The sequence below is a fragment of the Cupriavidus sp. 05N38 genome (assembly GCF_056397345.1).
Map to the genome: position 1 here is coordinate 1 of NZ_JBFTNF010000014.1, position 57,311 is coordinate 57,311.

At 67.0% G+C, this 57,311-nt stretch carries 49 protein-coding genes and 1 pseudogene (1 of these 50 running past the window's edge); 32 read left to right on the forward strand and 18 right to left on the reverse strand.

Annotated features, from left to right (window positions below):
• On the forward strand, positions 1 to 611 hold a 611-nt coding region (locus tag AC1DK4_RS13010; RefSeq protein WP_477131573.1), incomplete at its 5' end, for a hypothetical protein.
• Here AC1DK4_RS13010 and AC1DK4_RS13015 read toward each other — a convergent pair.
• Positions 608 to 3,193 carry a [protein-PII] uridylyltransferase gene (locus AC1DK4_RS13015; protein WP_441613576.1) on the reverse strand — a complete coding sequence of 862 codons (2,586 nt, stop codon included), beginning with the start codon at positions 3,191 to 3,193 and terminating at the stop codon, positions 608 to 610. The two genes, AC1DK4_RS13010 and AC1DK4_RS13015, sit on opposite strands and share 4 nt — an antisense overlap.
• 69 nt (positions 3,194 to 3,262) lie before the next feature.
• Positions 3,263 to 4,084, reverse strand: a pseudogene (map, locus tag AC1DK4_RS13020) (type I methionyl aminopeptidase); the annotation flags it as partial.
• A gap of 427 nt (positions 4,085 to 4,511) precedes the next feature.
• Between map and rpsB the strand changes: the two are divergent.
• The 16 genes from rpsB (at position 4,512) to AC1DK4_RS13100 (ending at position 20,802) form a co-directional block, all read left to right on the forward strand.
• Positions 4,512 to 5,255, forward strand: coding sequence for a 30S ribosomal protein S2 (rpsB, locus tag AC1DK4_RS13025; RefSeq protein WP_017228767.1), 744 nt, complete (start codon positions 4,512 to 4,514; stop codon positions 5,253 to 5,255).
• A 256-nt stretch (positions 5,256 to 5,511) separates the two neighbouring features.
• Positions 5,512 to 6,390, forward strand: coding sequence for a translation elongation factor Ts (gene tsf, locus AC1DK4_RS13030; protein ID WP_441613473.1), 879 nt, complete (start codon positions 5,512 to 5,514; stop codon positions 6,388 to 6,390).
• Between the two features lie 291 nt (positions 6,391 to 6,681).
• The gene (pyrH, locus tag AC1DK4_RS13035) at positions 6,682 to 7,392 is read left to right on the forward strand and encodes a UMP kinase (RefSeq protein ID WP_441613475.1); all 711 of its coding nucleotides are present in this window, start codon (positions 6,682 to 6,684) and stop codon (positions 7,390 to 7,392) included.
• Between the two features lie 129 nt (positions 7,393 to 7,521).
• Positions 7,522 to 8,082, forward strand: a complete 561-nt coding sequence (gene frr, locus AC1DK4_RS13040) for a ribosome recycling factor (RefSeq protein ID WP_441613476.1) — start codon at positions 7,522 to 7,524, stop codon at positions 8,080 to 8,082.
• A gap of 53 nt (positions 8,083 to 8,135) precedes the next feature.
• A complete protein-coding gene (locus tag AC1DK4_RS13045; protein WP_441613477.1) occupies positions 8,136 to 8,909 on the forward strand; it encodes an isoprenyl transferase in 774 nt (257 codons plus the stop codon).
• Between the two features lie 45 nt (positions 8,910 to 8,954).
• Positions 8,955 to 9,776 (forward strand): phosphatidate cytidylyltransferase, encoded by an 822-nt coding sequence (locus AC1DK4_RS13050; RefSeq protein WP_441613478.1) that lies wholly within the window; start codon positions 8,955 to 8,957, stop codon positions 9,774 to 9,776.
• An 11-nt stretch (positions 9,777 to 9,787) separates the two neighbouring features.
• The gene (ispC, locus tag AC1DK4_RS13055; protein ID WP_441613479.1) at positions 9,788 to 10,966 is read left to right on the forward strand and encodes a 1-deoxy-D-xylulose-5-phosphate reductoisomerase; all 1,179 of its coding nucleotides are present in this window, start codon (positions 9,788 to 9,790) and stop codon (positions 10,964 to 10,966) included.
• Positions 10,967 to 11,123: 157 nt separating this feature from the next.
• Complete coding sequence (rseP, locus tag AC1DK4_RS13060) at positions 11,124 to 12,515, forward strand: RIP metalloprotease RseP (protein WP_441613480.1); 1,392 nt, start codon at positions 11,124 to 11,126, stop codon at positions 12,513 to 12,515.
• Between the two features lie 96 nt (positions 12,516 to 12,611).
• The gene (bamA, locus tag AC1DK4_RS13065; protein ID WP_441613481.1) at positions 12,612 to 14,945 is read left to right on the forward strand and encodes an outer membrane protein assembly factor BamA; all 2,334 of its coding nucleotides are present in this window, start codon (positions 12,612 to 12,614) and stop codon (positions 14,943 to 14,945) included.
• Between the two features lie 49 nt (positions 14,946 to 14,994).
• Entirely contained in the window at positions 14,995 to 15,522 is a 528-nt protein-coding gene (locus AC1DK4_RS13070) for an OmpH/Skp family outer membrane protein (RefSeq protein WP_441643422.1), read from the forward strand.
• A 55-nt stretch (positions 15,523 to 15,577) separates the two neighbouring features.
• The gene (lpxD, locus tag AC1DK4_RS13075) at positions 15,578 to 16,681 is read left to right on the forward strand and encodes a UDP-3-O-(3-hydroxymyristoyl)glucosamine N-acyltransferase (RefSeq protein ID WP_441613483.1); all 1,104 of its coding nucleotides are present in this window, start codon (positions 15,578 to 15,580) and stop codon (positions 16,679 to 16,681) included.
• The gene (fabZ, locus tag AC1DK4_RS13080) at positions 16,678 to 17,127 is read left to right on the forward strand and encodes a 3-hydroxyacyl-ACP dehydratase FabZ (protein WP_441613484.1); all 450 of its coding nucleotides are present in this window, start codon (positions 16,678 to 16,680) and stop codon (positions 17,125 to 17,127) included. The genes lpxD and fabZ overlap by 4 nt, the downstream gene beginning before the upstream one ends.
• Positions 17,128 to 17,271: 144 nt before the next feature.
• Positions 17,272 to 18,075: an acyl-ACP--UDP-N-acetylglucosamine O-acyltransferase gene (lpxA, locus tag AC1DK4_RS13085; RefSeq protein ID WP_477131574.1), complete on the forward strand. Its 804-nt coding sequence runs from the start codon at positions 17,272 to 17,274 to the stop codon at positions 18,073 to 18,075.
• A 14-nt stretch (positions 18,076 to 18,089) separates the two neighbouring features.
• Positions 18,090 to 19,307, forward strand: a complete 1,218-nt coding sequence (gene lpxB, locus AC1DK4_RS13090) for a lipid-A-disaccharide synthase (RefSeq protein ID WP_441613486.1) — start codon at positions 18,090 to 18,092, stop codon at positions 19,305 to 19,307.
• Positions 19,307 to 20,020: a ribonuclease HII gene (rnhB, locus tag AC1DK4_RS13095; protein WP_441613487.1), complete on the forward strand. Its 714-nt coding sequence runs from the start codon at positions 19,307 to 19,309 to the stop codon at positions 20,018 to 20,020. Before lpxB ends, rnhB begins: the two co-directional genes overlap by 1 nt.
• On the forward strand, positions 20,017 to 20,802 hold the full coding sequence (locus tag AC1DK4_RS13100; protein ID WP_441613488.1) for a TrmH family RNA methyltransferase: 786 nt from the start codon (positions 20,017 to 20,019) through the stop codon (positions 20,800 to 20,802). The genes rnhB and AC1DK4_RS13100 overlap by 4 nt, the downstream gene beginning before the upstream one ends.
• Positions 20,803 to 20,841: 39 nt before the next feature.
• Here the strand turns inward: AC1DK4_RS13100 and ppsR are convergent, their stop codons facing one another.
• Positions 20,842 to 21,735: a posphoenolpyruvate synthetase regulatory kinase/phosphorylase PpsR gene (gene ppsR / locus AC1DK4_RS13105; protein WP_477131575.1), complete on the reverse strand. Its 894-nt coding sequence runs from the start codon at positions 21,733 to 21,735 to the stop codon at positions 20,842 to 20,844.
• A 282-nt stretch (positions 21,736 to 22,017) separates the two neighbouring features.
• On the opposite strand from ppsR, the gene ppsA reads away from it, so the two are divergent.
• The 3 genes from ppsA (at position 22,018) to AC1DK4_RS13120 (ending at position 25,951) form a co-directional block, all read left to right on the forward strand.
• Complete coding sequence (gene ppsA, locus AC1DK4_RS13110; protein WP_441613490.1) at positions 22,018 to 24,402, forward strand: phosphoenolpyruvate synthase; 2,385 nt, start codon at positions 22,018 to 22,020, stop codon at positions 24,400 to 24,402.
• Between the two features lie 117 nt (positions 24,403 to 24,519).
• A complete protein-coding gene (locus AC1DK4_RS13115; protein WP_441613491.1) occupies positions 24,520 to 24,945 on the forward strand; it encodes an NfeD family protein in 426 nt (141 codons plus the stop codon).
• A gap of 79 nt (positions 24,946 to 25,024) precedes the next feature.
• Entirely contained in the window at positions 25,025 to 25,951 is a 927-nt protein-coding gene (locus AC1DK4_RS13120; RefSeq protein ID WP_441613493.1) for an SPFH domain-containing protein, read from the forward strand.
• Positions 25,952 to 26,036: 85 nt separating this feature from the next.
• Here the strand turns inward: AC1DK4_RS13120 and smpB are convergent, their stop codons facing one another.
• Positions 26,037 to 26,489 carry an SsrA-binding protein SmpB gene (gene smpB / locus AC1DK4_RS13125; protein ID WP_441613494.1) on the reverse strand — a complete coding sequence of 151 codons (453 nt, stop codon included), beginning with the start codon at positions 26,487 to 26,489 and terminating at the stop codon, positions 26,037 to 26,039.
• 292 nt (positions 26,490 to 26,781) lie between these two features.
• On the opposite strand from smpB, the gene AC1DK4_RS13130 reads away from it, so the two are divergent.
• On the forward strand, positions 26,782 to 27,219 hold the full coding sequence (locus AC1DK4_RS13130; protein WP_441613495.1) for a type II toxin-antitoxin system RatA family toxin: 438 nt from the start codon (positions 26,782 to 26,784) through the stop codon (positions 27,217 to 27,219).
• On the forward strand, positions 27,206 to 27,550 hold the full coding sequence (locus AC1DK4_RS13135) for an RnfH family protein (protein WP_441613496.1): 345 nt from the start codon (positions 27,206 to 27,208) through the stop codon (positions 27,548 to 27,550). Before AC1DK4_RS13130 ends, AC1DK4_RS13135 begins: the two co-directional genes overlap by 14 nt.
• Positions 27,551 to 27,575: 25 nt before the next feature.
• Here AC1DK4_RS13135 and AC1DK4_RS13140 read toward each other — a convergent pair whose 3' ends face one another.
• Both AC1DK4_RS13140 and AC1DK4_RS13145 read right to left on the reverse strand, forming a co-directional pair.
• Positions 27,576 to 28,142: a DUF4124 domain-containing protein gene (locus AC1DK4_RS13140; RefSeq protein WP_441613497.1), complete on the reverse strand. Its 567-nt coding sequence runs from the start codon at positions 28,140 to 28,142 to the stop codon at positions 27,576 to 27,578.
• A 168-nt stretch (positions 28,143 to 28,310) separates the two neighbouring features.
• On the reverse strand, positions 28,311 to 29,270 hold the full coding sequence (locus tag AC1DK4_RS13145) for a DMT family transporter (protein WP_441613498.1): 960 nt from the start codon (positions 29,268 to 29,270) through the stop codon (positions 28,311 to 28,313).
• A 123-nt stretch (positions 29,271 to 29,393) separates the two neighbouring features.
• Between AC1DK4_RS13145 and guaB the strand changes: the two genes are divergently transcribed.
• The 3 genes from guaB (at position 29,394) to guaA (ending at position 33,190) form a co-directional block, all read left to right on the forward strand.
• Positions 29,394 to 30,857, forward strand: a complete 1,464-nt coding sequence (gene guaB / locus AC1DK4_RS13150) for an IMP dehydrogenase (RefSeq protein WP_477131576.1) — start codon at positions 29,394 to 29,396, stop codon at positions 30,855 to 30,857.
• A 127-nt stretch (positions 30,858 to 30,984) separates the two neighbouring features.
• Entirely contained in the window at positions 30,985 to 31,596 is a 612-nt protein-coding gene (locus AC1DK4_RS13155; RefSeq protein ID WP_441613500.1) for a hypothetical protein, read from the forward strand.
• A complete protein-coding gene (gene guaA / locus AC1DK4_RS13160; RefSeq protein WP_477131577.1) occupies positions 31,571 to 33,190 on the forward strand; it encodes a glutamine-hydrolyzing GMP synthase in 1,620 nt (539 codons plus the stop codon). Before AC1DK4_RS13155 ends, guaA begins: the two co-directional genes overlap by 26 nt.
• Positions 33,191 to 33,443: 253 nt before the next feature.
• Here the strand turns inward: guaA and AC1DK4_RS13165 are convergent, their stop codons facing one another.
• The 5 genes from AC1DK4_RS13165 to AC1DK4_RS13185 form a co-directional block, all read right to left on the reverse strand.
• Complete coding sequence (locus AC1DK4_RS13165) at positions 33,444 to 34,820, reverse strand: MFS transporter (RefSeq protein ID WP_441613502.1); 1,377 nt, start codon at positions 34,818 to 34,820, stop codon at positions 33,444 to 33,446.
• A 128-nt stretch (positions 34,821 to 34,948) separates the two neighbouring features.
• On the reverse strand, positions 34,949 to 36,058 hold the full coding sequence (locus AC1DK4_RS13170) for a formylglycine-generating enzyme family protein (RefSeq protein WP_441613577.1): 1,110 nt from the start codon (positions 36,056 to 36,058) through the stop codon (positions 34,949 to 34,951).
• Between the two features lie 96 nt (positions 36,059 to 36,154).
• Positions 36,155 to 37,771, reverse strand: a complete 1,617-nt coding sequence (locus AC1DK4_RS13175; RefSeq protein ID WP_441613503.1) for an arylsulfatase — start codon at positions 37,769 to 37,771, stop codon at positions 36,155 to 36,157.
• A gap of 168 nt (positions 37,772 to 37,939) precedes the next feature.
• Positions 37,940 to 38,446, reverse strand: coding sequence for a 2,4'-dihydroxyacetophenone dioxygenase family protein (locus AC1DK4_RS13180; protein ID WP_441613504.1), 507 nt, complete (start codon positions 38,444 to 38,446; stop codon positions 37,940 to 37,942).
• Between the two features lie 53 nt (positions 38,447 to 38,499).
• Positions 38,500 to 39,273 carry a glucose 1-dehydrogenase gene (locus tag AC1DK4_RS13185; RefSeq protein WP_441613505.1) on the reverse strand — a complete coding sequence of 258 codons (774 nt, stop codon included), beginning with the start codon at positions 39,271 to 39,273 and terminating at the stop codon, positions 38,500 to 38,502.
• 326 nt (positions 39,274 to 39,599) lie between these two features.
• Here AC1DK4_RS13185 and AC1DK4_RS13190 point away from each other — a divergent pair, with 326 nt between their 5' ends.
• Positions 39,600 to 40,586, forward strand: coding sequence for an AraC family transcriptional regulator (locus AC1DK4_RS13190; protein ID WP_441613506.1), 987 nt, complete (start codon positions 39,600 to 39,602; stop codon positions 40,584 to 40,586).
• A 27-nt stretch (positions 40,587 to 40,613) separates the two neighbouring features.
• On the opposite strand, the gene AC1DK4_RS13195 is transcribed toward AC1DK4_RS13190, so the two are convergent.
• The 7 genes from AC1DK4_RS13195 to AC1DK4_RS13225 form a co-directional block, all read right to left on the reverse strand.
• Positions 40,614 to 41,360: an SDR family NAD(P)-dependent oxidoreductase gene (locus tag AC1DK4_RS13195; protein ID WP_441613507.1), complete on the reverse strand. Its 747-nt coding sequence runs from the start codon at positions 41,358 to 41,360 to the stop codon at positions 40,614 to 40,616.
• Between the two features lie 61 nt (positions 41,361 to 41,421).
• A complete protein-coding gene (locus AC1DK4_RS13200; RefSeq protein WP_441613508.1) occupies positions 41,422 to 43,497 on the reverse strand; it encodes an acetate--CoA ligase family protein in 2,076 nt (691 codons plus the stop codon).
• 79 nt (positions 43,498 to 43,576) lie between these two features.
• Positions 43,577 to 43,975, reverse strand: a complete 399-nt coding sequence (locus AC1DK4_RS13205; RefSeq protein WP_441613509.1) for a Zn-ribbon domain-containing OB-fold protein — start codon at positions 43,973 to 43,975, stop codon at positions 43,577 to 43,579.
• A 28-nt stretch (positions 43,976 to 44,003) separates the two neighbouring features.
• Complete coding sequence (locus tag AC1DK4_RS13210) at positions 44,004 to 45,170, reverse strand: thiolase domain-containing protein (protein WP_441613510.1); 1,167 nt, start codon at positions 45,168 to 45,170, stop codon at positions 44,004 to 44,006.
• 71 nt (positions 45,171 to 45,241) lie between these two features.
• Positions 45,242 to 46,228 (reverse strand): Bug family tripartite tricarboxylate transporter substrate binding protein, encoded by a 987-nt coding sequence (locus AC1DK4_RS13215; protein WP_441613511.1) that lies wholly within the window; start codon positions 46,226 to 46,228, stop codon positions 45,242 to 45,244.
• A 114-nt stretch (positions 46,229 to 46,342) separates the two neighbouring features.
• Positions 46,343 to 46,918, reverse strand: coding sequence for a DUF2889 domain-containing protein (locus AC1DK4_RS13220; protein ID WP_441613512.1), 576 nt, complete (start codon positions 46,916 to 46,918; stop codon positions 46,343 to 46,345).
• A gap of 53 nt (positions 46,919 to 46,971) precedes the next feature.
• Complete coding sequence (locus tag AC1DK4_RS13225; RefSeq protein ID WP_441613513.1) at positions 46,972 to 47,304, reverse strand: hypothetical protein; 333 nt, start codon at positions 47,302 to 47,304, stop codon at positions 46,972 to 46,974.
• A gap of 520 nt (positions 47,305 to 47,824) precedes the next feature.
• Here AC1DK4_RS13225 and AC1DK4_RS13230 point away from each other — a divergent pair.
• From AC1DK4_RS13230 to AC1DK4_RS13255, 6 genes are all read left to right on the forward strand, one after another.
• Positions 47,825 to 48,847, forward strand: coding sequence for a Bug family tripartite tricarboxylate transporter substrate binding protein (locus tag AC1DK4_RS13230; RefSeq protein ID WP_441613514.1), 1,023 nt, complete (start codon positions 47,825 to 47,827; stop codon positions 48,845 to 48,847).
• A gap of 57 nt (positions 48,848 to 48,904) precedes the next feature.
• Positions 48,905 to 50,815, forward strand: coding sequence for an AMP-binding protein (locus tag AC1DK4_RS13235; RefSeq protein WP_441613515.1), 1,911 nt, complete (start codon positions 48,905 to 48,907; stop codon positions 50,813 to 50,815).
• A gap of 89 nt (positions 50,816 to 50,904) precedes the next feature.
• Entirely contained in the window at positions 50,905 to 54,798 is a 3,894-nt protein-coding gene (locus AC1DK4_RS13240) for a LuxR C-terminal-related transcriptional regulator (RefSeq protein WP_441613516.1), read from the forward strand.
• A 167-nt stretch (positions 54,799 to 54,965) separates the two neighbouring features.
• Positions 54,966 to 55,877 (forward strand): SDR family NAD(P)-dependent oxidoreductase, encoded by a 912-nt coding sequence (locus AC1DK4_RS13245; protein WP_441613517.1) that lies wholly within the window; start codon positions 54,966 to 54,968, stop codon positions 55,875 to 55,877.
• A 72-nt stretch (positions 55,878 to 55,949) separates the two neighbouring features.
• Positions 55,950 to 57,149: an acyl-CoA dehydrogenase gene (locus AC1DK4_RS13250; protein WP_441613518.1), complete on the forward strand. Its 1,200-nt coding sequence runs from the start codon at positions 55,950 to 55,952 to the stop codon at positions 57,147 to 57,149.
• 15 nt (positions 57,150 to 57,164) lie between these two features.
• Positions 57,165 to 57,311: the 5' portion of an acyl-CoA dehydrogenase family protein gene (locus AC1DK4_RS13255; RefSeq protein ID WP_441613519.1), read on the forward strand. Its footprint extends 1,020 nt past the window's final position; only the first 147 of its 1,167 coding nucleotides appear in the window; its start codon is at positions 57,165 to 57,167; its stop codon lies off the right edge, out of view.

The window sequence follows — 57,311 nt, forward strand, 5'->3', positions numbered from 1 at the left end:
GGAGCAAAACGACGCGGACGGTCCTGGCCTTCGCCGGGGGTGAAACGGCGCTGGCGGTCATCGCCTTCACCGCCGAAGCGGCGGGGACGATCCTGGCCTTCGCCAGGAGCAAACCGACGCGGACGGTCCTGGCCTTCGCCGGGGGTGAAACGGCGCTGGCGGTCATCGCCTTCACCGCCGAAGCGGCGGGGACGATCCTGGCCTTCGCCAGGAGCAAACCGGCGCGGACGATCCTGGCCTTCGCCGGGAGCAGAACGACGCGGACGGTCCTGGCCTTCGCCGGGGGCGAAACGGCGCGGACGATCGTCGCCTTGGCCGCCGAAACGGCGCGGATGGTCCTGGCCGTCTCCCGTGCGCGGGCCGCGCGGCGGGCGTTGCGCGCCGTCTTCGGGTTTCTTGCGCGGGCGGTCGCTGCCGCCCGCGCGTTCCTGTGCCTGCTTGATGCCGTCGACCACGGCCCGCACGCGCTGGCGGTTCAGGTCGGACACCCGCACCGGCCGGGTAGCGGCGGGCTTGCGGGTATTGCCAGCGGGTGTGGCCTTGATGCCCAGCGTCTTGCGCTTGGGCGAAGTGTCATCGGTCATATCTTCAATGCGGGGCGTCCGGCCTAGATGGCCAGCGCCGCCAGCAGGTCCTGTTCAAGCTGTAACTGCAATTTGTTGTCCGAGGCGAGGCGGCTGCCGTCGACCAGGAAAACGTCTTCAACGCGCTCGCCGAGCGTGTTGATGCGGGCGGTATGCACCGAGATGCGGTGCTTGGCCAGTACGCGCGAGATGGCGTACAGCAGGCCGGTGCGGTCATTGGCCGAGAGCGACAGCAGGTAGTACTGGCCGCGCTCGTCGGGGCGCAGGTCCACGCGCGGCTTGATCGGAAAGCTGCGCGACTGGCGCGACAGCCTGCCTTGCGAGGGTTCCGGCAGCGGGGCATGCGCCTGCAGGCGCTCGGCCAGTTCGTGCTCGACCAGCGCGATGATGTCGCGGTAGTTGCCGCTGGCCGCGCCGCCGATGCCGGGATCGGTGACCTGGAAGGTGTCGAGCGCGTAGCCGTGCCGGGTGGTGTGGATCTTGGCTTCCTGGATGGAGAAGCTCTTGCGTTCGAAGTAGCCGCAGATGCGCGTGAACACGTCCGGCTGGTCCTTGACGTAGACCGCCACCTGCATGCCTTCGCCGGCGGGCGATACGCGCGCCTTGACCACCGGGCCGTCGCTGCTGACCTTGTTGTAGAGGTGGCGCGTGAGCCAGGCGATGTCGCGTGCGTCGTGGCGCAGGAAGAAGGCCACGTCGAGCTGGGCCCACAGCGGCTTGCCGAGTTCGGGGTCGAAGGCCTTCAGGCGCAACTGCGCGATGGTGTCTTCCTTGCGCTGCGACCACAGCGAGTGCGGGTCGACGCGGGCGCCGCCGAGCACGCGCAGCGTGATGCGGTAGAGGTCTTCGAGCAGCTTGCCCTTCCACGCATTCCATACCTTGGGGCTGGTGCCGCGGATGTCGGCCACCGTCAGCAGGTACAGCGCGGTCAGGTAGCGTTCGTTGCCGACCACGCGGGCGAAGGCATGGATCACGTCGGCATCGGTCAGGTCCTGCTTCTGCGCCACATGGCTCATGGTCAGGTGGTGCTCGACCAGCCAGGCGATCAGGTCGGTGTCCTCGCGGCCGATGCCGTGCTGCTTGCAGAAGCGGCGCGCATCGCTGGTGCCGAGCTTGGAGTGGTCGCCGCCGCGGCCCTTGGCGATGTCGTGGAACAGCGCCGCCACCCACAGCACCCAGGGGCGGTCGAAGGTGGCGATAAGCTGGCTGCAGAACGGGAATTCGTGCGTGTGCTCGACGATGGCGAAGCGGCGCATATTGCGCACCACCATCAGGATGTGCTGGTCCACGGTGTAGACGTGGAACAGGTCGTGCTGCATCTGGCCGACGATGCGGCGGAAATTGATCAGGTAGCGACCCAGCACGCTGGTCTGGTTCATCAGGCGCAGCGCGTGGGTGATGCCTTGCGGCTCCTGCACGATGGCCAGGAACAGGCGGCGGTTCTCGGGGTCGTTGCGCCAGCGCGCATCCATCACCGTGCGCGCGTTGTACAGGCCGCGCAGGGTGCGCGGCGACAGGCCCTTGACCCCTGGCGTGCGCTCGTACACCAGGAAGGTTTCCAGGATGGCGTGCGGCTCGCGCTCGTAGAGATCGTCGCTGGTGATTTCCAGCATGCCCTGGCGTTCGACGAAGCGCTCGTTGATGACGCGCGTCACCTTGGATTCGCTGGGGAACAGCATGGCCTCGATATTGAGCAGCAGCACGATATTGAGCTGGGTGACGGCCTTGGCCGCCCAGTAGTACCGCCGCATCAGCTGCTCGCTGGCGCGCTTGTTGTTGTTCTGGCGGTAGCCGAACGCTTCGGCCAGCGCGGTCTGCAGGTCGAACACCAGCACGTCCTGGCGGCGTCCGGCCACCAGGTGCAGGCGCGCCCGGATGGTCTTGAGCAGGCGCTCGTTGCGCTGCAGCTCCTGCGCTTCGCGCTCGCTCAGCAGGCCGCGCTCGAACAGTTCCTTCCAGCTGTCGCCCAGGCCCGCGGCCTTGGTCATCCACAGGATCACCTGCAGGTCGCGCAGGCCGCCGGGGCTCTCCTTGCTGTTGGGTTCGAGCGCGTAGGGGGTGTCCTGGTACTTGGCGTGCCGCTGGCGTATTTCCAGCAGCTTGGCCTGGAAGAAGGCGCGCGGGTCCAGGTCGGCCTGGTAGCGCGTCTGCAACTCGGTGAACAGCTTGCGGCTGCCGGTCAGCAGGCGCGCTTCGAGCAGGGAGGTCTGGATGGTGACGTCCTGGCGCGACTCGCGGATGCAGTCATCCGCCGTGCGCACGGCAGAGCCGATCTCCAGGCCCAGGTCCCAGCACAGCCCGATGAACTTTTCCAGGCGGCAGGTGGTGTCCGCGTCCGGCTCGGACGGCAGCAACAGCAGCACGTCCACATCCGAGTGCGGGAACAGTTCGCCGCGCCCGTAGCCGCCCACCGCCACCAGCGCGCACTGCGCCGGCAGGCCCAGGCCGCGCCATGCCTCGACCAGCGCGGTGTCCACCGCGCGCCGCAGGCGCGTGAGCAGGTGGCCGACGTGGCCGTGCGTGTTGAATTCGTCGAACACGGCCTGCTTGTCGGCCTTCAACTGATCGCGAACACGGGTGGCGAGGATGAGTTCCGGCGTGGCGTCCATGGGTTGGGCTTGGGACATCGAAGGGACGGCTGAAAAAAGAAGGGCGCCAACTTTGGCGCCCAGTTAGCGTCAGGCTGCGACAGAATCGGTGACGAAGGCGGGCGGCGCCGGCGTGCCCGCCGAGACGGTGAGCACGTCGTAGCCGGTCTCGGTCACCAGGATGGTGTGCTCCCACTGGGCCGACAGGCTGCGGTCGCGCGTCTTGACGGTCCAGTGGTCGGGCATGGTGCGGATGTCGCGCTTGCCGGCGTTGACCATCGGCTCGATGGTGAAGATCATGCCGGCCTGGATTTCCATGCCGGTGCCGGGGCGGCCGTAGTGCAGGATCTGCGGGTCTTCGTGGAAATTCTTGCCGATGCCGTGGCCGCAGTATTCGCGCACCACGGTGTAGCCGGCGCCTTCCGCGTGGACCTGGATCACATGGCCGATGTCGCCGAGGCGGGCACCCGGGCGCACCTGCATGATGCCCTTCCACATGCATTCGAAGGTGACCTGGGCCAGGCGCTTGGCCAGGATCGAGCCCTCGCCGGCGATGAACATGCGGCTGGTGTCGCCGTAGTAGCCTTCCTTGGTGATGACGGTGATGTCCAGGTTGACCGCGTCGCCGGACTTGAGCACGCGATCGCCCGGGATGCCGTGGCAGATCACGTCGTTGACCGAGGTGCAGATGGCGCCGGGGAAGGGCGGATAGCCGGGCGGCGCGTAGTTCAGCGGCGCGGGCACCGTGCCCTGGACGTCGCGCATGTAGGCATGGCACAGCCGGTCGAGTTCGCCGGTGGTCACGCCGGGCTTGACGAAGGGCGTGATGTAATCGAGGACTTCGGAGGCCAGCCGGCACGCTACCCGCATCTGGGCGATATCGTCGGCGTTCTTGATATGGATGCTCATGCTGCTCGCAAATGTGGCGGCGAAGCCACTGGCTGCGCCTCAATTCGGGTCTGAAAGGTGAGATTATCGCACCATCGCGCCCCCACCGCAGCCAAAATGGGCTGCGCGGGCCCCTGGCGGCGATTGTCCGCCCGCGCCGGCAGCAGGGTGCGGCGAGCATCGCTTGCCGGGCCCGGCGGCGCGCCTTCCTGTCATCGCAATGCCGGGCCCCTTGAGCGAAGTGGGTTTTTGTTGCTACAATCTTGGGCTGGCTTTCTTTCGAATGTCCCTGGCACGGCGCTTTCTGCGACCTGTGTCCTCGGCGCCGCTTCGTAAAGCCTGAAGTAGCTAGAAGTAGCCAGAAATTTGAAATCGCGAGTCCGYCCATCCGGGGTGTTCCTTTTSAGGAATGTCGGGGCGGAYTTCAGACCYAACCCTTTTGGAGAATTACATGTCCGTTACCATGCGCGAAATGCTGGAAGCCGGTTGCCACTTTGGCCACCAGACCCGCTTCTGGAACCCCAAGATGGCTCCGTTCATCTTCGGTCATCGCAACAAGATTCACATCATCAACCTCGAAAAGACGTTGCCGATGTTCCAGGACGCGCTGAAGTACGTGCGTCAGCTGGCAGCAAACCGCGGCACCGTGCTGTTCGTGGGCACCAAGCGCCAATCGCGCGAAATCCTGGCTGAAGAAGCAGGCCGTGCCGGCATGCCCTACGTCGACGCCCGCTGGCTCGGCGGCATGCTGACCAACTTCAAGACCGTCAAGATCTCGATCAAGCGCCTCAAGGACATGGAAGCCGCCAAGGAAGCCGGCGCGCTGGAAACCATGAGCAAGAAGGAAGCGCTGATGTTCGAGCGCGAAATGGACAAGCTGCAGAAGTCCATCGGCGGCATCAAGGACATGGGCGGCGTGCCTGACGCGATCTTCGTGGTGGACGTCGGCTACCACAAGATCGCCGTGACCGAAGCCAACAAGCTGGGCGTGCCCGTGATCGGCGTGGTCGATACCAACCACTCGCCCGAAGGCATCGACTACGTGATCCCCGGCAACGACGACTCGAGCAAGGCCGTGGCCCTGTACGTGCGCGGCGTGGCTGACGCGATCCTGGAAGGCCGCGCCAACGCGGTGCAGGACGTGGTGGAAGCCGCTCGCGGCGGCGACGATTTCGTCGAAGTCGAAGAAGCCTGAGGCTTGTTGCCGAAAGGATCCCCGCACGCGCACCCAAGCAGCTGACCATCGACGCTAGCCGACCGGCCCGGAGCCGGTGTTGCGCGCAGCCGGGGCTTTCCGGCAGACAAGGGGGCGGATGTTACGCCCCCTTTTTTTGAATTGTTGTCATCCGCCACGGGCATGATCTGTCGCGGGTGAAGTTGAGCATACCTCCGGCCCGGGCCCGCCAGACCCACGCGGGGCAGGCCGGTGCGAACCAACCAAGGAGTGACAAATGGCGGCAATTACCGCAAGCATGGTGGCAGAGCTGCGCGCGAAGACCGACGCGCCGATGATGGAATGCAAGAAGGCCCTGACCGAGGCCGACGGCGACCTGGAAAAGGCTGAAGAGCTGCTGCGCGTCAAGCTCGGCAACAAGGCCAGCAAGGCCGCTTCGCGCGTGACCGCCGAAGGCGTGGTCGTGTCCTTCATCGACGGCACCACCGGCGCACTGGTCGAACTGAACTGCGAAACCGACTTCGTGTCGAAGAACGATGACTTCCTCGCCTTCTCGGCCAAGGTCGCCGAGCTGGTCGCCAAGCAGAACCCGGCCGACGTGGCCGCCCTGTCGGCGCTGGAAATCGACGGCGTGACCGTGGAAGCCACCCGTACCGCGCTGATCGGCAAGATCGGCGAGAACCTGGCGATCCGCCGCTTCAAGCGCTACGCCGACGGCGGCAAGCTGGCAGCCTACCTGCACGGCACCCGCATCGGCGTGATGGTCGAGTTCGACGGCGACGAAGTGGCCGCCAAGGACGTGGCCATGCACGTGGCCGCGATGAAGCCGGTGTCGCTGTCGTCGGCCGACGTGCCGGCGGAGCTGATCGCCAAGGAGCGCAGCATCGCCGAGCAGAAGGCTGCCGAATCGGGCAAGCCGGCCGAGATCGTCGCCAAGATGGTGGACGGTTCGGTGCAGAAGTACCTGAAGGAAGTGTCGCTGCTGAACCAGACCTTCGTGAAGAACGACAAGCAGACCGTCGAGCAGATGCTCAAGGCTGCCAACACCGCGGTCAAGGGTTTCACCCTGTACGTGGTCGGCGAAGGCATCGAGAAGAAGCAGGACGATTTCGCCGCCGAAGTGGCCGCCCAGGTGGCAGCCGCCCAGAAGGCCTGAAGTCCTGGCGGCCAGTCCCGCGCCCGGTAGGGCGCAAACAGGCCGCCGTATAATGCCGAGGGGCACCGCGAGGTGCCCCTCGGCACAAATGGTGTCCGTGCCGCGCTTTGCCGCGCCGCGCGGCCGTCATAGCCCGTTTCCGCAGTCGTCTGCCTGCGCGCCCGCCGCGCCAGCCAGGCCACCCCGAAAACCGGCTTTCCTGGCGGCGGCGCCGTTTCGTGCCGCTGCTTTCAAGCTCGCAATCAAATACGCGGCTCAAAAGAACGAGCCGCTCCATCTCCGGGAATCAATATGCCTGCCTATAAGCGCGTCCTACTGAAATTGTCCGGCGAAGCCCTGATGGGCGACGATGCCTTCGGCATCAACCGTTCCACCATCGAGGGCATGGTCAACGACATTGCCGAGATCGTGAAGCTCGGCGTACAGGTCGCGGTGGTGATCGGCGGCGGCAACATCTTCCGCGGCGTGGCCGGCGGTGCCGCGGGCATGGACCGCGCCACGGCCGACTACATGGGCATGCTGGCCACGATGATGAACGCGCTGGCCCTGCAGGACGCCATGCGCCATGCCAATATCGAAGGCCGCGTGCAGTCCGCGCTGCGCATGGACCAGGTGGTCGAGCCCTATATCCGCCCGCGCGCCATCCGCCAGCTCGAAGAGGGCAAGGTGGTGATCTTCGCCGCCGGCACCGGCAACCCGTTCTTTACCACGGACACCGCCGCGGCCCTGCGCGGCGCGGAAATCGGTGCCGAGATCGTGCTCAAGGCGACCAAGGTGGACGGTGTCTATACCGCCGACCCCAAGAAGGACCCGAGCGCCACGCGCTACACCACGATTTCGTTCGACGAGGCCATCTCGCGCAACCTGCAGGTGATGGACGCCACCGCGTTCGCCCTGTGCCGCGACCAGAAGCTGCCGATCAAGGTTTTCTCGATCGTCAAGCCGGGCGCGCTCAGGCACGTCATCATGGGCGAGGACGAAGGCACGCTGGTGCACGTATAAGCGCATCGCCCGGCGCCGTGGGCCGGACGCCACCCGGCAGGGTGGCGCGGGTCGCGGCAAAGAGTAGAATGATTCATTTTCGACCCCGGTATCCGGGGTCATGGTTACCCGTTTCTCCCGGAGGTAAAAATGAGCGTCGCCGACACCAAGAAGAGCGTCGAGCAGAAGATGCAGAAGACCATTGATGCGTTCAAGGCCGATCTGGCCAAGATTCGCACTGGTCGCGCCCATACTGGTCTGCTCGATCACGTACAGGTCGATTACTACGGCTCGCCGGTGCCGATCAGCCAGGTGGCCAACGTCGGCCTGGCAGATTCCCGCACCATCAGCGTGCAGCCGTGGGAAAAGAAGATGGTAGGCGCGATCGAGAAAGCGATCCGCGATGCCGACCTCGGCCTGAATCCGTCCACCATGGGCGAGACCATCCGCGTGCCGATGCCCATGCTGACCGAAGAGCGCCGCAAGGAGCTGACCAAGGTCGTCAAGGGCGAGGCCGAAGGCGCCAAGGTCGCCGTGCGCAATCTGCGTCGCGATGCCAACGAGCAGTTCAAGAAGCTGGTCAAGGACAAGGCCATCTCCGAGGACGACGAGCGCCGCGGGCAGGACGAAGTCCAGAAGCTGACCGACAAGTTCGTCGCCGAGATCGAACGGATGGTCGCCGAGAAGGACAAGGAGATCATGACGGTGTGAGGCACGGGGTGGCGGCTTGCCAGCTGTCGCCCTGTCCGGTACCGTTTCTCATCATGCATCACATCAGTTCCACGCTCGGCGTCCCCGATTCCACCTATGTGCCCCGCCACGTTGCCATCATCATGGATGGCAACGGCCGCTGGGCGACCCAGCGGCACCTGCCGCGCGTTGCCGGCCACAGCCGTGGCCTGGATGCAGTCCGGGCGGTGGTCGAGGCGTGCGCGGCGCGGGGCGTGCAGTACCTGACCCTGTTCGCCTTCAGTTCGGAGAACTGGCGCCGTCCGGCCGACGAGGTCTCGTTCCTGATGCGGCTGTTCATGACCGCCCTGCGCCGCGAGGTGATCAAGATGCACGCCAACAATATCCGCGTGCGCGTGGTTGGCGACCTGGCCCGCTTCAGCCCGCGCATCCAGCAACTGATCACCGATGCCGAGGCGCGCACCGCCGGCAACTCCGGCCTGACCGTGACCATCGCCGCCAACTATGGCGGGCGCTGGGACCTGCTGCAGGCCATGCGCAAGATGCTGCAACGCTCTCCGATGCTCGATCCGGATTCGGTCGACGAATCCGTGCTGGCGCCGCACCTGGCCATGTCGTACGCGCCGGAGCCGGACCTGTTCATCCGCACTGGCGGCGAGCAGCGCATCAGCAATTTCCTGCTGTGGCAGCTGGCGTACTCGGAGCTCTATTTCACCGACGTTTTCTGGCCGGATTTCGACTCCGCGGAACTGGACAAGGCCTTTGCCTCGTACCGGCAGCGCGAACGCCGCTTCGGCCGCACCAGCGCGCAGGTAGTGGCGCCGTCCGGGCTTTCGGGCACCGCCTGAAGCTGTTTCCAGCTGTTTTCCATTACTCCGGGATCCTCCCAGCGCATGCTCCTTACCCGTGTCATCACCGCCGTATGCCTGTTGCTGCTGATCCTGCCGATCCTGTTCCTGGCGCCGCCGTCGGCGCTGGCCGGCCTGGTGGCGGTGATCGTGCTGCTGGCGGGCTGGGAGTTCGGGCGCCTGGTCGGGCTGCGCGGATTCTGGCCTTACGCCTATGCCGTGGCCTGCCTGCTGGCGCTGATTGCCTGGCATGAGGCGCCCGGGCGCGATGCGCTGACCCTGTTGCTGCAGATCGGCGTGGCCTGCTGGGGCGTGGCGCTGGTGCTGCTGGCGCGCGGCGTGCGCCGCGCCACCCCGGGCTTCACGGCGCTGGGCGTCGTGCTCGGACTGTTCATGCTGCCAGCCTTCGGCCAGGCCACCCTGGTCCTGCGCGAGCTGGGCATCGGCGTGCTGTTGTCGGTGGCGGTGCTGGTCTGGGCGGCCGATATCGGCGCCTATTTCGTCGGCAAGGCCATCGGGCGGCGCAAGCTTGCGCCCGCCATCAGCCCGGGCAAGTCCTGGGAGGGTGCGCTCGGCGGCTGGGTGCTGGCGCTGGCGATTTCGCTCGCGCTGGCCGCCACACACGCATTTTCGCCGACCTGGTACTCGCGCCTGGCCGACCACGGCGGCGTGGTGATCGTGGCGCTGCTGGCCACGCTGCTGGTGATCGCCAGCGTGGTGGGCGACCTGTTCGAGTCGCTGCTCAAGCGCCAGGTCGGCATGAAGGACAGCAGCCGGCTGCTGCCTGGCCATGGCGGCGTGCTCGATCGCATCGACGCGCTGCTGCCCGTTTTCCCGTTGGCCGCTTTGCTGGCCACCTATCTTTGAGTTGATCTGATATGCGTCGTATTACCGTCCTGGGTGCCACCGGCTCGATCGGGGACAGCACGCTTGATGTGATCAAGCGCCACCCCGAGCGCTACGTCGTGCACGCGCTGACGGCGCATCGGCAAGTGGACAAGATGGCAGCCCTGTGCCGCGAGTTCCGCCCGGCGCATGCCGTGATGGGCTCCGCCGAGGCCGCCGCCGGACTGCAGGCACTGCTGCGCGCCGATGGCGTCAAGACCGAGGTCGGCTACGGCGAGGCCGCGCTGGAAGCGGTTGCCACCGATGCGGCCGTGGACGCGGTAATGGCCGCCATTGTCGGCGCGGCAGGCCTGCGTCCCTCGCTGGCCGCGGCGCGCGCCGGCAAGCGCGTGCTGCTGGCCAACAAGGAAGCGCTGGTCATGTCCGGGCGCATCTTCATGGATGCCGTGCGCGAAAATGGCGCCACGCTGCTGCCCATCGACAGCGAGCACAACGCCATCTTCCAGTGCCTTCCGGCCGATGACCCGCGCTACCGCGCGGGCGTGGCCAAGGTGGTGCTGACGGCTTCGGGCGGCCCGTTCCGCACGCGCGACCCGGCCACGCTGCACGACATCTCGCCCGACGAGGCCTGCGCCCACCCGAACTGGGTGATGGGGCGCAAGATCTCGGTCGACTCCGCCACCATGATGAACAAGGGGCTCGAGGTCATCGAGGCGCACTGGCTGTTCGCCGCGCCGGCCGACCGCATCGAGGTGCTGATCCACCCGCAGAGCATCGTGCATTCGATGGTGTCGTACGCCGACGGCTCGGTGCTGGCCCAGCTTGGCAACCCCGACATGCGCACGCCGATCGCGTACGGCATGGCGTATCCCGAGCGCATTGATGCCGGCGTTTCGCCGCTGAACCTGGCCACTGCCGGCGCGCTTACCTTCGAAACCCCGGATCTCACGCGTTTCCCGTGCCTGGGCCTGGCGTTCGACGCGCTGCGCGCGGGCGGGCTGGCGCCGGCGACCCTGAATGCCGCGAACGAAGTCGCGGTCGAGGCATTCCTGCAGGGCAAGGTCCGCTTTACGGACATCGCGCGCATCGTGGCCGGCGTGCTCGAACGGACCGCGGGCGGCAGCGCCGACGCGCTGGAAGCCGTGCTGGGCGCGGACCAGGAGGCACGCCGCCGCGCGGCCGAGCTGCTGGAAAACCGGGGCGCATCCTGAGTTTGGCGGGGCTGTTGCCGGGATCGGCGACAATAGCGGCGAGCCGGCTGTTGCCGGCCGCTGCCGGCCGCCACCGGACAGCGGGATGCGGGGCCACGGGCCCGGCGTATCCTTTATGCCATCGGGGCGGCCAGCCCCTGACGACAAGCTGCCTGCCATGCAAACCGTAATCGCCTTTGTCGTTGCCCTGTGCATCTTGATCTATTTCCATGAAATGGGTCACTACCTTGCCGCGCGCCTGTGCGGCGTCAAGGTGCTGCGTTTCTCGATCGGCTTCGGCCGGCCGCTGCTGCGCTGGGTATCCAGGGGCCGCGACCGTACCGAGTGGACCATCGCCGCAATTCCGCTCGGCGGCTACGTCAAGATGCTCGACGAGCGCGAGCGCGATCCCGAGCGAGACCCCGCCATCGATCCCGCCGACTTGCCGCGCGCCTTCAACCGGCAGCCGGTAGGCAAGCGCTTTGCCATCGTGGCGGCCGGGCCGCTGGCCAACTTCGCGCTGGCGGTGGTGCTGTATTTCGTGCTGTTCGCGGGTGGCATGCGCGAGGCCGCGCCCGTCGTGGCCGCGCCGCCGGCCGGCACGGCGGCGGCCCAGGCAGGCCTGCGCGAGGGCGACCGCATCCTGTCGCTGCAGGCCAATGGCGAGACCGAGCGCGTGCGCTCCTGGAACGACCTGCGCATGGCGGTGTTCGCCCAGGGTTTTGGCGATGCCAGCGCGGTGCTGCGCGTGCGCGCGCCGGACGGCGCCGAGCGCGACGTCCGGCTGGCGCGCCTGCCCAATACCGGCGGCAATCCCGAGGAAGACCCGCTCGCCATCCTGGGCCTGGCGCTCAAGGGCGGCCCGGTCACGATCACCGAAGTCCTGCCGGATTCCGCCGCGCAGCGCGCCGGCTTGCGCAAGGACGACCGCGTGGTGGCATGGCAAGGCAAGCCGCTGACCCAGGCGGGCGAGCTGATCCGCGGGGTGCGGGCGCGACCCGGGGCCGAGGTCACGCTGGGTATCGAGCGGGGCGGCCAGCGCATCGACGTGCCGGTCAAGCTCGATGCCGTGCCGGCCCCGGACGGCGCCAGCGCCGGCGCCGCGGCCACCGGCAAGCTCGGCGCGGCGCTGAGCCAGGCGGTGGAAATGGAGACCGTGCGCTACCAGCCGGCCGAGGCAATGACCCGTTCGATCGGGCAGGTCTGGACCACCAGCGCGCTGTCGCTCAAGCTGCTCGGCAAGATGCTGGTGGGGCAGGCGTCGCTGCAGAACCTGAGCGGGCCGCTGACCGTGGCGGACTACGCCGGGCGTGCCGCCAACCTCGGCTGGCAGCCCTTTGTGGGCTTCCTGGCGCTGGTCAGCGTCAGCCTCGGTGTGTTGAATTTGTTACCTATTCCGGTATTGGATGGGGGGCATTTGCTGTATTATTGCGTTGAATTTTTGACTGGCAGGCCCGTACCAGACCACTGGCAGGCTGTGCTGCAGAAGGTCGGCATCGCCTGCGTCTTGCTCCTGACTTCGCTCGCCTTGTTCAACGACGTCAGCCGGCTGTTTCTTGCGCGCGGCTAGACGTAGGTTGCCGGCAGCGGCATGCGGGTGTCACCGACACCTCGCGCCGCACGCCGACAAGGCGCAGCCCCGTGAAGCATCGGAGCGCAATCCTGCATGGAATCAAAGAGGGGATCAAGATTGATCAGACATAAGCGCATCTCGCTGGGCTTGCTGGCGAGTGCCATCATCGCGGCCTGGACCCCAGTCAGTTGGGCCGCGGAGCCATTCGTAGTCAAGGATATCCGTGTCGAAGGCCTGCAGCGCGTGGAGCCCGGCACAGTATTCGGCTACCTGCCGGTCAAGGTCGGCGAGACCTTCAGCGACGACAAGGGCGCGGAAGCGATTCGCGCGCTCTACAATACCGGCTTCTTCAAGGATGTCCAGATCCGTTCCGAGGACGGCGTGCTGGTGGTCCAGGTCGAAGAGCGACCGGCCATCTCCCAGCTCGAGTTCGTCGGCATCAAGGAATTCGACAAGGACACCCTGCGCCGCTCCCTGCGCGCGGTCGGCGTGGCCGAAGCCCGCTATTACGACAAGGCGCTGATCGACAAGGCAGAGCAGGAGCTCAAGCGCCAGTACGTGGCGCGCGGCTACTACGCGGCCGACGTCCAGACCACGATCACCCCGGTTGACCGCAATCGCGTGTCGGTGGTGTTCAATGTGGACGAAGGCCCGGTGGCCAAGATCCGCCAGATCAATATCGTCGGCAACAAGGCATTCAAGGAAAGCACGCTGCGCGATGAAATGCAGCTGTCGACCCCGAACTGGCTGTCCTGGTACACCAAGAACGACCTCTATTCCAAGCAGAAGCTCACCGCCGACCTGGAAGCGCTGCGTTCGTACTACCTGAACCGCGGCTACCTCGAGTTCGCCATCGAGTCCACCCAGGTCTCGATCACGCCGGACAAGAAGGACATCTTCCTGACGCTGAACATCAAGGAAGGCGACCAGTACAAGGTGTCCGACGTGCGCCTGGCGGGCGAGCTGCTCGGCAAGCAGGCCGAGATGGAAAAGCTGCTCAAGCTGCAGAAGGGCGAGATCTTCTCGTCCGAGAAGCTGACCCAGAGCACCAAGGCCATCACCGACCTGCTGGGCACCTACGGCTACGCCTTCACCACCATCAACCCGCAACCGCAGATCGACAAGGAAAAGCGCGAAGTCGCGCTGACGCTGATGGTCGATCCGGGCCGCCGCGTATACGTGCGCCGCGTCAACGTGGTGGGCAACAGCAAGACCCGCGACGAAGTGGTGCGCCGCGAGATGCGCCAGATGGAAAGCTCGTGGTTCGACAGCGAGAAGCTGACGCAATCGCAGGCCCGTATCAACCGCACCGGCTATTTCACCGACACCAACATCACCACCGAGGACGTGGCCGGCGCGCCCGACCAGGTCGATGTGAACGTCAACGTGACCGAGAAGCCGACCGGCCAGATCAGCCTGGGCCTGGGCTTCTCCTCCACGGACAAGCTGGTGCTGCAGGCCGGCCTGCGCCAGGACAACGTGTTCGGCTCCGGTACCAGCCTGGGCCTGGACGTGAACACCGCCAAGTCCTTCCGCACGATCTCGCTGACGCAGTACGACCCGTACTTCACGGTGGACGGCATCAGCCGCTCGACCGACGTGTTCTACCGTACGTCCCGCCCGCTGTACTACACCGGCGACCAGGACTACAAGATCGTGTCGATGGGCGGTGGCTTCAAGTTCGGCGTGCCGTTCTCGGAAACCGACACCGTGTTCTTCGGCATCGGCTACGAGCGCTCGCAGGTGTACACCTCGGTCAATACGCCGAGCCAGTACACGGCATGGCTACAGAAGGTGGGCAAGAGCAGCGGCGACCCGATCAACAACTTCCCGTTCACGATCGGCTGGGCGCGCGACCGCCGCGACAGCGCGCTGGTGCCGACCAAGGGCCCCTACACCCAGGCCAACGTCGAAATCGGCGTGCCCGGCGGCGATACGCAGTACTATCGCGCCAGCGTCCAGCAGCAGTACTTCTACCCGCTGTCCAAGGCCTTCACGCTGGCCTTCAACGGCGAAGTGGCCTATGGCCACGGCTACGGCAACACGCCGTTCCCGGTGTTCAAGAACTTCTACGCCGGTGGTATCGGCTCGGTGCGCGGCTACCAGACCAGCACGCTGGGCAAGAAGGACCAGAACGGCAACCCGGTGGGCGGCGCGTCCAAGATGATCGGCAACGTGGAATTCATCTTCCCGCTGCCGGGCTCGGGCGTGGACCGCACGCTGCGCCTGTTTACCTTCTTCGACTTCGGTAACGTGTACGAGGAAGGCGCGCCGCTGCTGTTCAGCCAGCTGAAGTATTCGACTGGCGTGGGCATGTCCTGGCTGTCGCCGATCGGTCCGCTCAAGGTCAGCGTGGGCTTCCCGCTGAAGAAGGCCGAGGACGACAAGGTCCAGCGCTTCCAGTTCCAGATCGGTACTGCGTTCTGATAGCGGAAAGACAGGAAAGAGACAGGAAAGAGGATTGAGGATCCGATTCATGAAAACAACGTTCCCACTGATCAAGAGCCTGGCCGCCGTGGCGCTGACGGCCGGCGCGCTGCTGGCCGCCGTTCCGGCCATGGCGCAGGAAGCCCGCATCGCGGCCGTCAATTCCGAACGCATCCTGCGCGACTCGGTGCCCGCCAAGCAGGCCCAGGTCAAGCTGGAGCAGGAATTCTCCAAGCGCGACCGCGAACTGCAGGACATGGCCCAGAAGATCAAGGGCATCGCGGACAAGCTCGACAAGGACACCGCCGTGCTGGCCGACGCCGACCGCCAGCGCCGCCAGCGCGAAGTGGCCGACCTCGACCGCGAGTTCCAGCGCAAGCAGCGCGAGTTCCGCGAGGACCTGAACCAGCGCCGCAATGAAGAACTGGCGCAGGTGCTCGAGCGCGCCAACCGCGTGATCCGCCAGCTCGCCGAGCAGCGCAAGTACGACCTGATCGTGCAGGAAGCCGTGTACGTCAATCCGCGCATCGACATTACCGACGATGTGATGAAGGCGCTGAACGCCGGCAGCAAGTAAGCCGGCTGACCGCTTCGTCATCCAAGTCGCTCCCGTCGTTCAAGGAAGTACTGCCATGCAAACACCCACACTGGGTCAGCTCGCCACCGAGACCGGCGCGCAGGTTGTGGGTGATCCCGACCTCGCCGTGCGCGGCCTCGCGCCGCTCGACCAGGCCGGTCCCGACCAGCTCTCGTTTCTCTCCAATCCCCTGTATCTGCCGCAGGCGCTGGCGTCGCACGCCGGCGCCGTGATCGTCTCGGCAGCCGATCTCGAGCGCATCCGCGCCGAAGGGCAGGCCGACGGCCGCAACTGGCTGGTGGCGCGCAATCCCTACGTGTGCTTTGCCCGCATCGCGCAGGGCTTCGAGCGCCGCGCCAACACGGACCACCGCACCGGCATCGATCCGCGCGCCAGCGTGGCGCCCGACGCCGTGGTGCCGCCGTCGTGCTTCATCGGTCCCAATGTGGTGATCGAGAGCGGCGCGCGCCTGGGCGAGCGGGTGCGCATCCTTGCCAACGGTTTTGTCGGCTCGGGCGCGGAGATTGGCGACGACACGCTGATCTATGCCAATGTCTCGGTCTATCACCATTGCGTGGTCGGAATGAGATGCATACTGCACAGCGGCGTGGTGCTGGGCGCCGACGGCTTTGGCTTCGCGCCCGATATCGGGCCGGCGGGGGTGGAGTACGTCAAGATTCCCCAGACCGGCCGTGCCGTGCTGGGCAACGACGTAGAGGTCGGCGCCAATACCGCGATCGACCGCGGCGCCATGGCCGACACCGTCATCGAGGACGGCTGCAAGCTCGACAACCAGGTGCAGATCGCCCATAACGTAAGGGTGGGCGCGCATACTGTGATCGCGGGCTGCGCGGCCATCGCCGGCAGCACCAAGGTGGGCCGTTTCTGCGTGATCGGCGGGTCGGCCAATTTTGCCGGCCACCTGAACATTGCCGATCGCACCACGGTATCGGGCGGCACTTCGATCACCAAATCCATAACCAAGCCAGGCGGCCATTTCACCAGCGTGTTTCCTTTCCTGCCGCACGGCGACTGGGAGCGCAACGCAGCCATCGTGCGGGGGCTCACCAAGCTGCGCGAGCGCGTGGTGCAGCTCGAGAAACGCCTGCGTGGCCAGGCCGGCAATCCTACACAGCAAAACGAAGAGAAATCATCATGACCGCAGCCGATATTGATATCCAGAAGATCCTCAAGCTGCTGCCGCACCGCTACCCGATCCTGCTGGTGGACCGCGTGCTCGAGCTCGAGCCGCAGAAGCGCATCAAGACGCTGAAGAACGTCTCGATCAACGAACCCTACTTCCAGGGCCATTTTCCCGGCCATCCCGTGATGCCGGGCGTGATGATCCTGGAAGCGCTGGCGCAGTCGGCCGGCCTGCTGACCTTCGGCGCCGAGATGGAGCGCAAGGAAGGCTCGCTGTACTACTTCGTCGGCATCGACGGCGCGCGCTTCAAGCAGGTGGTCACGCCGGGCGACCAGCTGCACATGACCGTTTCGGTCGAGCGCTATATCCGCGGCATCTGGAAGTTCAAGGCGTTCGCCACGGTGGACGACAAGGTGGCTTGCGAAGCTGAGCTGATGTGTACCGTCAAGCAGGCCGAATGACGCCGGGCCGCTGAAGCGGCCTGCGCCACGCTCGCGCCGGCATTGCCCGGCGGACGTGCGCACCGCTCGCGGCCGGGGCATCGCAGCATCGGCACTTTGTATTGACCGTACCTTCTCTTCTCCTCAGACCATAGGACAGGACGCATGACGCAAATCCATCCCAGCGCACTGGTCGACCCCAAGGCCGAACTCGCCGCCGACGTGACCGTCGGGCCGTTCTCGATCATTGGTCCCGACGTGCGTCTCGGCAGCGGCACCCAGGTGGGCGCGCATACCACCGTCGAAGGCCATACCACCGTGGGCGCGGACAACCGCATCGGGCCCTACGCTTCGGTCGGCGGCATGCCGCAGGACATGAAGTACCGCAACGAGCCGACGCGSCTSGWRATTGGCGAYCGCAACACSATYCGYGAATTCACSACSATCCATACCGGYACGGTGCAGGACCAGGGCGTGACCAGCATCGGCGACGACAACTGGATCATGGCCTATGTGCATATCGCGCATGACTGCCAGGTGGGCAACCATACGGTGTTCTCCAGCAACGCGCAGATCGCCGGCCACGTGCAGGTGGGCGACTGGGCCATCCTCGGCGGCATGAGCGGGGTGCACCAGTTCGTGCGCATCGGTGCCCATGCCATGCTGGGCGGCGCCTCGGCGCTGGTGCAGGACCTGCCGCCGTTCGTGATCGCCGCCGGCGACAAGGGCGGCAACAAGGCCACGCCCCACGGCATCAACGTCGAAGGCATGCGCCGTCGTGGCTTCGATGCCGCGCAGATCGCGGCGCTGCGCCAGGCCTACAAGGTGCTCTACAAGTCCGACCTGAGCTTCGAGGCCGCGCGCATCGAGATCGCGCAACTGATCGCCCAGGCCGACGGCAGCGCGAGCGTGCCGTTGCAGGGCTTCCTGGACTTCATTGCCGCCACTCAGCGCGGCATTGTGCGCTGAACCCGGTCAACGCCATGGTCGACGGTGTCCTACCGGCCACGGATGCTGCCCCGGACGTAGCGGGCACGGCGCACGAGAACAAGCGCGGCACGGTTGCCATGGTCGCCGGCGAGAATTCCGGTGACCTGCTTGCCTCGCTGCTGATGGGCGGGCTCAAGGCGCGCCTCGGCGAGACCGTGCGCTACGCCGGCATCGGCGGCTCGCGCATGATGGCCCAGGGGTTCGAATCGCAATGGCCGATGGAAACGCTGTCGGTCAATGGCTATGTGGAGGTGCTGGGCTCGCTGCGCGAGATCCTGGCCACGCGCCGCGCGATCCGCGACTCGCTGCTGGCGCGGCCGCCGCTGTGCTTTATCGGCGTGGATGCGCCGGATTTCAATTTCGGGCTGGAAGTGCCGCTGCGCCGTGCCGGCATCCCGGTGGTGCACTTTGTCAGCCCGTCGATCTGGGCCTGGCGCGGCGGGCGCATCCGCACCATCGCGCGCGCCGTGGACCATATCCTGTGCCTGTTCCCGTTCGAGCCTGAGATCTATGCCAGGGCCGGCATTCCCGCCACCTACGTGGGACATCCGCTGGCCGACGTGATCCCGATGGTGCCCGATACCGAAGGCGCGCGCGCGCGGCTGGGCCTGCCCGCCGCAAGCCGCGTGGTGGCGGTGCTGCCGGGCAGCCGGCAGTCCGAGGTGCGCAACCTCGGGCCGACGTTCTTCGGCGCCATGGCGCGCATGCACGACATGGACGGCAACCTGGCCTTCGTGCTGCCGGCCGCCAGCGCGTCGCTGCGCGAGATCGTCGAAGAGCTGCACCGGCAATTCCCGCAGATCCCGCTCACCATCGTCGATGGCCAGTCGCATCTCGCCATGGAAGCCGCCGACGTGATCCTGCTGGCGAGCGGCACCGCCACGCTGGAAGCGGCGCTGTACAAGAAGCCGATGGTGATCTCGTACAAGGTGCCCTGGCTGACAGCGCAGATCATGAAGCGCCAGGGCTACCTGCCGTACGTGGGGCTGCCCAATATCCTGTCGGGCCGTTTTGTCGTGCCCGAGCTGCTGCAGGACGACGCCACGCCCGAGGCGCTGGCGCGCGAGACCCTGCTGCAGCTCAACGACGAAGGCAATACCGCGTTCCTGCGCGAACATTTCACCCAGATGCACCAGACCCTCAAGCGCAATACCGCCGAGATCGCCTCGGCCGTGGTGGCGGACCTGATCCGCCAACGGAGGGGCGTGTAATGGCGCGCCGACAGTCCGCCCGGGCCATGCAGGCCGATGCCGCCCAGCTTGGTTTCGACCTGACCCCGGCCGCCGCGCAGGCCCGCCGCCTGTGCGGCGTCGACGAGGCGGGCAGGGGGCCGCTGGCCGGGCCGGTCTATGCCGCCGCGGTCATCCTCGATCCCGCCCGGCCCATCGACGGCCTGGCCGACTCCAAGGTGCTGACGGCGCGCCGCCGCGAGGAACTGTTCGAGCAGATCCGCGAACGCGCGCTGGGCTGGCATATCGCCTTTGCGTCGGTGGAGGAAATCGACACCATCAACATCCTGCACGCCACCATGCTGGCCATGCAGCGCGCGGTGCATGGCCTGGCCGACGGCGGCCTCGAGCCGGACCTGGTGCAGGTGGACGGCAACCGCTGCCCGCAGGTGCGCTTCGCGGTGGAGGCCATCGTCAAGGGCGATGCCAAGGTGCAGGCGATCTCGGCGGCGTCGATCCTCGCCAAGGTCGCGCGCGACCGCGAGCTGCTCACGCTGCATGCGTCGTATCCGCAGTACGGCTTCGATGCCCATGCGGGCTACGGCACGCCGCAGCACCTGGCCGCGCTGGCGGAGTTCGGCGCCACGCCGCACCACCGGCGCTCATTCGCGCCCGTGCGCGAGGCAATCGCGCGGGGACCCATCGCGCCGGCACCCGCGTCGGCGTGGGACGCATCGGCGGAGCAGGCATCGTGAAACACGTCACTTCGCGCGAGAACGCGCTGTTCAAGCATCTCAAGGCGCTGACCACCTCGACGCATGCGCGCCGCAAGGCGGGGCAGTCGGTGCTGGATGGCGTGCACCTGGCGCAGGCCTACCTGGCCGCGCTGGGCCAGCCGGTGCAGTGCGTGGTGTCGGAGCGGCACTACGACCATGCGGAGGTCGCACCGCTGCTGGCGCAGGTCGCGCCCGAGCGCGTGGTGCTGCTGGCCGATGCGTTGTTCGAGCAGATTGCCGGCGTGGTCAACGGTATCGACCTGATGCTGGTGATCGATACGCCGTCCGGCCACCTGCCGTCGCGCATCGACACCGACTGCGTCATCCTCGACGGTGTGCAGGACGCCGGCAATGTCGGCTCCATCCTGCGCAGCGCGGCCGCGGCCGGCATCGGCCATGCCTTCCTGGTGACCGGCAGCGCCTTCGCCTGGTCAGCCAAGACCCTGCGTGCGGCCATGGGCGCGAATTTTCACCTGAATATCGTCGAGCATTGCACGCTCGAGATGCTGGCGCCGCGCCTGGCCGTGCCGCTGCTGGCCACCTCGTCGCACGCTCAGGCCGCGGTGTACGACACCGACCTGCGTGCGCCGGTCGGCTGGGTGGTGGGCAACGAGGGCAGCGGCGTGAGCCGGGAATGGATGGCCAGGGTCGACCGTACCGTGGGCATCCCGCAGCCGGGCGGGCTGGAGTCGCTCAACGTGGCGGCAGCCACGGCGATCTGCCTGTTCGAGGCCGTGCGCCAGCGGCGGCCGGGCGGCTGAGCCTGTTCCTGCCGCCGGCCCCGCCGCCGGCGCTCCCGATCAGTAGTTGCTGTCGCGCTCCACCTTGATCTCCTGCAGGATCGTGGTGGCGATCTCTTCGATCGACTTGTGGGTGGACGACAGCCACTTGATGCCTTCGCGGCGCATCATSGCCTCGGCCTCGTTGACCTCGTAGCGGCAGTTTTCCRGCGCGGCGTACTTGCTGCCCGGGCGCCGCTCGTTGCGGATCTCGGCCAGCCGCTGCGGGTTGATCGACAGCCCGAAGATCTTCGGCTTGAACGCGTACAGCGCCGTCGGCAGCTTGCCGCGCTCGAAATCGTCGGGGATCAGCGGGTAGTTGGCGGCCTTCAGGCCGTACTGCATCGCCAGGTAGAGGCTGGTCGGGGTCTTGCCGCTGCGCGACACGCCCACCAGGATCACATCGGCCTCGGCCAGGTTCTTGTGCGACTGGCCATCATCGTGCGCGAGCGAGAAATTGATCGCCTCGATGCGGTTCTGGTAGGCCTCGGTGTCCGCGTTCTGGTGGAAGCGGCCGATCGCGTGCGTGGACTTGAGCCCCAGTTCTTTTTCCAGCGGCTCGATGAAGGTCTGGAACATGTCCAGGATCATGGCCTTGGCGCGGCGGATCGCCTTGTTCGACTCCTGGTTGACCAGGGTGGTGAAGACGATGGGCGGCGCGCCTTCGGCGTAGAAGGCCTCGTTGATCTTGCCTACCGCGATATGTGCCTTCTCCGGGGTGTCCACGAACGGCATGCGCACCTTGCGAAAGCGCATCTCGAACTGGGCCAGGATGGAGTGGCTGAAGGTTTCCGCGGTGATGCCGGTGCCATCGGAGACGATAAAAACCGTACGGATGGCAGGGCGCTCCTCTTTGCGCGGTTCCTGGGATTGCTGCGGCTCAAGGGGCGCGGCGGGAGCGGCGGGCTGGGACATGTCTGTACAATTATTTTTTGAAACCGTGCTCCGCGAAAGTGCGGAGCGGCACGGTAGAATAGCGGCGATCTTTTCGCTAAGCAATTCCGCCAGCGCTGTCGGGGCAACGATCCGGCCACGGATTGTCGACAATGTGCGCTGCAGCAATCACGGTCGAACTCCGGTCCCCACCGAGGGTGGGAATGCGCGGGACTGTTTAGCCAAGCGATCCGTCCGGTAGCAGAACTCCAACAAGATTCCGGGCGTCAGCAACAGGTTTCTTACTTTGTTTTTGAGGCTTTTATGAACAACCCGGCAATTGACGGCGCCTATGTGCTGCCGTTCGAGCAGTTGCGCAAGGAAGATGTGGAAACCGTGGGGGGCAAGAACTCGTCGCTGGGCGAGATGATCTCCCAGCTGGCCGAGGCCGGCGTGCGCGTTCCCGGCGGCTTTGCCACCACCTCGCTCGCGTTCCGTGACTTCCTCACCCACAACAACCTCACCCAGCGCATTTCCGATCGCCTCAAGGCCCTCGACGTCGACGACGTCAAGGCAYTGGCCGAGGCCGGCGCCGAGATCCGCGACTGGGTCGTCAAGGCCCCGTTCCAGCCCCGTCTCGAGCAGGAAGTCCGCGAGTTCTACGCCCGTGCCGAAGAGCGCGAAGGCGCCGAAGCCTCGTTCGCGGTGCGCTCGTCGGCCACCGCCGAAGACCTGCCCGACGCCTCGTTCGCCGGCCAGCAGGAGTCCTACCTGAACGTCAGCGGCATCGACGACGTGCTGGACAAGATCCGCCACGTGTTCGCTTCGCTGTACAACGACCGCGCCATTTCCTACCGCGTGCACAAGGGCTTTGCCCATGACGTGGTGGCGCTGTCGGCCGGCGTGCAGCGCATGGTGCGCTCGGACGTGGGCGCTTCCGGCGTCATGTTCACCATCGACACCGAGTCGGGCTTCCAGGAAGTGGTCTTCATCACTTCCAGCTACGGCCTGGGCGAAACCGTGGTGCAGGGCGCGGTCAACCCCGACGAGTTCTACGTCTTCAAGCCCACGCTGGAAGCCGGCAAGTACCCGATCATCCGCCGCTCGATCGGCTCCAAGCTGATCAAGATGGAATTCACCGCGCCGGGCGAAGCCGGCCGCGTGAAGACCGTGGACGTGCCCATCGAACTGCGCAACCGCTACTCGATCACCGACGCGGACGTGGCCGAGCTGGCCAAGTACGCCGTCATCATCGAGAAGCACTACGGCCGYCCGATGGACATCGAATGGGGCCGCGACGGCCGCGACGGCAAGATCTACATCCTGCAGGCGCGCCCGGAGACCGTGAAGAGCCAGTCCGCCGGCAAGGCCGAGCAGCGCTTCAAGCTCAAGGGCACGGCACCCGTGCTGACCAGCGGCCGCGCGATCGGCCAGAAGATCGGCACCGGCCGCGTGCGCGTGATCAACGACCCRGCGGAAATGGAACGCGTGCAGCCCGGCGACGTGCTGGTCGCCGACATGACCGACCCCAACTGGGAGCCGGTGATGAAGCGCGCGGCTGCCATCGTCACCAACCGCGGTGGCCGTACCTGCCACGCTGCCATCATCGCGCGCGAACTGGGCGTGCCGGCCGTGGTCGGCTGCGCCGATGCCACCGACGTGCTCAAGGACGGCACGCTGGTGACGGTGTCGTGCGCCGAGGGCGATGAAGGCCGTATCTACGACGGCCTGCTCGAGACCGAGGTCACGGAAGTGCAGCGCGGCGAAATGCCGGAAATCGACGTCAAGATCATGATGAACGTCGGCAACCCGCAACTGGCCTTCGACTTCTGCCAGATCCCGAACCAGGGCGTGGGCCTGGCCCGCCTCGAGTTCATCATCAACAACAATATCGGCGTCCACCCGAAGGCCATCCTCGACTACCCGCAGGTCGACGCTGACCTGAAGAAGGCCGTGGAAAGCGTGGCCCGCGGCCACGCCAGCCCGCGCGCGTTCTACGTCGACAAGCTGGCCGAAGGCATCGCCACCATCGGCGCGGCGTTCTACCCGAAGCCCGTCATCGTGCGCCTGTCGGACTTCAAGTCCAACGAGTACAAGAAGCTGATCGGCGGTTCGCGCTACGAGCCGGACGAGGAAAACCCGATGCTGGGCTTCCGCGGCGCCTCGCGCTACATCTCCGAAGACTTCGCCGAAGCCTTCGAGATGGAATGCAAGGCCATGAAGCGCGTGCGCGACGACATGGGCCTGACCAATGTCGAGATCATGGTGCCGTTCGTGCGCACGCTCGGCCAGGCCGAGAAGGTGATCGAGCTGCTGGCCAAGCACGGCCTGAAGCGCGGCGAGAACGGCCTGCGTATCATCATGATGTGCGAAGTGCCGTCCAACGCCATCCTGGCCGAGGAATTCCTGCAGTTCTTCGACGGTTTCTCGATCGGCTCGAACGACCTGACCCAGCTCACGCTGGGCCTGGACCGCGACTCCGGCATGGAACTGCTGGCCAAGGACTTCGACGAACGCGACCCGGCGGTCAAGTTCATGCTGTCGCGCGCGATCTCCACCGCGCTGCGCCTGGACAAGTACGTCGGCATCTGCGGCCAGGGTCCTTCGGATCACCCGGACTTTGCCGAGTGGCTGGCCAAGGAAGGCATCAAGTCGATCTCGCTGAACCCGGACTCGGTCATCGATACCTGGAAGCAACTGGCTTCCTGAGGCATTTGAAGTCACAATAGCGGTACACCGGCCCTGCGCCAGGTGTTCCGAACCCCCGCAGGCGCCCTGGCGCTGCGGGGGTTTTTCAATTGGGACTGCTGATCGGTAGGGGGGGAGATGGCGCCGTACTACATCTGGTTTGCACTGGCCGCGGTGCTGGTGATCGCGGAACTGGCGCTCGGCACCTTGTACCTGCTGATGGTGGCACTTGGGGCCGCCGCCGGCGGCCTTGCCGCGCTGGGGGGGCTTGCCGCGGCCAGCCAGACCGTGCTGGCCGCGCTGGTGGCCCTGGCCGGCTTCGTGGTGCTGCGGCGCTCCCGCTACGGCCGCACGCGGCGCGATGCTGCCGAGTGCGATCCCAACGTCAACCTGGACATCGGCCAGGAGCTGGAAGTGCCGGCGTGGGGCTCGGGCGGCCGTGCGCGGGTGCGCTACCGCGGCACCGAATGGGATGTCGAGCTACAGCCCGGCGCCGCCGCGGCGCCCGGGCGCTTCCGCATCGTCGAGGTGCACGGCAACACCCTGTTCGTCAGCCCGCGCTAGGCGTTTGGTCCTGGCGCGGGCCTGTTTCCCGCGGTTTTTATTCCGTTCTGTCTTTCTTCAACCCCCTCACGGAGGTCACATGTTCGAGTTCTTCGGCAGCCTGCTGCCCCTGCTGGTCCTGGTCGCTGTGATCGTGCTGGTGGCGCAGAGCTTCAAGATCGTGCCGCAGCAGCATGCCTGGGTGCTGGAGCGCCTCGGCAAGTACCGCGCGACGCTGACGCCGGGCCTGACCGTGGTGCTGCCTTTCATCGACCGGGTGGCCTACAAGCACGTGCTGAAGGAAATCCCGCTCGACGTGCCCAGCCAGGTCTGCATCACGCGCGACAACACGCAGTTGCAGGTGGACGGCGTGCTGTATTTCCAGGTCACCGATCCGATGAAGGCGTCCTACGGCTCGAGCAATTTCGTGGTTGCCATCACCCAGTTGTCGCAGACCACGTTGCGCTCGGTGATCGGCAAGCTGGAGCTGGACAAGACCTTTGAAGAGCGCGACTACATCAATCACAGCGTGGTCAACGCGCTCGATGAAGCCGCCGCCAGCTGGGGCGTGAAGGTGCTGCGCTACGAGATCAAGGACCTCACGCCGCCCAAGGAGATCCTGCATGCCATGCAGGCCCAGATCACCGCCGAGCGCGAAAAGCGCGCGCTGATCGCGGCGTCGGAAGGCAAGCGCCAGGAGCAGATCAACCTGGCCACGGGCGCGCGCGAGGCGGCCATCCAGAAATCGGAAGGCGACCGCCAGGCCGCCATCAACCGGGCGCAGGGCGAGGCCTCGGCGATCCTGGCCGTGGCCGAAGCCAATGCGCAGGCGATCGAGAAGATCGGGCGCGCCATCCGCACCGATGGCGGCATGGAGGCGGTCAACCTGAAGGTAGCGGAGGAATACGTGGGCGCCTTCGGCAACCTGGCCAAGCAGGGCAACACCCTGATCGTGCCGGGCAACCTCGGGGAGATGAGCAGCATGGTGGCGGCCGCGCTGCAGATCGTGAAAGCGCAGAAGGCCTAGCGGATACAGGGAAGGCAAGGAGGGCAGGCAAGGGCGCGCGCGACGCACGCGGCTGGCGCCAGGCGGGAGCGTTGCTCCCCGCGCCTTATTCCTTCGTCGCGCCCTTCATGATGCGCGCCTTTTCGCGCTGCCAGTCGCGGTTCTTCTCGGTTTCGCGCTTGTCGAACTGCTTCTTGCCCTTGGCCAGGCCGATCTCGCATTTGACGCGGCCGCGCGTGTAATGCAGGTTAAGTGGCACGATCGTGAAGCCGCGCTGCTCCACCTTGCCGATCAGCCGCTTGATTTCCTCGGCCTTGAGCAGCAGCTTGCGGGTACGCACCGCATCGGGGTTGATGTGGGTCGAAGCGCTCTGCAGCGGGCTGATGTGGGCGCCGATCAGGAACAGCTCGGCATCGCGCACGACCACGTAACCCTCCTTGATCTGCACGCGACCCGCGCGGATCGCCTTGACTTCCCAGCCCTCGAGCACGATCCCCGCCTCGTATCGCTCTTCGATGAAGTAGTCGAAAAAGGCCTTCTTGTTGTCTGCGATGGTCATGCGATCCGGGTAGAGGAGATGAAGGTAAGAAAAAACAAAAAACAAAAAACAAAAAAACGAAAAACCAGAAATCAGATGGGGAAGCCGGGCGGGTGGGCCGCGCCGCCGGGAGGCCGCCAGGCGCCCTTGCATTGTGGCCAGGACGCGGCCGGGATGCCGATGTGCCGTGCGTGGGCTAAAATTGCGATTCTAGCAAACCGGCCCGCCCCGGTGGATCCCGCAGTGCGTCATGCCGCGCCCGGGATTCGTTCGGGCCGTGCTTGCTTTCCCGATACACCCGATTTCCCGATACATGGCAGACGTCCATAAATCCGTGCTGCTCGGCCACTCCGCCGAGCAGATGTACAACCTGGTCACGCAAGTCGAGGACTATCCCAAGTTCCTCCCCTGGTGCGGTGGCGTGGAGGTGTTCGAGCAGACCGAGACCATGCTCGACGCCAAGATCCACATCCACTTCAACGGCATCAAGCAGTACTTCCATACCCGCAACACCCAGGAGCGGCCCACCCGCATCGATATGGTGTTCGAGGACGGCCCCTTCAAGGTCTTCAGCGGATCCTGGCGCTTCACGCCGCTGCGCGAGGACGCCTGCAAGATCGAGTTCCACCTGCACTACGAGTTCTCCAGCTTCCTGCTGGAGAAGATCATCGGACCGGTGTTCAGCATGATCGCCAATACCTTCGTCGACGCCTTCGTCAAGCGGGCCGAGGTGGTGTATGGCAATGGCTGACGCGGCGGCCGGCACGGTGCGCGTATCGGTGTGCTACGCCCGCCCTGAAGGCGCCTTCCTGAGGGAAATCGAGGTGGCGCCCGGCACCAGCGTCATCGGCGCGATCGGCGCGTCCGGGTTGCTGCAGGCCTGCCCGGAGGTGGATCCCGCCACCCTGCGCGTGGGCATCTTCAGCAAGCTCAAGACCCCCGACACCGTCGTGCGCGACGGCGACCGTATCGAAGTCTATCGCCCGCTGGTGGCGGATCCGAAGTCGGCGCGCCGCAAGCGCGTGCTGAAAACCCGTCGCGGCGGCACCAGGGAAGGCCAGAAATGGCTGCGCGGCGGCTGACGCGCAAGGCGCTCCGTTTCCTCGCCTAGGCGCAGTTTTCCGCGATGCTCGCGTTCGCGCGCTGCATTTCGGCCTGGCGCTGGTCGTCGTTCAGGTGCTGCGCCGAGCCATCCGCGGCCGGCAGGGCAATGCGGCGGTTTTGCTGCAATGCCGTGGCGAAGTTGCGCATCTCGGTGCAGCGCACCTGGCGTTCCTGGGCGAGCTTGTCCCTGGTGGCTTGCTCGGCATCGGCCTTGAGCGCGTCCGCGCGGCGTTTCTGGAAGGCGTCTTCCGCGCTCGCGGCCGGCCTGGCCTCTGCTTTCGCCTCGCCTTTCAGCTCCGTCCTGGCATTCACCGACATGGCCGCCACGGCCGCCACGGCCGGCGCCGGCTCGGCGGGCCGCAAGGCGCCGGCAAAGCGCCCGGGGGCCTTGACCACGCTGGCGGGCGGCACCGAGGGCGGCGGCGGGACATCGCTGAACACGGTACGGCCGCTGGCGTCGCGCCATTGCCATTGCGCCTGGGCGATGCCGGACTGGCAAAGGCAGGCCAGGGCGGCGAGCGTGAGGAGCGCGAGCGGGCGGGCGGTCTTGCGCGCAGTCATTGGTTTCATTGGCTTGGGTCGGGGTGACGGCCTGCGGGGAACAATGGCTGCGAAGGGCGCGCGCTGCGGCAGGCCGCAACTGCCATCCGCAACGATTCGCAGTCGTCCCAGGCAGGCAGGAGATCCCCGCCCCACGAGTGACTCGCGCGCCCCTGACCGCCGGGATTGGCCGCTAGTTTAGGCAGACTTGCCGGTGGCGTGCAAGCGCACCGACCAGGCCACGCCGACCATCAACAACACAATGGCGGCAATCTCCAGCGGGCGCGGCAGGCGATGGTCGAACACAAAGCCATATGCCAGCGCGAACAGCGTCTCGAACACGATCATCTGGCCAGACAGCGTGAGCGGCAGTCGGCGGCTCGAGATATTCCACAAGTTGTTGCCGATCAGCGACGCGCCCAGTGCCACCGCCGCGTTGACCGTCCAGAACCAGTGCCAGTCGCGGCCGCTGCCGGCGGCGGCCAGGCTGTCGCCGGCCAGCAGCCAGCCAGCGATCGCCAGCACCACCGAGACCACGCCGGTGGAGATGCCGTACAAGGCCGACCATTCGTTGCCGCTGTACTGGGGGTTGCGCTGCAGGTAGCGCGCGTTGTCGACGGCATAGAGCGTCCAGCATACCAGCGCGCCTGCCGCGCACATGACGCCCGCCAGGCGCTCCCATGCCGGGCGCAGCGCCGCCGCGCCGGCCTGCCCGTGGGCGCCGCCACCGCCGCCGAACAGGTCGATGTTGATGCAGGCGATGCCCGCGGCCACCACCAGCAAGGGCCAGATCAGCCGGGACAGCGGCACCGCGCCGTGGTCGCGCCTGCCCATGATGGTGACCGAGATGGGCAGGATGCCGATGATCAGCGACGTCGGGCCGACGCCGGCCAGCTGCACGCCGAAGGCCAGCAGCACGTAGTAGAGCAGGTTGCCGGTGAAGGCCTGGCGCAGCAGGGCCACGCAATCGGCGCGGGTCAGCTTGCGGGCGATGCGCTTCATCAGCGGCAGCGCGGCAATGAACGCGACCAGCCCATAGGCCAGGTAGCGGCCGATCGCGAGTTCCCACGGCGAGAACACGGGCAGCAGCTTGGGGGCGATAAACACCATGCCCCAGAACGCGCCGGCCAGCAGGCCGCACAGTACGCCGATACCCATCTTGGTCAGACCTATGCCGGAAAAAGGACAAAGAGCATAGCAGACTCGCACAAGGGCACTCGCAGGCGCGTCAAGAAACGTGCCATTCCTGTATAATTCGGTTTTGCGCCTAGAGGAATTGCTATGCGTCTTGTCCAGAAAGCACTCACATTCGATGACGTGCTGCTTGTGCCGGCCTATTCGTCGGTACTGCCCCGTGATGTTTCCCTCCGTACCCGCCTGACCCGTTCGATCGAGCTGAACATTCCGCTGGTATCCGCCGCCATGGATACCGTCACGGAAGCCCGCCTGGCGATCGCCATGGCGCAGGCCGGTGGTATTGGCATCGTCCACAAGAACCTGAAGCCGGCCGACCAGGCTCGCGAAATCGCGCGCGTGAAGCGCTACGAATCCGGCGTGCTGCGTGATCCGATCACCATCCCTCCGGACATGAAGATCCGGGATGTGATTGCGCTGTCACATCAACACGGTATTTCCGGTTTCCCCGTGCTGGAAGGCAAGACCGTGGTCGGCATCATCACCAACCGCGACCTGCGCTTCGAGGAAGACCTGGAAGCCCCCGCGCGCGCCAAGATGACGCCGCGCGAAAAGCTGGTGACGGTGGGCGAGGACGCCTCGCTGGAGGACGCCAAGCGCCTGATGAACCGCCACCGCCTCGAGCGCGTGCTGGTGGTCAACCRGGCTTTCGAGCTGCGCGGCCTGATCACCGTGAAGGACATCCAGAAGGCCGTGGAGCACCCGCTGGCCAGCAAGGACGACCGCGGCCAGCTGCGCGTTGGCGCGGCGGTCGGCGTGGGCCCGGACAATGACGAGCGCGTGGACCTGCTGGTCAAGGCCGGCGTGGACGTGATCGTGGTCGACACCGCGCATGGCCACAGCCAGGGCGTGCTGGACCGCGTGCGCTGGGTCAAGCAGAACTATCCGCAGGTGCAGGTGATCGGCGGCAATATCGCCACCGGCGCCGCCGCGCGCGCGCTGGTCGATCATGGCGCCGACGGCGTCAAGGTCGGCATCGGCCCGGGCTCGATCTGCACCACCCGCATCGTGGCGGGCGTAGGCGTGCCGCAGATCACCGCGGTGTCCAACGTGGCCGAAGCCCTCAAGGGCACCGGCGTGCCGCTGGTGGCCGATGGCGGCATCCGCTACTCGGGCGACGTCGCCAAGGCGCTGGCAGCCGGCGCGCACGTGGTCATGATGGGCGGCATGTTCTCCGGCACCGAAGAAGCGCCGGGCGAAGTGTTCCTGTACCAGGGCCGCTCGTTCAAGAGCTACCGCGGCATGGGCTCGGTGGGCGCGATGAAGGACGGCGCGGCCGATCGCTACTTCCAGGAAGACAATACCGCCAACGTCGACAAGCTGGTCCCCGAAGGGATCGAAGGCCGCGTGCCCTACAAGGGTGCGGTCACGGCGATCATCCACCAGCTGTGCGGTGGCGTGCGTGCTTCCATGGGTTATTGCGGCAGCAGCTCCATCGCCAGCTGGCACGAGACCTCGGAGTTCGTGCAGATCACGGCCGCGGGCATGCGCGAGTCGCATGTGCACGATGTGCAGATCACCAAGGAAGCGCCGAACTACTACATCGACTAAGTCGCTTTGACCCAGTGGCTGCGCGGGGCGCGATGCCCCGCCAGTCACACGGCCCGGTACAGCTTTCTGCCGGGCCGAGCCGGCCGCGCCCCCAGGCCGGGCCTTACGCCTGACCGGAGGAGATTTCATGAAAGTTCTGCTGCGAGCTGTGCTGTTTCTCGATGCCTTGCTGGATCTGCTGCTCGGCATCGTCCTGCTGCTTTCGCCTTTCACGACGCTCTACAGCGCGCTGCAGTTGCCGCAGCCCCAGCCCCCCCTCTACGGGCAGTTGCTCGGCGTGGCGCTGATCGGCCTGGCCTTGCTGCTGTGGCAGGCCACCATCAACGGGCAGCTCACGGTGGCGGTGGCACGCACGGTGGGCCAGGTCAACCTGGTCAGCGCGGTGCTGATCGTGGCCTGGATGCTCATGCTCGACCTGCCGGTGCAGGGCGCGGGCAAGATCTGGCTGCCGGTGCTGGCCGCGGTGCTGGCATTTTTCGCGGCCGTGCAGTTGCCGGCGGCCAAGCGCGTGCGCGTGCGCGAGCGTGAACTGCGCGCGCAGCGCGAACTGCAGAAAGATTCGCAAGACAAGGATGCCGGCGCGCCCCCCGTGGCAGGCCGGCCGCAATCACCCGAATACCGGCGCGAGCCTGGTTTCACGCCACCGCCCGGCTATGGCCCGGGCACGGAAGTGATGCCCGACCCCGCGCCGGACGACACGTCATCCGCCCATCATGCACGACAAAATCCTCATCCTTGATTTCGGCTCGCAGGTAACGCAGCTGATCGCCCGCCGCGTGCGCGAAGCGCACGTCTACTGCGAGATCCACCCGAACGACGTGTCGGAAGAATTCGTGCGCGAGTTCGCGCCCAAGGCCATCATCCTGTCCGGCAGCCACGCCAGCACCTACGAAGACCATCAGCTGCGCGCGCCGCAGGCCGTGTGGGACCTCGGCGTGCCGGTGCTGGGCATCTGCTACGGCATGCAGACCATGGCCGTGCAGCTCGGCGGCAAGGTGGAGTGGAGCGATCACCGCGAATTCGGCTACGCCGAAGTGCGTGCGCATGGCCACACCGCGCTGCTCAAGGACCTGGAGGATTTCTCCACGCCCGAAGGCCACGGCATGCTCAAGGTCTGGATGAGCCATGGCGACAAGGTCGCCGAGCTGCCGCCGGGCTTCAAGCTGATGGCATCCACGCCGAGCTGCCCGATCGCCGGCATGGCCGACGAGGCGCGCGGCTACTACGCCGTGCAGTTCCACCCGGAAGTCACGCATACCGCCAAGGGCCGCGACATCCTCGACCGCTTCGTGCAGAAGATCGCCGCCGCCAGGCCCGACTGGGTCATGCGCGACCACATCGCTGAAGCCGTCAACCGGATCCGCGAGCAGGTCGGCGACGAAGAAGTGATCCTCGGCCTGTCCGGCGGCGTCGATTCGTCGGTGGCCGCGGCGCTGATCCATCGCGCCATCGGCGAYCAGCTSACCTGCGTRTTCGTCGAYMACGGCCTGCTGCGCCTGAACGAAGGCAAGATGGTGATGGAAATGTTCGCCGGCCGCTTGCATGCCAAGGTCGTGCACATCGACGCCGCCGAGCAGTTCCTCGGCCACCTCGCCGGCGTGACCGATCCGGAAGCCAAGCGCAAGATCATCGGCCGCGAGTTCGTCGAAGTGTTCCAGGCCGAAGCCAAGAAGCTAAGCAAGGCCAAGTGGCTGGCGCAAGGCACCATCTACCCCGACGTGGTCGAGTCCGGCGGCACCAAGACCAAGAAAGCCACCACCATCAAGAGCCACCACAATGTGGGCGGCCTGCCGGAAACGCTGGGCCTCAAGCTGCTCGAACCGCTGCGCGACCTGTTCAAGGACGAAGTGCGGGAACTCGGCGTGGAACTCGGCCTGCCGCCCGAAATGGTCTACCGCCACCCGTTCCCGGGCCCGGGCCTGGGCGTGCGTATCCTGGGCGAGGTCAAGCGCGACTACGCCGAACTGCTGCGCCGCGCCGATGCCATCTTCATCGAAGAACTGCGCGGCACGCTGGCCACCGAGAAGGACGCCGCCGCCGGCCTGTGCGAACCCGCGCAAGTGGGCAAGAGCTGGTATGACCTGACCAGCCAGGCCTTCGCCGTGTTCCTGCCGGTCAAGTCCGTCGGCGTGATGGGCGACGGCCGCACCTACGACTACGTCGTCGCGCTGCGCGCGGTACAGACCACCGACTTCATGACGGCGCACTGGGCGCACCTGCCGTACGCGCTGCTGGGCCGCTGCTCGAACCGGATCATCAACGAGGTGCGGGGGCTGAACCGGGTGGTGTATGACGTGTCGGGCAAGCCGCCTGCGACGATCGAGTGGGAGTGAAACCGGGTTCTTCGGGGACTATCGAAAAAGAAGCGCCGGGCTGAATTTCGATTCCTCGCCCAACGGCTTTGCCGCCGGCTACTTGCCGAGCGCAGGGCAGAAGGGCAGGTACGGCGTGGCTGTAGCTGTCCGGCACAGGTTTTGACCGCGGGACGGAAGATGGACCCGAAGCCGCGCGCGTTGCGCCCCAATGCTGCCGTTCGGCCTGGCAAGTCCGAACGGCAGCGATGGCGGGCAGGGGTTGGTCGAATTGTCAGCGCAAGCGGCTGCTTCCGACCCCGTCACGGACAGAGGCTGCGATCTCGCCTGCGCCTGATGTTGCCCTGCGCTTGAACCAAAGCGCCAGCACAGGGAAGAGGATGGTGGCCGCCACGATCGTGAAGAACACGTCGGCGCCCCCCGCGCGCAGCATGACAGCGCCGGTGATTGGCCCGAGGATGCCGCCAATGCGGCCGATGCCGTACATCCATGCGATGCCTGCCGAGCGGCCATGCGTCGGGTAGAACGCTGCAGCGAGGCCGCCCATCGAGAATATCGCGCCATTCAGGCCCACGCCGGCAAGCAGGATGCTGGCGGCGAGCCAGATCGGGCTGCCGGCCTGTTGCCCGATCAGCCAGACCGAGGCGCCGCCCAGGGCAAATGCCAGCGCCACGACGCTGTTGCGCTCGAAGCGGTCCATCAGCCAGCCGACAAGGAAGGCGCCAATGATGCCGCCCAGGGCCAACAGGCTGGTCGCGATCGTCGCCTGCCGCAAGGTCGCGCCTGACTCCTGGATCAGCGTGGGCATCCAGCCCATCAGCAGGTAGTAGGCGAACGTGCCGGCGAAGTAGGTCAGCCACAGCGCCAGCGTTCCCGCGCGCAGCGGCTTCGACAGCATGACGGCCATCCCCGATCCGGGGCCCTTGGGCTGATCTTCGGAAAAGGCAAAGCGCGCGCCTTCGAAGTCATGCGCCGGGGCGATGCGGCGAAGCACGGCGGCAATCCGTTCGGCCGGCCACTGGCGCAGCACCATGAAACGCAGCGGCTCCGGCACCGTGAAATGCACGACAATCGCCAGGGCGATCGGCATGAACGCACCCACCACGAACAGGCTCTTCCAGCCGTAGGCCGGAATCAGCAGCCCGGCGGTCATGCCGCACGCCGCCGCGCCGATCATTCCTCCGCAGCCCATGGTATTGACGAGTAGCGCGCTGCGCCTTGCCGGTGCGTACTCGTAGACGAGTGTCGTGGCTCCCGGCACCGCCGCGCCGATGCCAAGGCCGGTGAGAAATCGCCAGATACCCAGCGAAAGCGGCGTTTCGGCAAACATGCTGCCGAAGCTGCACAGGCCGAACAGGATCATGGAGGCAACCATCACGGTCTTCGGCGTGGTGCGGTCGAAGAGAGGGCCGGCCAGCAGGGCGCCGATCGCCATGCCGAGGATCGATGCGCTCATGACGGGCCCGAAGACCGCCTTGTCCAGGTGCCATGCCTGCATCAGCACCGGGACAACGAAGCCGACGGCGAAGGCATCGTAGGTGTCGATGGCAATGGTCAGGAAGCAGACGACCAGGATCAGCCATTGATATGGCGAGAACCGCTGTCCGTCGATGAACTGCTTTACGTCAATGGTCTTTTTGGCATCTGTCATCGTGTCTCCTCCCAGAGGGGCGTTGCATTGGCGTTGGTCTACGCTGTTGTTGTGCCTGGCTTGTACAGGGACCGCTTCGGGGCGGCGAAGAGCCGGTTGTGGAGAGCGTCCCGATCAGGAGGCTGAGGCTAGCGATCGCGCTGCTTCGCATCCCAGCGACTGTCGTCCATGACCAGCCGGAAACCGAGGTGAGACATGCCGCTGTCAGGGTCGGTGCCGCGTCGGGCACTGGGGCGATAGCTCAGGCAGTAGTCCTCGTTGCAGAGGAAGGAGCCGCCGCGCGTGACGCGCTTCGGCGCGTTGACGGGAACGCCGGGCTCGCCCGGATCCCAGGAGGCCACGGGACCCGCGGGATTCTCGATCAGCCGGCCGAGAGCGGCTTCGCGCTGAAACTGGTCGGGCCGGTACCAATCCGTTACCCACTGCCAGGCATTGCCGGTCATGTCATGCAGGCCGTAGCCGTTGGCCGGGAAGGTGCCGACCGGGCTCGTGCCCGGCGCGCCGCCCGCCTTGGGACTCACCACGGGAAAGGGCTGCGCCTGCTGCCCCTGCCAGGCGTTGGCCATCTGCTTGCCGTCGGGGGCGAACTTCTCGCCCCACGCATAGGTCGCCTGCGCCAGGCCGCCGCGTGCCGCGAACTCCCACTCCGCTTCCGTCGGCAGGCGCTTGCCGGCCCATCGGGCATAGGCCTGCGCGTCTTCATAGGAGACCTGCACCACCGGGTGGTCGTCCTTGCCATCGATCGACGTGCCGGGCCCGCCCGGATGGCGCCAGTCGGCGCCCGCAACGTAGCGCCACCAGCGTGAATAGTCCTGCAGCGGCACCGGCCGCGATGTGCCCACGAACACCATGCCGCCCGGCACCATCGCGCTGGCGGGCGGGCGCGGCGTGCCCGGCGGCAGTTGGACCTTCAGGGTGTCCCATTCAGGGGTCTTTTCCGCAGTGGTGACGTAACCGGTGGCCGCGACGAATTTGCGGAACTCGGCATTGGTGACGTGATGCTGGTCCATCCAGAAGCCATGGACGCGCACCTTGTGCGCGGGCTTCTCGTTGTCCTGGGCCATCTTGCTGTCGCTGCCCATCAGGAATTCGCCGCCGGGGATGTGGACCATGCCCCGCGGCCCGCTAACGCCATCTCCAGGCCTGGCGACGACGGCGCCCGGTGCATGGGTGCGTGCCTGCCACCAGGCAAGGCCGCCGCCGGTGGCGGCGGCAACGCATGCCACGAAGGCCAGCATGATTGCGCGGCCGTGGCGCCGCGTGGCCAGCCGGCCGCCTCCCGATGTCTTCACCGCTCGTGCCCCGAGCTGCCCGCTGCGTTCCATCGGAGACTCCTATTGCCGCCCGGCAGCCTGCTGCCGCTTCTGCTGCAGGAAGTCCTGCACCATGTTCGAGCGGTCAAACGACTTGGCCGCTTGCACCGGCGGATATTCCCCCAGCGTTTGCAGGTGGTTCCCGATCAATTCGCCCAGCGGGCCCGCCATCCACGCTGCCTTCTGCACCAGATGACCGTAGGAATCCTTGCTGTCATAGCTTTCGAACGGGTCGCTGCGCAGGTTGAACAGCATGGTGATGGTGCGGGGACGCAGGTCGCTGTAGTAATCCTCCTTCACCGAGAAGTGGAACTTCCACGGGCCCATGCGCACCGCCGCCAGCTTGCTCTCGTAGTAGTAGAGAAAGTCCCGCCGCGCGCTTTCCTGCGACTTGCCGGTCCAGTAGTCGACGTTGTTGATCCCGTCGATGTACTGCTTCTTCTCGCGCTGCATCTGCTCCGCCACGTCGGGAGCGCCGGCTACGGCCGCGAAGCTGGTGAACATGTCCTGATGCGCCTGGATGCCGTTCTTGATCTGGCCCGGCTTGATGACGCCCGGCCAGCGCAGCATGGACACCACCCGGACGCCGCCTTCGTAGGTCGTCATCTTCTCGCCACGGAAGGGCGTAGTCGCGCCATGCGGCCACGACGAGTGCTCCGGGCCATTGTCGGTCGAGTACCAGACGATGGTGTTGTTGTCCAGGCCGCTGCGCTTGAGATAGTCCAGTACGAGGCTGATATCGTGATCGTGCTGGAGCATGCCGCCGCCGTGCAGGTCATCTTCATGCGTGTACCTGGCTGCCGCGTAACGCCACTTGTCGTTGAGGTGGGTGTACAGATGCATGCGGCTGGTGTTGAGCCAGACGAAGAACGGCTTGTCTTCCTGTTTTGACTTCTGCATGAAGTCGATGGCCTTTGGAATGACTTCCTCCGCATCGAAGTCCTCCATCCGCTTCATGGTGAGCGGGCCGGTGTCCTCGATCTTCTGCCGGCCTACGCGCCCGAAGCGCGGATCCGTGCTGGCGTCGTCGCTGTCCGTGGCGAAGGCGTGGAGCACGCCGCGCGGCGCGAACCTCTGCGCGAATGCCTTGGGCCCGCCCGGATAGTCGCTCGCGTAGTGCTTGTAGTCGTGGTACTCCGGCTGTTCTTCGACGTTGAGGTGATACAGGTTGCCGAAGAATTCATCGAAGCCATGCGCCGTCGGCAGGTTCTCGTTGTGGTCGCCCAGATGGCTCTTGCCGAAGTGTCCGGTACGGTAGCCAAGGCGCTTGAGCACCTCGGCCAGGCTGGGCGATTCAGCTTTCAGGCCGAGCTTGTCGCCCGGCTGGCCGACCGTGGTCATGCCGGAGCGGATCGGGTATTGCCCGGTGATGAACGCCGCGCGCCCCGCCGTGCAGGACGGCTGCGCATAGTGGTCGGTAAAGCGGATGCCGGCCATGCCGATGCTGTCGATGTTCGGCGTGGTGTACCCCATGGTGCCCATGCCATAAGCGCTGATGTTCTGCCAGCCRATGTCATCGCCCCAGATGACGAGGATGTTCGGCCTGCTGCCCTGGGCCGCGGCGGCAAACGGGCTGGCAACGGCAACGGCCAGTCCCGTCGCGATCGCGGCCAGCGCGCGTTTCATTCGTTCGGTCATGATTCTTCCCGGTGAAGGTGAGGGTCAGGCTTGGCGCAATGCCACCGGCCGCTTCCAGCCCATCCTGCCGCGCAGGGCGCCCAGTTGCCGCAGGGCGCCGGGGCCCTGCACGTACTGGCCGGGAAAGCCCATCGTGCGTAGCATCTGTGCATTCTCCGAAGCGATTCGTCAGGCGGAAAGGCCCGGCAGGCCGCCCGAGATGTATTTCATGCCGTTGTCCTGCGCACGGATGGCCTGGTCCACCCAGGCCTTGATCTGGCCGGCATCCGACAGGCTGATGAAGGAGCCGTCCGGCATGAAGTTCACGTTTGCGCCAATGACCTGGAAGATCACGTCGGTCGGGCCGTCGTTGTCGGCCGGCGTGTTGAACTGGTGGATCGAGCCACCCGGTTCATACAGATAGCAGCCGGCGGTTTGCTTCTGGTCGGGGTACTCGGTGTAGTACCAGCTGCCGCTCATGGTGTAGAAGTGAACCACGCCGGTGTGGAAGTGCAGCGGCAGCGTCAGCCCGGGCGCGAAGCGGGCGCGGATGATCCATACGCCGTTGCAAGGGTCCAGGAACAGCGGGAAGATCTCGATGCCTTCATGGCCGCCGAAGGCCTTCAGGAAGGGGTGCGCGGTGGTGTCGACGTACAGGAGCTTGTCCTGATGGGTGATGGTTTCGGGAAGTGCCATGGTCAGGGTCTCCTGGATCAGAAATTGGTGCGCAGAGCAAAGGTCGATGGCAGTCAATGGCAGGCATAGCCACCGTCGACCACCAGTTCGGTGCCGGTGACATAGGCGGAGTCATCGCTGGCCAGGTACAGGACGGCGCCCGCGACTTCGTCGGGCGTGCCGCGGCGCTTGAGCGGGATCTCGCCGCCGATGCGCATGCGCGAGGCCATCAGCTCGGCTTCGCTCAGGCTGCCGGTGTTGCCGCTGGCGAGCAGCGGCGTATCGATGTAGCCGGGATGCAGGCTGTTGACGCGGATGGCATAGCCTTTTTCGGCGCAGTGCAGCGCCACGGACTTCGACAGAAAGCGAACGCCTGCCTTGGACGCACTGTAGGCGGGCGCCATCGGCTCGCCGCAGATCGCAGTGATCGACGACACGTTGATGATCGAGCCGCCCTTTGCCTTCATCAGCGCGAGCCCATGCTTGCAGCCCAGGAAGACGCTCTTGAGATTGACGTTGAGGATCTTGTCGAAGTCTTCGAGCGTGCAGGTTTCAATGGTCTGGGAGATGGCAATGCCGGCATTGTTCACCAGCACGTCCAGCCGGCCTTCGGCCACGCGGATATGGTCCAGCACGCGCAGCCAGTCGGCTTCCTGCGCGACATCGTGCCGCAGGAAAGCAGCTTGCAGTCCTGCCTGCCTCAGTTCCGCTTCGGCCTGCCGGCCGCCGGTCTCGTTGATATCGGTGAAGAAGACCCGGGCGCCTTCCCGGGCCAGTCGTCGCGAGAAGGCGAGGCCCATGCCCGAGGCGCCGCCGGTGACGAGTGCGATCTTGTCCTGCATTCGCATGGTCGATATGTCCTTGTCTGTCAAAGGTGGGATTTGGCGCGCCTGGTGCGATGGATGAGCACCAATGCCGCGCCGCGTGCTGGCGCAGTGAACCGGTCCGGCGCTGCCGGACGGTGGGTGTCGCTGCGGTAGCCGCGACGACGGGGGTTGTCTCCTGGTTCTTGTCTTTCGGGCGTTGATACGCCACTCGATGGGTAGTAATGCTAAGTGGGCGCGCGCGTCGGTGTTATGGCATATTCGGACAGATAGTTATCATTTCCGGACAACCCAATTCCTTCGCGCCGATGCGTACCGTCAGGCATGTTCCCCGTCACAATGGACCGAGCGTGCAGCTGCTGCTGCAGTTCGGGCTCGACCATGGCTTGTCGGGGGATCGCTGCCTGCAAGGGACCGGCCTGAACTGGCAGCAACTGGCCAACCCGGGCGCCGTGGTGGAAGCGGAGCAGGAGTTGCGGCTGATACGCAACCTTGTGAATGCGCTGGGACATGCCCCGGGCCTGGGCATCGATGCTGGCCTGCGCTACCGGCTGGCGACCTATGGCATCTGGGGGTTTGCGCTGCTGAGTTGCGCCACGCTGCGCCATGCCATCGGCATGGCGGTGCGCTATCTCGATCTCTCGTATCCGTTTCCCGATATCCACACCGAAGTGGTGGGGGACACGCTGGTTTCCACCCTCGACGACAGCAAGGTGCCGGAAGACGTGCGCACGTTTATCGTCGAGCGCGACTGCGCGAGCATGACGAGCATCATGCGCGACCTGATCCACACCACGTTGCCCGTGCAGAGCGTCAGCCTGCGCATGCCGGAGCCTGCCGATGCTCGCCCCTACCTGGCGCTGTTCGGCATCATGCCGCGCTTCGCGGCTGCGGAGAACCGCATCGTCAAGGACGCATCCGGCTATCTTGACCATCCGCTGCCGGGCGCCAGCGCCGAGGTGGCGAGCCAGTGCGAAGCGCAATGCCAGGCGATGCTCGCCCGCCGGCAGGCGCGCGATGGCCTTGCGGGCAAGCTGCGCGACCGCATGGTGGCCCGGCCGGGCCAGTGGCTGGACATGGAGACGCTAGCCGGAGAACTGCATATGACCTCCCGCACATTGCGCCGCCGCCTGGTGGAGGAGGGCACCAGCTTCCGCCAGCTGCAGGAAGAAGTGCGCGAAGCACTGGCCGAGGAGTTGCTCGCCAGCGGCCTGACGCTGGAGCAGGTGGCCGAAGCGCTCGGCTATGGCGAGGTCTCGAATTTCATCCGCGCCTGCCGGCGCTGGAAGGGCGTCACGCCCAACCGGTATCGGGATCGTCTCCGGCAGGCGGGCTGACCAGGGCAAGGGACCGGCGGCGCCGGATCAGCGCGAGCCGCAGTCGATCTCGATGGTGCTGGCGTTGAGATAGCGGTTCTCGACGATGTGCCGCACCAGTCCGGCGAACTCGGCGGCCTTGCCCATGCGGCGCGGGAACAGCATCTTCTCCAGCAAGCCGTCGGCCACCTTCTGCGGCATGGCGGCCGACATGCCGGATTCGAACAGCCCGGGCGCGATCGACATCACGCGTATGCCGTGTTCGGCCAGGTCGCGCGCGATCGGCAGCGTCATGCCGACCACGCCCGCCTTGCTGGCGCTGTATGCGGCCTGTCCCATCTGGCCGATCCTGGCCGCCATCGACGCGGTATTGACGATCACGCCGCGCTCGCCGCCTTCATCCGGGGTATTGGCACTCATCGCCAGCGCCGCATGGCGAATCACGTTGAACGTGCCGGTGAGGTTGACGCCGAGCACCTGGTTCCACAGGTCCATCGGAAAGAGCTGCCCTTTGGACAGCGTCTTGCTCGGGCCCAGCACGCCCGCGCAGTTGACGGCGACATGGACTGCGCCGTGCGCTTGCAGCGCGGCTTGCACGCCGGCCTTGACGCTGGCCTCGTCGGAAACATCCACGGCGATGGCCGTCATCGCCGGGCCCATTGCCTCGGCGAGCCGGGCGGCATCGCGGTCGAAGCCCACCACCGTGGCGCCGGCCGCGGCCAGTGCCTCGCATGTCGCGAATCCCAGGCCGGAAGCGGCACCGGTGACGATAGCGATCTTGTTCTGAAGGTTCATGTCTGAAGATCCTCTGGAAAAAAACGGGGAAGGGCCGCCAGGGCGGCCCTTCCCCCACGCATCAGGCCGCGTCCGTATTGATTTCAACGACCGCGTCGGCGGCGTACGCGCCCTCGCCCTGCGGCATCGCGAAGACCGGGTTCAGGTCGATCGATTGCAGGCGCGGCCCCGCGGCCACGGCGAAGGCCGACAGGCGCGAGAGCGTGCGCGCCAGCGCCGGGATATCCGCGACCGGCCGGCCCCGCGCGCCCAACAGCAGCGGCGCGCCCTTGATCGAACGGATCATGGTTTCGGCCACGTCCTCGCCGAAGGGGCAGCGGTGGAACACCACGTCCTTGAGCACCTCCACGAATACGCCACCGAGACCGAACATGGCGATCGGGCCGAACACCGGGTCGCGGTTGATCCCCATGATGCATTCGACGCCGCCGCCCAGCTGCTTTGCCACCAGCACGCCTTCGATGCGCGCTTCGGGCGCGGCCTTGGCGGCGCGTTCCATCAGCGTGGCAAAGCCACTGCGCACGGCTGCCTCGTCGCTCACGTTCAGCAGCACGCCGCCGATCTCGGACTTGTGCAGGATGTCCGGGGACAGGATCTTCATCACCACCGGGTAGCCGATCTCGCGCGCCGCCAGCACGGCGGTCTCGACCGCGCTGCAGGCGCTCTCCGGCGCGCTGGCGATGCCGGCTTCGGCCAGCAGCTTCTTGCCCTGCGCCTCGCTGGGCGTCTGCGCCGGCAGGGCCACCGGTCCGACCTGCGGCGCGGGCGCCAGCGGCTGCATGGCGAAGGCGCGGCCGAAACGGCCCATGGCGGCGATCGCGGCGACGGCGCGGGTCGGGTCCTCGAACACCGTAAAGCCCTCGGCCTCGTAGTTGCGCAGTACCTCGCGCGGGCCGCGCAGCACCAGCACATAAAGCCGGTCCGGATAAGCGGCGCGCACCCGTGCGAGCTGCTCGCGCAGCACCGGCGCCACCTGGCCCGTGGTGCCGGCATAGCTGAAGAAGCCCAGCACCGTGCGATAGCCGCCTTCGGTGAGCATCATGTCCATGAACGGCTGCACCAGCGTCGGGTCGTTGATGAACTGCGCCGTGGTGTCAACCGGATTGCGCGGGGCGCAGATGGGCAGCCGCTTGAGCAGCGCGGCCTGCGCGGAGGCGGGCATTTCTGGCATCGGCACGCCGTATTCCTCGGCGGCGTCCGACACGATCACGCCGGCGCCACCGCTGACGGTGATCACGCCCAGCGTGTTGTCGGCCGGGAACACGCTGCGCGTGGCCAGCCGGACAATGTCGAGCATTGCTTCGGTGGTGTAGGCGCGCACCACGCCGAGCTCTTGCAGCACGGCATCGACCACCGCATCGTTGCCGGCGATCGACGCGGTGTGCGACTGTGCCGCGGCGCCACCCACCTCGCTGCGGCCGACCTTCATCATCACCACCGGCTTGCGCGCGGCGCGCGCGGCCTTCAGCGCGTCGACAAGGCCGTCGCCATCGTTGATGCCTTCGGAGTAGAGGGCGATCACATCGGTGTTGGGATCGTCCACCATCAGCCTGACGATCTCGCCGAGCGTCAGGTCGGCCTCATTGCCGGTCATGACGATGTTCGACAGGCCGACATCCGAATCCACCATGGCTGATACCAGGTGGCTGCCGTACGCGCCGGACTGGCTGACGATACCGACCCGGCCGGCGCGCACGTCGTCGATGCCAGCCAGTGAGGAGAAGCTGCCGACAAAGCCGGTATGCAGGTTGACGAGGCCGAGCGAATTCGGCCCGAGCAGGCGCATGCCGGTGCGTCGTGCCGCGGCCACCAGCTCGGCCTGCATGGCCACGCCGTCGCCGCCGACTTCGGCAAAGCCGGCGCTGAACAGGATGGCCGCGGGCACGCCGCGTTCGCCCAGTGCGTTCAGCACTTCCAGCACCTGGCCGGAGGGGACGGCCACGATGGCCACGTCAGGGACTTCCGGCAAGGCCGCGACCGAGGGCCAGGCCTGCAGGCCCTGCACTTCACGGCGATTGGGGTTGACCGGCAGGATGCGTCCCGCATAGCCAAGCTTGCGCATGGAGGCGATCGGCCGGCCGCCGATTCGCAATGGATCGTCCGAGGCGCCGATGATGGCGACCGAACGCGGGTTCAACAGTCGTTCCAGGGAGGCAGTCGTATTCATGGATCAGGCTGGCAGGGTTGTGGGCAGGAGGCAGGAACCGCTGGCCGGATCAGGCAAGCGTGAAGGTCGGCAGCGGCGCGCCGCCGTCCGACGGCGAGAAGCGCAGCTGCACCTTCTGGCCGATCCGGACCGTGTCGAGATCGCAATCGACGATCTGCGTCATCATCGTGACGCCTTCGTCCAGCGCGACGTAGGCCATGCAGAACGGCGTCGGACCGGCGCGCCGCGTGACGCTGAACGAATAGATCGTGCCGCGGCCGCTGGCCTGCTTCCAGTGCGTCGTGCCCAGGCAGAACGGGCACAGCGTGCGCGGGTACCAGTGGGGCTTGCCGCAGCTGTCGCAGTGGCGCACCAGCAGGCGGCCTTCGCGCGCGGCGGCCCAGAATTCCGTGTTGTCGGGATGCTCGGCGGGCGCTTTGAATGGGGTAGGGGTGTAGGGTGTGGTCATGGCTGTGCTCGATGCCTGCAGTCAGGCGTTATTCGCGTTCCAGGATGAGGGTGGCGCTGCCGTGGCGCGAGCCCAGCAGGCCGCCGGTGCCCTGTGCCAGCGCCAGTCCGCAGTTCTTGACCTGCACGGCCGGGTGGGCTTCGCCGCGCAGCTGGCGCACGGCCTCGATCACCTTGGTGATGCCGCCGCGGTTGGCCGGGTGGTTGTTGCACAGGCCGCCGCCGTCAGTGTTGAAGGGCAGCTTGCCGATGCCGGAAATCAGGTTGCCGTCGGCGACGAACTTGCCGCCTTCGCCCTTCTTGCAGAAGCCCAGGTCTTCGAGTTGCATCAGCACCGTGATGGTGAAGCTGTCATAAATCGACGCATACTGGATGTCGGCGGGCGTGACGCCGGCTTCGGCGAAGGCTGCCGCACCGGAGGCGCGGGCCGCGGACCAGGTGAGGTCGACCTTGCCGCCCAGCTGGCCCTTCACATGCTCGCCCGCGCCAAGGATCCTGACCTTCGGCCGGTTCAGCTTCGCCGCGATTTCCGGGCGCGCCACGATCAGCGCGCCGCCGCCGTCCGACACCACGCAGCAGTCCAGCTTGTGCAGGGGGTCCGAGATCATCGGCGAGTTCAGCACGTCTTGCACGGTCACCACGTCGCGCAGCATGGCGTTGGGGTTGTGCTGGGCATGGTGCGAAGCAGCCACCTTGATCCACGCCAGCTGTTCGCTGGTGGTGCCGTACTCGTACATATGGCGCATGGCGACCATGGCGTACGAATTGACCGTAAGCGGGCTGTACGGTGCCTCGAAGGGCAGGTCGGGCAGGTTGTCGCCCCAGTTGCGCGGCTTGGTGCCGCTGGAGCCTTCGGAGCGCGGGCGTCCCGCCAGCGTGATCAGCGCCACGTTGCACTTGCCCATGGCGATGGCCTGCGCGGCGTGCGAGACGTGCGCCAGGTAAGAGGAGCCGCCGGTCTCGGTGGAGTCCACGTGGCGCACGTTCAGGCCGAGGTAGTCGACCATGTTCAGCACGCCCAGGCCCGGGGCATCGCCCGCGCAGAAGTAGCCGTCGACGTCGGCCAGTGTCAGGCCGGCGTCTTCCAGCGCGCCCCTGGCGCATTCTGCGTGCAGCTGGGCCACGGTCTTGTCCGGTGCCTTGCGGGTCGGGTGCTCATAGGCGCCGACGATATAGGCCTTGCCTTTGATGCTCATGCTTGCTTCCTTGGGTCAGTAGGGGGGGAGGACAGGTGTTGCTGGCGTGCGGCCGGCAAACGCCGCGTGCGTCATTCCGGCTCGATGCCGGCCAGTGTGATCAGGCGCTTCCACATCTGCTGGTCGGCGACGATGGTCTGGCGCAGCTCGGCGCCGTTCGCGGGAAAGGCCAGGCTGCCGCGCGCGCCGTAGTGCGCGAGCGCCTCCGGCGAGTTCACGAACTCCAGCGTGTACCGCGCGAGCTTGTCGACGACAGCCTGCGGCGTGCCGGCCGGCGCGAACAGGCCGGTCCAGCTGTTCACCGCTGCCGCCGGCATGCCGGCCTCGGCCATGGTGGGCACGTCCTTGAGCTGCGGCATGCGTGCGTTGGCGGTGACCGCCAGCGCGCGCAGCTTGCCCGACTGCACGTGGGGCACCACGGCCGATACCTCGACGACGCCGTAGTCGACCACGCCGCTCATCAGGTCGGGCAGCAGCGTGCTCATGGCCTTGTAGGGAACGCTCACGGCCTGGATCTTCGCGGCGTCGTTGAACGCGGTGAGGATGGTCCGGTAGCCCGTGCTCGAGGTGCCGAAGTTAAGCGTGCCCGGTTTCGCCCTGGCCGCGGCAACCAGGTCGGCCACCGTGCGGTACGGCGAGGTGGCCGGCACGACCAGCGCGACCGGAATCACCGACATGCGCGCGATCGGCACGAAGTCCTTCAGCGGGTCATAGGGCAGCCGCTTGAAGAGGAAGGGGTTGGCGGCCATGGCGCCGGACGCCGAGAGCAGCAGCGTGTAGCCATCCGGCGCGGACTTGGCGACATAGTCGCAGGCCAGGATCATGTTCGCGCCGGGCTTGTTCTCGACCACGAAGCTCTGCCCGAGTTTCTGTCCCAGGTGCCTGGCCAGCAGGCGCGTGTAGTCATCGGCGCCGGTGCCGGCGCTGGTGATCGAGACGATGCGCACCGGCCGCTCCGGATACGCCTGCGCCGCGGCTGGCATTGGCAGCGCGGGCAGGCAGAGCAACGCAAGCAACGTACGCAAAGGCCCGCGGGCCCGTTCTGCAAAACAGCTCATGTCTTCTCCGTGGTTTTCGTAGCGGCCAGGTGCCCGAGGCGGCCCGGCTTGCTGGTAGCGCGCGATGCGCGTCATGCGGCCTCGGCAGCGGCGCCGCGCTGCCGACGCCAGTGATCAGGCGTCCTGCGCGGCCGGCACGCGCCGGTGCACAGGCCACAGCAGCTTCGCCGCCTCGCCGTCCTCGTGGTAGGTGTGGCAGCTGCCGATCAGCACGGGCTTCGGCATGGGCCCGGTGCCCTCGCCCGGCCAGCGGCCTTTGCGCTCGCGGCGGCCGATGGCCATGGTGGTCTGCGTGGCGGTGGTGGCCAGCGGGCCGAGCAGTTCGGTCAGATGGGTGCAGCCGCGCACGCCGCCCACGATCGCCCTGGCCTGCTGGCGGAAGCCGCCGCGGATCTGCAGGCCTATCAGGCCGGCGTAGGCAGACTCGATCGCGCGGCAGTACTCGGTCGGGCCGGTTTCGATCACGGCCTTCACGTCGTGGATCAGCAGCGCCCGGTCCATCGTCACCACGATGCGCATATGGTGGATGGCGCCGCCCGGCGGCACCTGCTTGAACAACAGGTCGGTTCCGGTGGGGCTGAGGTCGCGCAGTTCGGCCTCGATCTCGAGCATGCCATCGCTGCGCTCGTACCCGTGGCAGGTCACCTGTCGCGTGTGGATGGCGGTCCGGTCAGTCGTGCTGGTCATCATGGTCGGGCTCCATGCCCGCGCGCGCGGCGCGGGCGGCAATTCGGTCGGTCGCTTCAGTTCCACGGCTGTGCCGCCGCATGGCGGCGCGGCCGTCTGGCAGCCTGCACGCGCCGGTGCGCGGCCCAGAACAGCACGCGCAAGGGGAAGCCCCGGCCGCCGCTCATGGCCTGCCGGCAGTGTTCCGGCTGCAGTTCCACTGGCACGCCCAGTTCCGCCGCCGACGCGTAGCAGACGATGCGCATGCGGGCATCGCCGCTGCGCATGCGGTCGCACAGCATGGTGTGCAATGCATCGGCATAGGCCGGCCCGCCGGCGCCGCGGGCCGATTGCCTGGCCTTGCGCTGCAGCTGGCTGCTGAACTGGCGCACCTCCTGCAACAGGTCCATGAGCCGCTCCATCGGCGTAAGGGCCTGCGGCGTCTGGCGCGCTGGCGCCGGCCGGCATTGCGGCAGGGATGGCGGGGCCGGGGTGAGGGGTGCGTCGTACTGCATGGGCTGGTCTCGTCGTTGGCAGCCGCTTCTGGCTGGGGGCTGCGGAATCTTCGGAACAGTGTCACGCAGCGGCCCGGCATTCGCCCCCACTCGACCAAGGGGGGCGGACGCGGGATAAGCCACGCGCCGCGGGATAAGCCCCGCTATCAGCGGTACAGGGTGGCGTAGCCCTTCCGGGGGTGCTTTTGGCGCCACCAGGTCACTGCCGTGTCGCGCCGTGCCTGCGCTCAGGTGGAACATATCCGTCATTTCTACGACCACTGGTAGATAAGTACGAAATGGCGTAGTATCTTTAAGTACGGCATTTGGTGGATTGCTCCGAATGCTCGTAGATGAAAGATGAGCGACAAGAACACATCGCACCTCGGCTGCCCGGCACCGTCCCGGAGCACCGGCGCTGAAATGGAGACTGGAAATGCAAAGATCCGTTGTAAAACGGTGCTGGCGCCTGTGTAAGTGGACACTGGCCGCTACCTGTGCCGCGGCATTCGGAGCCGGCGCCCTGGCGTGGGCAGCGCAGCCCGCACAGGCGCAGGGCACCTATCCCGAAAAGCCGGTCACGCTCGTGGTGCCGGGGCCGCCTGGCGGCATCACCGACCAGCTGGGCAGGCTGGTAGCAGCGCGCATGACGCGTGATGCCGGCATCCGCGTCATTGTCGACAACCGTCCCGGCGCGGGCGGCAACCTGGCCACCGAACTGGCGGCGCGCGCCGAGCCGGACGGATACACGGTGCTGATGGGCACGCAAGGGACCATGGCGAGCAACCAGTACCTGTACAAGGCGCTGCGCTTCGATCCGGCCAGGGACTTCGTCGCCGCGCAGGGGCTGGTTTCCATTCCCAATGTACTGGTCGTGAACAGCCGGCTGCCGTACCAGTCCGTCGGGGAGCTGGTCGGTTTTGCCAAGGCCAATCCCGGCAAGCTGACCGTGTCTTCCGCCGGCAACGGCACCGGCACGCACCTGGCCGCCGAGCTGTTCCAGGCGCAGGCCGGCGTCAGGTTTGTGCATGTCCCGTACAAGGGCAGCGCGCCGTCCATCAATGACCTGCTGGCCGGGCAGGTCGACATGACCTTCGACTATCCGGCGTCCACGCTGGCGCAGATCCAGGCCGGCAAGCTGCGCGCGCTGGCAGTAACGGGCGCCACGCGCCTGCCGGCGCTGCCGCAGGTGCCCACCATCGCGCAGGCCGGCTACCCCGAGGCGGAGTCCACTTCGTGGATCGGCCTGTTCTTCCCGGCGCGCACGCCGGCCGCTGTCGTAGCCAGGTGGCAGGCCGGCATCGGCCGCATGCTGCAGGACCCGGCGGCCGTCGATGCCATCCACAAGATGGGTGGCGTGCCGCTGCCGATGTCCGCTCAGCCGTTCGCTGACTTCGTCAAGGCCGAGCGCAGCAAATGGAAGGCCACCATCCAGCGCTCGGGCGCCACCATCGACTGACCGATATCGGCCCTGGAGATGACAGGTCCAGGGCGCAAGCAGAGGAGACTGAAGACAATGTTGAACCATCGCCACCCAGCCACGGAGGCCGCCCTGACGCACGGCATGCCCGCTACGTCGCCTCGCTACCGTGATGCCGCGCTGCGCACGGCCGACGCCATCCATGTGGCGCGGCCGGACGGCACGCTGCTGCTGCGCGCGGCCACCGAGCCGGTGCCATCCCCCCATCTGGGGTTCAGCGGCTTCGTGCAGGGCTGGGCGCAGCAGCGCGCCGCGCAGACTGCGCTGGCCCAGCGCGACAGCGCCGGCGCGTGGCGCATTCTGTCCTGGGGCGATTTTCACCGGCAGATGCTGGCCGTGGCGGCCGGCTTGCTGGAGATGGGCCTGTCGCGCCAGCAGCCGCTGATGATCCTTTCCGGCAATTCGATCGAGCATGCGCTGCTGGTCGCGGCCGCCGAATATGCCGGCATCCCTTGTGCCGCGACCTCCGCCGCGTATTCGCTGCAGAGCAAGGACTTCGTGCGGCTCAGGGATATCCACCAGCTGCTGGCGCCAGCGGCGGTTTTCGTGCAGTCGGCGCCGCAGTTTGCGCGTGCGCTGGATGCGCTGGCGGTGCCGGCCCGGGCGGTCATCGCGGTGGAGGGCGCGGCCGCGGGGCAGGTGGCATGGGAGGCGCTGCGCGAAACCGCGCTGACGCCGCAGCGCCTGGCGCGGCTCGAGGCCGCGCATGCCGCGGTGCGGCCCGAGCATACCGCGCGCATCTTCTTCACCTCGGGTTCCACCGGTGTGCCGAAGGGCGTGGAGATCTCCTACGCCAGCATCCAGGCCCTGATCGGCCAGTTCCTGTTCGCGCATGCCGCGCCGGTCTACCAGGGCGCGGTGGTGCTGGACTGGCTGCCGTGGAGCCATGTCTTCGGCGGTGTCGGCAACCTCGGCCGTGCCTTTGTGCTGGGTGCTTCCTACTACATCGACGACGGGCGTCCGGTGGCGGGCCAGTTCGCGCGCACGCTGCAGAACCTGCGCGAGGTGTCGCCGACCATGTTCGCCACCGTGCCGGCGGCATGGGCCATGCTGGTGACCGAGCTGGAGCGCGATGACGAACTGGCCCGCGCCTTCTTTGCGAGGCTGATGTTCGTCAGCTTCGGCGGCGCCAGCCTGCCGGCCGACGTCTATGCGCGCTTCCAGGGCCTGGCCGAGCGCATCACCGGCGAGCGCATCCTGTTCACCAGTGGCTTCGGTGCCACCGAGACCACCGCGATGGGCCTGAACTTCAGCCGGCCGACCGACGAGACCGGCAACCTCGGCATGCCGGCGCCCGGCGTCGAAGTCAAGCTGGTGCCGCTCGATGGCGGCGACGGCCGCTATGAAATCCGCATGCGCGGCCGCAATCTGTTCAAGGGCTACCTCGGTCGCGCGGACCTGACCGGAGCCGCCTTCGACGAAGAGGGCTTCTACTGCATGGGCGATGCCGTGCGGCTGGCGGTGGCGCACGCGCCGGCCGAAGGGCTGCGCTATGCCGGGCGCTGCGTGGAGGACTTCAAGCTGGTCAACGGCACCTGGGTGCGCACCGGCGCCGTGCGCGTGGCGCTGCTCGAGCAATGCGCGCCCCTGCTGACCGACGCGGTGATCTGCGGCCATGACCGGGGCTACGTGGCGGCGCTGGCATGGCCCAACGTGGTGGCCTGCCAGGCGCTGGCACCCGAACTGGCCGCCCTGGGCGCCGCGGCGCTGGTATCGCATCCGCTGGTGCTGCAGGCCGTGCAACAGCGCTTGCGCAACGGCGCCGGTGGCGGCGTCAGCCAACAGGTGCGCCGCGTGCTGCTGATGGCCGAGCCGGCGTCGATCGATGCCAATGAAGTGGCCGACAAGGGCTACATCAACCAGGCCACCACGCGCGAACGCCGCAAGCCGCTGATCGAAACGCTGTACCAGGAGCCCGTGCCCGCCGCCGTTGCGGCACAGGGCTGAGGCGCCGAAGCGTCCTGCCGGCGGTGCGCCAACGCACCGCTATCGCATTTCCATGGCTCCAAGCCATCGTCAATCCGCAGAGGCTGTCCATGCGTGTTGCCCCCCGAATCACCCTGACGGAGCAGGAACGCTCCGATCTCGAGGCGCTGACCCGCGCCGCCGACGCGCCGGCCCGGCTGGCGCAGCGCGCGCGCATCATCCTGCTGGCCGCCGATGGCGAGCAGAACAAGGAAATTGCACCGCAACTCGGCGTCGGCCGGGCACAGGTGGCACGCTGGCGCGAGCGCTTTGTGATGGCGGGACTGGGCGGGATCCTGCAGGACCTGCCGCGCGGCGCGCCGCCGGTGAAGGTGGATGTTGCCCGCCTGGCGATGCTGACCCATTGCGAGAACGCAGAAGCGCCACGCAGCTGGAGCACCCGCACCCTTGCCGCCGAACTCGGCGTGAGCGCGGCCAGCGTCTCGCGCCACTGGCGCGCGGCAGGCCTCAAGCCCGGCGCCAGCCGTCACGGCTACGGCATGCCGGCGCAGGAGCTTGCCGGCGCCGCGCCGCAACGGATCGCCCCGGGCGGCGTGGTTCCCCCCGACGCCAGCGCCGGGGATGGCATGGCACCATCCGTCATGAGGCAGGAAGTCATTGCCCTCCATGCCGCGCCGCACGTCCATGCGCTGGTGCTGTCGATCGCAGACGCGGGCGACAGCGATGTGGCCGTGCCGCCCGCGCGGCAGGGCGCTTGCCACATGCGTTCGCTGCCGGCCCATCAGCGCAGCCTCGCGGTCTCGCTGATGACGGCGCTGACGATGCTGGACGGCAGCCTGCCCGATGCGCCGGCAGGTATCGTCCGCGATGAGGCATGGCCGACGTTCCTGCACCGGGCCGACGCCGCGGCGGGGCCCGGATGCCGGCTGCTGGTGCTGGCGGTCAGCCATGCCGGCCACTACGATGCATCGTTGCAGCATTGGTTGCGGCAGCATCCGCGCATCAGCGTGCAGCTCGCGCCCAGCGTGGCGAGCTGGCTGCGCCTGGTGCAGCGCTTCCTGCGCGATGCGCAGGGCCAGGGGCCGGGGGGCGTCCCGGCCGGCTTTCCCGCCGGCATTCCCGAACTGCTCGCGGCCATCGAGTCCGCCATGCAGACCGGCACGGGCACCGCGTATCAATGGATCCGCGGCTCGGCTGACGCGGGGCACGTGCCCGCCGCCGCCGGCCCGACCGGATTGCTGGCGGATGCGTCATCCGCAGAGCGCTTGCCGGGAACGGGCGGCACCGCGGTGCCTGCGCCTGAGTGGCGACCCATTGCCAGCATCAGGGTGCAGCCGCCGCGCGGCGCACGCCAGCTCATGCCGCGCGAGGCGCTGCTGAACCGGCTGCTTGAAGCGCGCCGCCAGCGCTGCGTGGTGATCCAGGGCCATGCCGGCAGTGGCAAGACCAGCACCCTGATGGCGTGGCGCAAGGCCATCCTGCCGCTCGGGTATGACGTGTGCTGGCTGTCGCTGGCGGCGGAGGACAACGAGCCCGCCCGTTTCTTCGACTACCTGCTGGCCAGCATCGGCGAAGCCGACCCCGGCGCCGCCGCCGCCGCCGCGCAGGTGGTCGGCGCCGATTGCAGCGAGGCCGCCATCGAACTCTGGGTGATCACGCTGGTCCAGGCGCTGGCCCAGCGACAGCGCGCGCTGGTGCTGATGATCGATGACCTGCACCAGATCGCCGACACGCGCGTGCTGCAGGCGCTGCAATGGCTCCTGGACTATGCGCCGCCACCGCTGCACCTGGTGTTCAGCTCGCGCAGCGCGCCGGAGCTGTCGATGGAGCGGCTGCGCCTGCAGGGCACGGTGGCGGAGTTCGGCATGCGCGACCTGCGCTTTACGCAGGACGAGTCGGAACGCTTCCTGCGCGAGCAGCTCGGCGCCATCGGCAGCAGCGATGCCGCTGCGCTGCATGCGCTCACGGACGGCTGGGTGGCGGGGCTGCAGCTCTTTGCCGTCGACCTGCGCACGCGGCAGGGCGGCAGGTCCGCGCTGACGCGCATGCAGGATACCGGCGCATTTGCCGGCTATTTCGGGCGCGAGGTGCTGGCGCGGCTGGCACCGGCCGACCTGGACATGCTGGTCAGCGTGGCCATCTGCCAGCGCTTCAGCGCACCGCTTTGCGCGGACATTGTCGGGCCCCTTGCGGGCATTGCCCAGATCCAGTCCCGGCTGGGCCGGCTGGTGGCCGACCATCTGTTCATCACCTCGGAAGACGGTGCCGACCACGAGACGTGGTACCGCATCCATCCATTGCTGCGTGAAACGCTGCTCGACCGCCTGGCCGGCCGCGGCGAGGCCGGGCAGCGCGCGCTGCACGCCGCGGCATGGCGCTGGTTCGAGCGCCGCGGGCACCTGGACGAGGCCGTGTTCCATGCCGTCAGCGCCGGCCACGCCGACATGGCGGCGGGCATGGTCGAAGGCTGCGCGCACGCGCTGCTGTCGCGCGGCAAGCTGCACCAGGTGGCGGGGCTGATGCGCATGCTGCCGACGGAGCAGGTGGAGGGGCGTTTCGGCCTGCATGTCGTCAATGCCTATCTGCAGCTCTACGCCCGGGATTTCGACCAGTTGCAGCGCAGCCTGGACCAGATGGAATCGCAGCAGGACCGGCTGGATGCGCGCGAGTGCTACACGCTGTGCCTGTTGCGGGCTGGGCTGGCCCTGCAACTGGATAACACCGACGCGGCGACGGCCATGCTGCCGCGCCTGTGGGACGTGCCGGACGACATCGATGATTTTGCCTGGCATTCGCGTGGCAATGTGTTGTCATGGCTTCTCACCGCGCGCGGCGACTACGGCCTGGCCCGCAGCGTGCTGGAAGAAGCCGAGATGCGCACCGGCGCGCCGCGCAGCGGCCAGCTCGGCCGCTGCATCCATGCCATCAGCCTGGCGCGCGAGGGCAAGCTCAAGCTGGCCGGCAAGATCGTACGCGAGGTGATGGAAGAAGCCGAGCGCCACGGTGCCGCCTACGTTGGCCTGGCCTGCATGGCCGCCGGGCTGCTGGCCGATACCCTGTATGAGCTGAACGAAACCGAGGCAGCCTGCCAGTTGCTCGAGCCGCGCATCGAGGTGCTCGAGCGCGTGTCGCTGCCGGAGATCGTGCTGCGCGCTTGCCTGGTGCTGTCCAATGCGCACTGGCTCGCGGGCCGCCATGCGCAGGCGCTGGCTTACCTGGACCGGCTCGAGGCGTATGCGGTGCGCTACGGCCTGGACCGGCTGCTTGCCGAGGCGCTGGTGCTGCGGCTGCGCCGCCATCTGCAGCGCGACGAGATGGAGCGCGCCAATGTGGTGCTGGAGTGCATCCAGGGCCTGGCGGAGCGCTATGCCGGGGCCGGCCCGGAGCGGGCGGCCCAGACTGCGCGGGCGGCCGCGCGCGCCGGCGTCGACATGGCGCTGCACACCAAGGACTATGCCAACGCGATCGAGCGCATCCAGCTCTTGCTCGCCGGCAGCGAGCAGGCGCTGGGCGCGGTCAGCCTGCGGCTGCAGCTCGCCATCGCGCGCCTGGGCCTCGGCGAGGCGCAGGCCGCGCGCCAGGACTTCGTCCACGCCGTGCGCGAAGGCCACCGGCTCGGGCTGACACGGACGCTTCTCGATGTCCTGGAAGGCACGCCCGACCGGTTCAGCCGCCTTGTCCATGACGCCGTGGGCGAGCCCGTGCTGGCGTTCTACGTCGAGCGCCTGCAGCAGGCGTCGGGCAGCGCCGCGGCGCGGCAGGAACAGGTGCCCGACAGCGGGGCCGCGAGCCCCATGGCCGCGTTGAGCGAGCGCGAGCGCGAGATCCTGGTGCTGGTGGCGCAGGCGATGTCAAACAAGAAGATTGCCAAGGTGCTCAATGTCTCGGCCGAGACCGTCAAATGGCATCTCAAGAACATCTACGCCAAGCTCGGTGTCGGCGGCCGCGGCGGGGCGGCAGCGCGCATGCGCGACCTGAGCGCCACGGTGCCGGCGCAGGCGTGATTGCGCGGGGGGCAGCGCTGTATCCCGCTCCATAAGCACCGTTCTGGAGCGCCCCCCGGGTTGGGGAGTGCTCGCCGGCGTGCCGGCCGCAATCATGTTCACCGAGGCAGCAACCCATCCAGCCTGCCGATAGCCTGAACAAATCGATCCATTCTGGAGTATCAAACATGAGCTTGCTCGAAGGGAAAGTCATCATCGTGACCGGCGCGGGTGCCGGCGTAGGCAAGGGGATTGCGCAGGAAGCCGCGCGCCAGGGCGCCCGGGTGATCGTCAACGACCTCGGCGTCAATATCGATGGCTCCGGCGGCAGCGCCGGACCGGCCCAGCAGGCCGTCGACGAGATCCGCGCGGCCGGCGGCGAGGCCGCCGCCAATACCGACAGCGTGGCCGACTGGGCCTCGGCGCAGAAGATCGTGCAACAGGCGCTGGACCTGTACGGCCGCGTCGACGGCGTGGTCAACAATGCCGGCAACCTGCGCGACATCATCTTCCACAAGATGAGCGAGGACGACTTCGACGCCGTGATCCGCGTGCACCTGAAGGGCAGCTGGAATGTCTCGCGCGCCGTCGCGCCGCACTTCAAGGCGCAGGAGGGCGGCGCCTTCGTGCACATGACCTCCACCTCCGGACTGATCGGCAACTTCGGCCAGGCCAACTACGCGGCGGCCAAGCTCGGCATCGTCGGCCTGTCCAAGTCCATCGCCGTGGACATGCAGAAGTTCAATGTGCGCTCGAACTGCATCGCGCCGTTCGCGTTCACGCGCATGGTCGGCAGCATCCCGACCAACACGCCGGAAGCGGCCGAGCGCATGAAGATCAATATGCGCCTCGAAGCCGGCAAGATCGCGCCGTTCACGCTCGCGCTGCTGACGGATCAGGCAAAGCAGGTTACCGGCCAGATCTTCGGCGTGCGCAACAACGAGGTCTACCTGTTCTCGCAGCCGCGCCCGATCCGCACCGCCCACAACAGCGAAGGCTGGACCGTGGAGTCGTGCGTGGAGCGCGCCATCCCGATGTTCGAGGGCTCGTTCTTCAAGCTGGACCTGTCGCGCGATGTGTTCGGCTGGGACCCGGTCTGACCACCAGCCCTGAAGCCGACGCGGCGGCAATCGCCCTGGCGGGCCTGCCAGCCGCGTCCGAGGAGACAAAGCATGGATTTTCAACGTGACCTGGGCCTGGAGGCCTTCCGCGAGCGGGTTCGCGCCTTCCTGCGCGAGAACCTGCCCGCCGGACTGAGCGGGCGCATCCGCATCGGCACGCGCTCGCCCAAGCCGGAGCTCACGCGCTGGCAGCGCATCCTGAACGAGAAGGGGTGGGGCGCGCCTTACTGGGCCACCGAGCATGGCGGCACCGGCTGGAGCGTGATGCAGCGCCTGGTATTCGACGAGGAATGCACGGCGGTCGGCGCGCCGTCGCAGGACACCGGCGCGCAGAAGCTGCTTGGCCCGGTGCTGAACGCTTTCGGCTCGCCCGAGCAGAAGGCCGAGCACCTGCCGCATATCTTCAGCGGCGCACGGCAGTGGTGCCAGGGCTTCTCCGAGCCGGGCTCCGGCTCCGACCTGGCATCGCTGCGCACCAGCGCCGTGCGCGACGGCGACCACTACGTGGTCAACGGCCAGAAGATCTGGACCAGCTACGCGCACCGCGCGGACTGGATCTTCCTGCTGGTGCGCACCGATACCGAGGTCAGGAAGCAGGCCGGCATCAGCTTCCTGCTGGTCGACATGAAGACGCCGGGCATCACCGTGCGCCCGATCGTCACCATCGATGGCTGCCACCACCTGAACGAGACCTTCTTCGACAACGTGCGCGTACCGGTGAAGAACCTGGTGGGCGCCGAGGGCGAAGGCTGGAAGATCACCAAGTTCCTGCTCAACAACGAACACGCCACCGCCGCCGACCTGCCGATGCTGCGCCGCTACCTGACGCAGATCCGCGCGCTGGCAACGCACCGCCATCCGGGCGGCAGCATGCTGCTGGAGCGCCATGAGTTTGCGCTGCAGCTGGCTCGCTTCGAGGCGGAGCTTGCCGCGATTGCCACGCTGGTGCAGCGCGTGGCGGCGCTCGAAGAGGACCACAGTCCCGCCGCGCATGCGATGGGATCGATCCTGAAGATCCGCGGCACCGAGCTGCAGCAGAAGATGAGCTGCTTCCTGTCCGAAGCGCTGGGGGATCACGGCGCCGTGGCATATCCGACGCCGCAGGACGGGGATGCCGCGGCGCCGCTGCCGGGCCAGGACGTCGCCCGCGGCATCACCAACGAGATGTTCTTCCGCCGTGCCTCGACGATCTATGGCGGTACCAGTGAGGTGCAGCGTTCCATCATCGCAAAGTCAATGTTCCAACTCTGAAGGCACTGACCGATCATGAATTTCAATTTGACTGACGAACAGCGCTTGCTGCAGGACAGCGTGCGCCGCTTTGTCGACAGGGACTACGCCTTCGAGGCGCGCACGGCGCGGGTCAAGTCCGCCGAGACCTGCAACGCCCGGCACTGGGCGACCTTTGCCGAC

Bases quoted from the DNA above. Each gene is read 5' to 3' on its own strand.
- AC1DK4_RS13015 (WP_441613576.1), bottom strand. From the start codon at position 3,193: ATGGACGCCACGCCGGAACTCATCCTCGCCACCCGTGTTCGCGATCAG.
- rpsB (WP_017228767.1), top strand. From the start codon at position 4,512: ATGTCCGTTACCATGCGCGAAATGCTGGAAGCCGGTTGCCACTTTGGC.
- tsf (WP_441613473.1), top strand. From the start codon at position 5,512: ATGGCGGCAATTACCGCAAGCATGGTGGCAGAGCTGCGCGCGAAGACC.
- pyrH (WP_441613475.1), top strand. From the start codon at position 6,682: ATGCCTGCCTATAAGCGCGTCCTACTGAAATTGTCCGGCGAAGCCCTG.
- frr (WP_441613476.1), top strand. From the start codon at position 7,522: ATGAGCGTCGCCGACACCAAGAAGAGCGTCGAGCAGAAGATGCAGAAG.
- AC1DK4_RS13045 (WP_441613477.1), top strand. From the start codon at position 8,136: ATGCATCACATCAGTTCCACGCTCGGCGTCCCCGATTCCACCTATGTG.
- AC1DK4_RS13050 (WP_441613478.1), top strand. From the start codon at position 8,955: ATGCTCCTTACCCGTGTCATCACCGCCGTATGCCTGTTGCTGCTGATC.
- ispC (WP_441613479.1), top strand. From the start codon at position 9,788: ATGCGTCGTATTACCGTCCTGGGTGCCACCGGCTCGATCGGGGACAGC.
- rseP (WP_441613480.1), top strand. From the start codon at position 11,124: ATGCAAACCGTAATCGCCTTTGTCGTTGCCCTGTGCATCTTGATCTAT.
- bamA (WP_441613481.1), top strand. From the start codon at position 12,612: ATGGAATCAAAGAGGGGATCAAGATTGATCAGACATAAGCGCATCTCG.
- AC1DK4_RS13070 (WP_441643422.1), top strand. From the start codon at position 14,995: ATGAAAACAACGTTCCCACTGATCAAGAGCCTGGCCGCCGTGGCGCTG.
- lpxD (WP_441613483.1), top strand. From the start codon at position 15,578: ATGCAAACACCCACACTGGGTCAGCTCGCCACCGAGACCGGCGCGCAG.
- fabZ (WP_441613484.1), top strand. From the start codon at position 16,678: ATGACCGCAGCCGATATTGATATCCAGAAGATCCTCAAGCTGCTGCCG.
- lpxB (WP_441613486.1), top strand. From the start codon at position 18,090: ATGGTCGACGGTGTCCTACCGGCCACGGATGCTGCCCCGGACGTAGCG.
- rnhB (WP_441613487.1), top strand. From the start codon at position 19,307: ATGGCGCGCCGACAGTCCGCCCGGGCCATGCAGGCCGATGCCGCCCAG.
- AC1DK4_RS13115 (WP_441613491.1), top strand. From the start codon at position 24,520: ATGGCGCCGTACTACATCTGGTTTGCACTGGCCGCGGTGCTGGTGATC.
- AC1DK4_RS13120 (WP_441613493.1), top strand. From the start codon at position 25,025: ATGTTCGAGTTCTTCGGCAGCCTGCTGCCCCTGCTGGTCCTGGTCGCT.
- smpB (WP_441613494.1), bottom strand. From the start codon at position 26,489: ATGACCATCGCAGACAACAAGAAGGCCTTTTTCGACTACTTCATCGAA.
- AC1DK4_RS13130 (WP_441613495.1), top strand. From the start codon at position 26,782: ATGGCAGACGTCCATAAATCCGTGCTGCTCGGCCACTCCGCCGAGCAG.
- AC1DK4_RS13135 (WP_441613496.1), top strand. From the start codon at position 27,206: ATGGCAATGGCTGACGCGGCGGCCGGCACGGTGCGCGTATCGGTGTGC.
- AC1DK4_RS13140 (WP_441613497.1), bottom strand. From the start codon at position 28,142: ATGAAACCAATGACTGCGCGCAAGACCGCCCGCCCGCTCGCGCTCCTC.
- AC1DK4_RS13145 (WP_441613498.1), bottom strand. From the start codon at position 29,270: ATGGGTATCGGCGTACTGTGCGGCCTGCTGGCCGGCGCGTTCTGGGGC.
- AC1DK4_RS13155 (WP_441613500.1), top strand. From the start codon at position 30,985: ATGAAAGTTCTGCTGCGAGCTGTGCTGTTTCTCGATGCCTTGCTGGAT.
- AC1DK4_RS13165 (WP_441613502.1), bottom strand. From the start codon at position 34,820: ATGACAGATGCCAAAAAGACCATTGACGTAAAGCAGTTCATCGACGGA.
- AC1DK4_RS13170 (WP_441613577.1), bottom strand. From the start codon at position 36,058: ATGCTGGCCTTCGTGGCATGCGTTGCCGCCGCCACCGGCGGCGGCCTT.
- AC1DK4_RS13180 (WP_441613504.1), bottom strand. From the start codon at position 38,446: ATGGCACTTCCCGAAACCATCACCCATCAGGACAAGCTCCTGTACGTC.
- AC1DK4_RS13185 (WP_441613505.1), bottom strand. From the start codon at position 39,273: ATGCGAATGCAGGACAAGATCGCACTCGTCACCGGCGGCGCCTCGGGC.
- AC1DK4_RS13195 (WP_441613507.1), bottom strand. From the start codon at position 41,360: ATGAACCTTCAGAACAAGATCGCTATCGTCACCGGTGCCGCTTCCGGC.
- AC1DK4_RS13205 (WP_441613509.1), bottom strand. From the start codon at position 43,975: ATGACCACACCCTACACCCCTACCCCATTCAAAGCGCCCGCCGAGCAT.
- AC1DK4_RS13210 (WP_441613510.1), bottom strand. From the start codon at position 45,170: ATGAGCATCAAAGGCAAGGCCTATATCGTCGGCGCCTATGAGCACCCG.
- AC1DK4_RS13215 (WP_441613511.1), bottom strand. From the start codon at position 46,228: ATGAGCTGTTTTGCAGAACGGGCCCGCGGGCCTTTGCGTACGTTGCTT.
- AC1DK4_RS13220 (WP_441613512.1), bottom strand. From the start codon at position 46,918: ATGATGACCAGCACGACTGACCGGACCGCCATCCACACGCGACAGGTG.
- AC1DK4_RS13225 (WP_441613513.1), bottom strand. From the start codon at position 47,304: ATGGACCTGTTGCAGGAGGTGCGCCAGTTCAGCAGCCAGCTGCAGCGC.
- AC1DK4_RS13230 (WP_441613514.1), top strand. From the start codon at position 47,825: ATGCAAAGATCCGTTGTAAAACGGTGCTGGCGCCTGTGTAAGTGGACA.
- AC1DK4_RS13235 (WP_441613515.1), top strand. From the start codon at position 48,905: ATGTTGAACCATCGCCACCCAGCCACGGAGGCCGCCCTGACGCACGGC.
- AC1DK4_RS13240 (WP_441613516.1), top strand. From the start codon at position 50,905: ATGCGTGTTGCCCCCCGAATCACCCTGACGGAGCAGGAACGCTCCGAT.
- AC1DK4_RS13245 (WP_441613517.1), top strand. From the start codon at position 54,966: ATGAGCTTGCTCGAAGGGAAAGTCATCATCGTGACCGGCGCGGGTGCC.
- AC1DK4_RS13250 (WP_441613518.1), top strand. From the start codon at position 55,950: ATGGATTTTCAACGTGACCTGGGCCTGGAGGCCTTCCGCGAGCGGGTT.